The 57,671-nt window shown below is 38.1% G+C and carries 68 protein-coding genes and 1 tRNA gene (2 of these 69 only partly in view); 28 read left to right on the top strand and 41 right to left on the bottom strand.

Features of this window, described 5'->3' with window-relative positions; genetic code table 11:
- Position 1: a 1-nt sliver of a hypothetical protein gene (locus tag QZ289_RS06750; RefSeq protein ID WP_295700788.1), read on the top strand. The gene continues 278 nt to the left of window position 1, outside the view; just 1 of its 279 coding nucleotides falls inside the window; its start codon lies off the left edge, out of view; the stop codon is cut by the window's left edge — 1 of its three bases falls inside, at position 1.
- On the top strand, positions 1-321 hold the 3' portion of the coding sequence (locus QZ289_RS06745) for a hypothetical protein (RefSeq protein WP_295700786.1). Its footprint begins 3 nt before the window's first position; only the last 321 of its 324 coding nucleotides appear in the window; its start codon lies beyond the left edge, outside the window; its stop codon occupies positions 319-321. Before QZ289_RS06750 ends, QZ289_RS06745 begins: the two co-directional genes overlap by 4 nt.
- Positions 318-1,106 (top strand): antA/AntB antirepressor family protein, encoded by a 789-nt coding sequence (locus QZ289_RS06740; protein WP_295700783.1) that lies wholly within the window; start codon positions 318-320, stop codon positions 1,104-1,106. The genes QZ289_RS06745 and QZ289_RS06740 overlap by 4 nt, the downstream gene beginning before the upstream one ends.
- Positions 1,107-1,118: 12 nt before the next feature.
- Positions 1,119-1,463 carry a hypothetical protein gene (locus QZ289_RS06735; RefSeq protein WP_295700780.1) on the top strand — a complete coding sequence of 115 codons (345 nt, stop codon included), beginning with the start codon at positions 1,119-1,121 and terminating at the stop codon, positions 1,461-1,463.
- A complete protein-coding gene (locus QZ289_RS06730) occupies positions 1,450-1,695 on the top strand; it encodes a hypothetical protein (protein WP_295700778.1) in 246 nt (81 codons plus the stop codon). Before QZ289_RS06735 ends, QZ289_RS06730 begins: the two co-directional genes overlap by 14 nt.
- A 28-nt stretch (positions 1,696-1,723) precedes the next feature.
- Complete coding sequence (locus tag QZ289_RS06725) at positions 1,724-3,433, top strand: helicase-related protein (protein ID WP_295700775.1); 1,710 nt, start codon at positions 1,724-1,726, stop codon at positions 3,431-3,433.
- A 2-nt stretch (positions 3,434-3,435) separates the two neighbouring features.
- Positions 3,436-3,591 (top strand): hypothetical protein, encoded by a 156-nt coding sequence (locus tag QZ289_RS06720; RefSeq protein WP_295700773.1) that lies wholly within the window; start codon positions 3,436-3,438, stop codon positions 3,589-3,591.
- Positions 3,592-3,613: 22 nt separating this feature from the next.
- The gene (locus tag QZ289_RS06715; protein WP_295700771.1) at positions 3,614-4,582 is read left to right on the top strand and encodes a DNA methyltransferase; all 969 of its coding nucleotides are present in this window, start codon (positions 3,614-3,616) and stop codon (positions 4,580-4,582) included.
- Between the two features lie 37 nt (positions 4,583-4,619).
- On the top strand, positions 4,620-5,504 hold the full coding sequence (locus QZ289_RS06710; protein WP_295700768.1) for a hypothetical protein: 885 nt from the start codon (positions 4,620-4,622) through the stop codon (positions 5,502-5,504).
- A 46-nt stretch (positions 5,505-5,550) separates the two neighbouring features.
- Positions 5,551-5,775, top strand: a complete 225-nt coding sequence (locus tag QZ289_RS06705; protein ID WP_295700766.1) for a hypothetical protein — start codon at positions 5,551-5,553, stop codon at positions 5,773-5,775.
- 173 nt (positions 5,776-5,948) lie between these two features.
- Positions 5,949-6,224, top strand: a complete 276-nt coding sequence (locus tag QZ289_RS06700; protein WP_295700763.1) for a helix-turn-helix transcriptional regulator — start codon at positions 5,949-5,951, stop codon at positions 6,222-6,224.
- Positions 6,225-6,521: 297 nt separating this feature from the next.
- Complete coding sequence (locus QZ289_RS06695) at positions 6,522-6,647, top strand: hypothetical protein (protein ID WP_295700761.1); 126 nt, start codon at positions 6,522-6,524, stop codon at positions 6,645-6,647.
- A gap of 1 nt (position 6,648) precedes the next feature.
- Positions 6,649-6,933, top strand: coding sequence for a hypothetical protein (locus QZ289_RS06690; protein ID WP_295700759.1), 285 nt, complete (start codon positions 6,649-6,651; stop codon positions 6,931-6,933).
- Positions 6,934-7,101: 168 nt separating this feature from the next.
- Here the strand turns inward: QZ289_RS06690 and QZ289_RS06685 are convergent, their stop codons facing one another.
- The gene (locus tag QZ289_RS06685) at positions 7,102-8,169 is read right to left on the bottom strand and encodes a ParA family protein (RefSeq protein ID WP_295700756.1); all 1,068 of its coding nucleotides are present in this window, start codon (positions 8,167-8,169) and stop codon (positions 7,102-7,104) included.
- A gap of 106 nt (positions 8,170-8,275) precedes the next feature.
- On the bottom strand, positions 8,276-8,506 hold the full coding sequence (locus QZ289_RS06680; protein WP_295700754.1) for a hypothetical protein: 231 nt from the start codon (positions 8,504-8,506) through the stop codon (positions 8,276-8,278).
- Between the two features lie 442 nt (positions 8,507-8,948).
- On the opposite strand from QZ289_RS06680, the gene QZ289_RS06675 reads away from it, so the two are divergent.
- Complete coding sequence (locus QZ289_RS06675; RefSeq protein WP_295700752.1) at positions 8,949-9,536, top strand: BRO family protein; 588 nt, start codon at positions 8,949-8,951, stop codon at positions 9,534-9,536.
- 11 nt (positions 9,537-9,547) lie between these two features.
- Here QZ289_RS06675 and QZ289_RS06670 read toward each other — a convergent pair whose 3' ends face one another.
- From QZ289_RS06670 to QZ289_RS06510, 33 genes are all read right to left on the bottom strand, one after another.
- Positions 9,548-10,672: a site-specific integrase gene (locus tag QZ289_RS06670; protein ID WP_295700749.1), complete on the bottom strand. Its 1,125-nt coding sequence runs from the start codon at positions 10,670-10,672 to the stop codon at positions 9,548-9,550.
- A 191-nt stretch (positions 10,673-10,863) separates the two neighbouring features.
- A tRNA-Ser gene (locus QZ289_RS06665) sits at positions 10,864-10,951 on the bottom strand.
- Positions 10,930-11,388, bottom strand: coding sequence for a hypothetical protein (locus QZ289_RS06660; protein WP_295700746.1), 459 nt, complete (start codon positions 11,386-11,388; stop codon positions 10,930-10,932). The genes QZ289_RS06665 and QZ289_RS06660 overlap by 22 nt, the downstream gene beginning before the upstream one ends.
- Positions 11,385-11,618 carry a PP0621 family protein gene (locus tag QZ289_RS06655; protein WP_295700744.1) on the bottom strand — a complete coding sequence of 78 codons (234 nt, stop codon included), beginning with the start codon at positions 11,616-11,618 and terminating at the stop codon, positions 11,385-11,387. The genes QZ289_RS06660 and QZ289_RS06655 overlap by 4 nt, the downstream gene beginning before the upstream one ends.
- Before the next feature lie 36 nt (positions 11,619-11,654).
- Positions 11,655-12,251: a 16S rRNA (guanine(527)-N(7))-methyltransferase RsmG gene (rsmG, locus tag QZ289_RS06650; RefSeq protein ID WP_295700741.1), complete on the bottom strand. Its 597-nt coding sequence runs from the start codon at positions 12,249-12,251 to the stop codon at positions 11,655-11,657.
- Complete coding sequence (gene queA / locus QZ289_RS06645; RefSeq protein WP_295700738.1) at positions 12,248-13,327, bottom strand: tRNA preQ1(34) S-adenosylmethionine ribosyltransferase-isomerase QueA; 1,080 nt, start codon at positions 13,325-13,327, stop codon at positions 12,248-12,250. The genes rsmG and queA overlap by 4 nt, the downstream gene beginning before the upstream one ends.
- 5 nt (positions 13,328-13,332) lie before the next feature.
- Positions 13,333-14,097 (bottom strand): twin-arginine translocase subunit TatC, encoded by a 765-nt coding sequence (gene tatC / locus QZ289_RS06640; RefSeq protein WP_295700737.1) that lies wholly within the window; start codon positions 14,095-14,097, stop codon positions 13,333-13,335.
- Positions 14,097-14,606, bottom strand: coding sequence for a Sec-independent protein translocase protein TatB (tatB, locus tag QZ289_RS06635; protein ID WP_295700733.1), 510 nt, complete (start codon positions 14,604-14,606; stop codon positions 14,097-14,099). The genes tatC and tatB overlap by 1 nt, the downstream gene beginning before the upstream one ends.
- Positions 14,607-15,185: 579 nt before the next feature.
- Positions 15,186-15,968 (bottom strand): toxin-antitoxin system YwqK family antitoxin, encoded by a 783-nt coding sequence (locus QZ289_RS06630; RefSeq protein WP_295700730.1) that lies wholly within the window; start codon positions 15,966-15,968, stop codon positions 15,186-15,188.
- A gap of 17 nt (positions 15,969-15,985) precedes the next feature.
- The gene (locus tag QZ289_RS06625) at positions 15,986-16,570 is read right to left on the bottom strand and encodes a toxin-antitoxin system YwqK family antitoxin (RefSeq protein WP_295700728.1); all 585 of its coding nucleotides are present in this window, start codon (positions 16,568-16,570) and stop codon (positions 15,986-15,988) included.
- Positions 16,571-16,591: 21 nt separating this feature from the next.
- On the bottom strand, positions 16,592-17,857 hold the full coding sequence (gene murA, locus QZ289_RS06620) for a UDP-N-acetylglucosamine 1-carboxyvinyltransferase (protein WP_295700725.1): 1,266 nt from the start codon (positions 17,855-17,857) through the stop codon (positions 16,592-16,594).
- Positions 17,858-17,868: 11 nt separating this feature from the next.
- Positions 17,869-18,234, bottom strand: a complete 366-nt coding sequence (locus QZ289_RS06615; protein ID WP_295700722.1) for a hypothetical protein — start codon at positions 18,232-18,234, stop codon at positions 17,869-17,871.
- A gap of 45 nt (positions 18,235-18,279) precedes the next feature.
- Positions 18,280-19,101, bottom strand: a complete 822-nt coding sequence (gene galU / locus QZ289_RS06610) for a UTP--glucose-1-phosphate uridylyltransferase GalU (protein WP_295700719.1) — start codon at positions 19,099-19,101, stop codon at positions 18,280-18,282.
- A 10-nt stretch (positions 19,102-19,111) separates the two neighbouring features.
- Positions 19,112-20,743 carry a lytic transglycosylase domain-containing protein gene (locus tag QZ289_RS06605; RefSeq protein ID WP_295700716.1) on the bottom strand — a complete coding sequence of 544 codons (1,632 nt, stop codon included), beginning with the start codon at positions 20,741-20,743 and terminating at the stop codon, positions 19,112-19,114.
- Positions 20,744-20,750: 7 nt separating this feature from the next.
- The gene (locus QZ289_RS06600; RefSeq protein WP_295700713.1) at positions 20,751-21,050 is read right to left on the bottom strand and encodes a YggT family protein; all 300 of its coding nucleotides are present in this window, start codon (positions 21,048-21,050) and stop codon (positions 20,751-20,753) included.
- A 42-nt stretch (positions 21,051-21,092) separates the two neighbouring features.
- The gene (gene gltX, locus QZ289_RS06595; protein WP_295700711.1) at positions 21,093-22,415 is read right to left on the bottom strand and encodes a glutamate--tRNA ligase; all 1,323 of its coding nucleotides are present in this window, start codon (positions 22,413-22,415) and stop codon (positions 21,093-21,095) included.
- Between the two features lie 4 nt (positions 22,416-22,419).
- On the bottom strand, positions 22,420-23,022 hold the full coding sequence (locus QZ289_RS06590; RefSeq protein ID WP_295700708.1) for a flagellar FLiS export co-chaperone: 603 nt from the start codon (positions 23,020-23,022) through the stop codon (positions 22,420-22,422).
- A gap of 92 nt (positions 23,023-23,114) precedes the next feature.
- Positions 23,115-23,942 (bottom strand): cysteine ABC transporter substrate-binding protein, encoded by an 828-nt coding sequence (locus QZ289_RS06585; RefSeq protein WP_295700705.1) that lies wholly within the window; start codon positions 23,940-23,942, stop codon positions 23,115-23,117.
- A 249-nt stretch (positions 23,943-24,191) separates the two neighbouring features.
- On the bottom strand, positions 24,192-25,121 hold the full coding sequence (gene accA / locus QZ289_RS06580) for an acetyl-CoA carboxylase carboxyl transferase subunit alpha (protein ID WP_295700702.1): 930 nt from the start codon (positions 25,119-25,121) through the stop codon (positions 24,192-24,194).
- A gap of 14 nt (positions 25,122-25,135) precedes the next feature.
- Entirely contained in the window at positions 25,136-26,371 is a 1,236-nt protein-coding gene (locus tag QZ289_RS06575; RefSeq protein ID WP_295700699.1) for a beta-ketoacyl-ACP synthase II, read from the bottom strand.
- A gap of 76 nt (positions 26,372-26,447) precedes the next feature.
- Positions 26,448-26,681 carry an acyl carrier protein gene (acpP, locus tag QZ289_RS06570; RefSeq protein ID WP_295700696.1) on the bottom strand — a complete coding sequence of 78 codons (234 nt, stop codon included), beginning with the start codon at positions 26,679-26,681 and terminating at the stop codon, positions 26,448-26,450.
- Between the two features lie 67 nt (positions 26,682-26,748).
- A complete protein-coding gene (fabG, locus tag QZ289_RS06565; RefSeq protein ID WP_295700693.1) occupies positions 26,749-27,492 on the bottom strand; it encodes a 3-oxoacyl-ACP reductase FabG in 744 nt (247 codons plus the stop codon).
- Between the two features lie 685 nt (positions 27,493-28,177).
- Positions 28,178-29,089: an RNA pseudouridine synthase gene (locus QZ289_RS06560; RefSeq protein ID WP_295700690.1), complete on the bottom strand. Its 912-nt coding sequence runs from the start codon at positions 29,087-29,089 to the stop codon at positions 28,178-28,180.
- Positions 29,090-29,472: 383 nt separating this feature from the next.
- A complete protein-coding gene (locus QZ289_RS06555) occupies positions 29,473-30,075 on the bottom strand; it encodes a hypothetical protein (RefSeq protein ID WP_295700687.1) in 603 nt (200 codons plus the stop codon).
- A gap of 155 nt (positions 30,076-30,230) precedes the next feature.
- Positions 30,231-30,890: an energy transducer TonB gene (locus QZ289_RS06550; RefSeq protein ID WP_295700684.1), complete on the bottom strand. Its 660-nt coding sequence runs from the start codon at positions 30,888-30,890 to the stop codon at positions 30,231-30,233.
- Positions 30,890-31,645, bottom strand: coding sequence for an ABC transporter ATP-binding protein (locus QZ289_RS06545; protein WP_295700681.1), 756 nt, complete (start codon positions 31,643-31,645; stop codon positions 30,890-30,892). Before QZ289_RS06545 ends, QZ289_RS06550 begins: the two co-directional genes overlap by 1 nt.
- Complete coding sequence (locus QZ289_RS06540; protein WP_295700679.1) at positions 31,638-32,648, bottom strand: iron ABC transporter permease; 1,011 nt, start codon at positions 32,646-32,648, stop codon at positions 31,638-31,640. The genes QZ289_RS06545 and QZ289_RS06540 overlap by 8 nt, the downstream gene beginning before the upstream one ends.
- Positions 32,649-32,655: 7 nt before the next feature.
- Positions 32,656-33,405, bottom strand: coding sequence for a class I SAM-dependent methyltransferase (locus QZ289_RS06535; protein WP_295700675.1), 750 nt, complete (start codon positions 33,403-33,405; stop codon positions 32,656-32,658).
- A gap of 23 nt (positions 33,406-33,428) precedes the next feature.
- Entirely contained in the window at positions 33,429-34,481 is a 1,053-nt protein-coding gene (locus QZ289_RS06530) for an ABC transporter substrate-binding protein (RefSeq protein ID WP_295700673.1), read from the bottom strand.
- A gap of 354 nt (positions 34,482-34,835) precedes the next feature.
- Positions 34,836-35,984 (bottom strand): TonB-dependent receptor, encoded by a 1,149-nt coding sequence (locus QZ289_RS06525; protein ID WP_295700670.1) that lies wholly within the window; start codon positions 35,982-35,984, stop codon positions 34,836-34,838.
- Positions 35,968-36,852: a TonB-dependent receptor gene (locus tag QZ289_RS06520; protein ID WP_295700830.1), complete on the bottom strand. Its 885-nt coding sequence runs from the start codon at positions 36,850-36,852 to the stop codon at positions 35,968-35,970. The genes QZ289_RS06525 and QZ289_RS06520 overlap by 17 nt, the downstream gene beginning before the upstream one ends.
- 312 nt (positions 36,853-37,164) lie before the next feature.
- Positions 37,165-38,052, bottom strand: a complete 888-nt coding sequence (locus QZ289_RS06515; protein ID WP_295700667.1) for a phospholipase A — start codon at positions 38,050-38,052, stop codon at positions 37,165-37,167.
- Between the two features lie 1,132 nt (positions 38,053-39,184).
- On the bottom strand, positions 39,185-39,670 hold the full coding sequence (locus QZ289_RS06510; protein WP_295700664.1) for an RNA pyrophosphohydrolase: 486 nt from the start codon (positions 39,668-39,670) through the stop codon (positions 39,185-39,187).
- A gap of 89 nt (positions 39,671-39,759) precedes the next feature.
- Here QZ289_RS06510 and hemW point away from each other — a divergent pair, with 89 nt between their 5' ends.
- Positions 39,760-40,845, top strand: a complete 1,086-nt coding sequence (hemW, locus tag QZ289_RS06505) for a radical SAM family heme chaperone HemW (protein ID WP_295700661.1) — start codon at positions 39,760-39,762, stop codon at positions 40,843-40,845.
- Between the two features lie 124 nt (positions 40,846-40,969).
- Here hemW and QZ289_RS06500 read toward each other — a convergent pair whose 3' ends face one another.
- The 3 genes from QZ289_RS06500 to QZ289_RS06490 are packed head-to-tail and all read right to left on the bottom strand — an operon-like array spanning position 40,970 to position 44,279.
- Complete coding sequence (locus QZ289_RS06500) at positions 40,970-41,734, bottom strand: DUF815 domain-containing protein (protein WP_295700658.1); 765 nt, start codon at positions 41,732-41,734, stop codon at positions 40,970-40,972.
- The gene (locus QZ289_RS06495) at positions 41,715-43,967 is read right to left on the bottom strand and encodes an AAA family ATPase (RefSeq protein WP_295700656.1); all 2,253 of its coding nucleotides are present in this window, start codon (positions 43,965-43,967) and stop codon (positions 41,715-41,717) included. Before QZ289_RS06495 ends, QZ289_RS06500 begins: the two co-directional genes overlap by 20 nt.
- A gap of 9 nt (positions 43,968-43,976) precedes the next feature.
- Positions 43,977-44,279 carry an ATP-dependent Clp protease adaptor ClpS gene (locus tag QZ289_RS06490; protein ID WP_295700654.1) on the bottom strand — a complete coding sequence of 101 codons (303 nt, stop codon included), beginning with the start codon at positions 44,277-44,279 and terminating at the stop codon, positions 43,977-43,979.
- A 140-nt stretch (positions 44,280-44,419) separates the two neighbouring features.
- Here QZ289_RS06490 and QZ289_RS06485 point away from each other — a divergent pair, with 140 nt between their 5' ends.
- Positions 44,420-46,375, top strand: coding sequence for a ribonuclease R family protein (locus tag QZ289_RS06485; protein WP_295700651.1), 1,956 nt, complete (start codon positions 44,420-44,422; stop codon positions 46,373-46,375).
- Positions 46,376-46,871: 496 nt separating this feature from the next.
- Here the strand turns inward: QZ289_RS06485 and QZ289_RS06480 are convergent, their stop codons facing one another.
- Genes QZ289_RS06480 through QZ289_RS06470 form a run of 3 tightly spaced genes read right to left on the bottom strand, consistent with a single transcriptional unit; the run spans position 46,872 to position 49,136 of the window.
- The gene (locus QZ289_RS06480; protein WP_295700648.1) at positions 46,872-47,027 is read right to left on the bottom strand and encodes a hypothetical protein; all 156 of its coding nucleotides are present in this window, start codon (positions 47,025-47,027) and stop codon (positions 46,872-46,874) included.
- 29 nt (positions 47,028-47,056) lie between these two features.
- Positions 47,057-48,628, bottom strand: coding sequence for a ribonuclease Y (gene rny, locus QZ289_RS06475; protein ID WP_295700646.1), 1,572 nt, complete (start codon positions 48,626-48,628; stop codon positions 47,057-47,059).
- The gene (locus QZ289_RS06470) at positions 48,555-49,136 is read right to left on the bottom strand and encodes a 5-formyltetrahydrofolate cyclo-ligase (RefSeq protein WP_295700643.1); all 582 of its coding nucleotides are present in this window, start codon (positions 49,134-49,136) and stop codon (positions 48,555-48,557) included. The genes rny and QZ289_RS06470 overlap by 74 nt, the downstream gene beginning before the upstream one ends.
- Before the next feature lie 98 nt (positions 49,137-49,234).
- Between QZ289_RS06470 and QZ289_RS06465 the strand changes: the two genes are divergently transcribed.
- The 12 genes from QZ289_RS06465 to QZ289_RS06410 all read left to right on the top strand — a co-directional run.
- Positions 49,235-49,912, top strand: a complete 678-nt coding sequence (locus tag QZ289_RS06465) for a redoxin domain-containing protein (RefSeq protein ID WP_295700640.1) — start codon at positions 49,235-49,237, stop codon at positions 49,910-49,912.
- The gene (gene ftsY / locus QZ289_RS06460; RefSeq protein WP_295700638.1) at positions 49,909-50,784 is read left to right on the top strand and encodes a signal recognition particle-docking protein FtsY; all 876 of its coding nucleotides are present in this window, start codon (positions 49,909-49,911) and stop codon (positions 50,782-50,784) included. Before QZ289_RS06465 ends, ftsY begins: the two co-directional genes overlap by 4 nt.
- Positions 50,785-52,128 carry a DNA repair protein RadA gene (radA, locus tag QZ289_RS06455; RefSeq protein ID WP_295700635.1) on the top strand — a complete coding sequence of 448 codons (1,344 nt, stop codon included), beginning with the start codon at positions 50,785-50,787 and terminating at the stop codon, positions 52,126-52,128.
- Positions 52,129-52,374: 246 nt separating this feature from the next.
- On the top strand, positions 52,375-52,515 hold the full coding sequence (locus QZ289_RS06450; RefSeq protein WP_295700632.1) for a hypothetical protein: 141 nt from the start codon (positions 52,375-52,377) through the stop codon (positions 52,513-52,515).
- Positions 52,516-52,939: 424 nt separating this feature from the next.
- Entirely contained in the window at positions 52,940-54,040 is a 1,101-nt protein-coding gene (locus QZ289_RS06445; protein ID WP_363322774.1) for a phospholipase D-like domain-containing protein, read from the top strand.
- A gap of 315 nt (positions 54,041-54,355) precedes the next feature.
- Positions 54,356-54,574: a hypothetical protein gene (locus QZ289_RS06440; RefSeq protein WP_295700630.1), complete on the top strand. Its 219-nt coding sequence runs from the start codon at positions 54,356-54,358 to the stop codon at positions 54,572-54,574.
- Positions 54,547-54,765: a hypothetical protein gene (locus tag QZ289_RS06435; protein WP_295700628.1), complete on the top strand. Its 219-nt coding sequence runs from the start codon at positions 54,547-54,549 to the stop codon at positions 54,763-54,765. The genes QZ289_RS06440 and QZ289_RS06435 overlap by 28 nt, the downstream gene beginning before the upstream one ends.
- Entirely contained in the window at positions 54,762-55,340 is a 579-nt protein-coding gene (locus tag QZ289_RS06430; RefSeq protein WP_295700626.1) for a hypothetical protein, read from the top strand. The genes QZ289_RS06435 and QZ289_RS06430 overlap by 4 nt, the downstream gene beginning before the upstream one ends.
- A gap of 96 nt (positions 55,341-55,436) precedes the next feature.
- Positions 55,437-55,694: a hypothetical protein gene (locus QZ289_RS06425; protein WP_295700623.1), complete on the top strand. Its 258-nt coding sequence runs from the start codon at positions 55,437-55,439 to the stop codon at positions 55,692-55,694.
- 205 nt (positions 55,695-55,899) lie between these two features.
- Positions 55,900-57,084 (top strand): protein kinase family protein, encoded by a 1,185-nt coding sequence (locus tag QZ289_RS06420; RefSeq protein ID WP_295700620.1) that lies wholly within the window; start codon positions 55,900-55,902, stop codon positions 57,082-57,084.
- A 120-nt stretch (positions 57,085-57,204) separates the two neighbouring features.
- Positions 57,205-57,366, top strand: coding sequence for a hypothetical protein (locus QZ289_RS06415; RefSeq protein WP_295700618.1), 162 nt, complete (start codon positions 57,205-57,207; stop codon positions 57,364-57,366).
- Positions 57,367-57,372: 6 nt separating this feature from the next.
- On the top strand, positions 57,373-57,671 hold a 299-nt coding region (locus tag QZ289_RS06410), incomplete at its 3' end, for a hypothetical protein (RefSeq protein WP_295700615.1).

Here is a 57,671-nt window from a genome sequence, read left to right as displayed (position 1 = left end):
AGTTTATTTAAATTAAATATGAAAAAGGTGTCTCAAGATTTTGGGAGCTTGAGAAAAATGGCTGATAAGCTTAACATCAAGAAATCGACAATAGACCATATCCTCTATAATAGAAAGACTTTTAGCTTTCGCAAGGATAGTGTGCGAGAGGTAGTCAATGAGCTTATCTCTAAGGGCTATCTCCTCTATGCTGATGAGGTGGGTGAAGAGGCAAGAGCGCAAACAAACCAAGAAATAGCGTGTGAGTTAGGAGTGAATAGCCCCTCATCACAAGTAAAAGATGTTGGAGCGTGTGTAAATTGTGGTGGAGGTATGCGATGAGAGCGTTATTTTTAATAGAGTCTGTGAAAATGGGCACAAAGGCAGTCAATGCTATTAATGCTAGAGAATTACACGAGAGATTGCACTCTAAACAAGACTTTAGCACTTGGATAAAAAAACGCTTAGAAGTCTGTGGTGCAAGGGAAGGAGCGGATTATATTTTGATTCCATTTGATGTGGCACAAAAGGAAGTCAAAGATTTGCAAGTCGCTCCACAAAAAAATGGAGCGAAAGTGAAAGGGCAAGAGCTTAGGCTTTTTGAGAGTTTGGCTCATCTGTATGGGTTTAAACAAGACAAAGTCGTGCATAATAAAAAAGAATACATTATTAGCCTAGAGATTGCTAAACACATTGCTATGCTAGAAAAGAATGATATAGGCAGAGGGGTAAGGCAGTATTTTATCGACTATGAGCAAAGCCATAGTGATAATTCTATTATAGAAGTGCGCTCTCTCATTGAAATTACTAAGAGGCAAACACAAGCCTTAGAGGGTATGCAAACAAATGTAGAGATTATCGCAAAGAAAGTGCATCTTTTAGAATCTACAAAGCGTTTAGAATCGTGGCAAGAGAGGGGCTTAAGCGATAGTGTGAAGTCTAAAGTCGCCGAGCTTACAAAAGGTAGAGATATAGGTACACATATCAAGAGTGCTTATTTTAGAGCTATTTACAAGAGACTCAAAAGTAAGTTTTATGTAGCGCGCTATAGCGAGATACCAAGTATCAAGTATGAGGAAGCACTTGAATATGTGAGAAATATCACCCAAGATGATTTAGTGTATTAAAAGGAGAAAACAATGGCTTTTAAAGATTTTGTAGCGTTATATAACCTTGATAAGAAAGTGTGTCAAATGATTATGGATGTAGAAAAGATAAACGATAGCTTTGCATCAGAGGCAAAAGAGGTGAATCTTTTCAATGCAAGTAATGAAAATGAGGACAAAAAGAAGGCAGATTCAGCGGAATTAGAAAAGCTACGCACTGGGGCGAGGCAGTTTATAGGGCAGCTCTTTAAATTCAAGGCTATTGTGAATGAATATCAAGCCTATAGAAATAATGACAAATTAGAGCAGGTGGAAAGTCTATTTGGGCTAAGTAAAGAGCAGCTAAAAATATTGGAGGAAGGCAATGGTGAATCTTAAGTTTGAGGAGCAGCTTATCATTGCTACTACTCAAAGCATTATTGCCAAATATGGAGCGGTGCTAAGTGAAGGGGTGATAGCAGAGATATTTGGACTTAATGAAGTAACCATACGCAATAAATTCTCCCAAGGTGCAAAAGACTTGCCTAGCTATACGCAGCTCAAGGGCAAGAGGGTGGTTATGGCAAATGACTTGGCGGAATTTATGATTAAAAATGAGATGAAGTTTTAAGCTTTGGGGCATTTCTAAAGGATTCCAAGTGAAAGAGGCAAAGAAAATACTAGGCTACATCAACTCCACTTACAAACAGGAGGTAAATGTCTTTGAGAGTATGGGTAAGGTTGATAGAAAGCGATACGCTTCATATGTATTACGCAAAAAAGTGGGCTTTTTAAGTCCTAGTGAGTGGCTTGAGAAAAAGGAAAATGCAGGAATGACTTTTAAAGAGATTGCAAAAGTTCTTAATATTTCTGTGTTGGAGGTAAGAACAATATATGAGGAGGCAATGGCAAAAATGAAGGCGATTATAGAAAATGGAAATATAAAGCAATACTCACAAAGCATAATAAGCAATCCTAGCTATATGGATTTTGTTTTAAGCAAGGCGCAAAAGGGCTTAAAGGTAGGCTTTATATGTAAAGAAAAGTGGCTTAATCCTAATCTTTTTGACTACCAAAGAGAGATAGTCCAAAGGGCGTGTGAGATAGGTAGGTATGCTCTCTTTATGGATACTGGACTTGGTAAATCCATCACACAGATGAATTTTGCCTATGCAGTGCATAAGCATTCGCATAAGCCCACGCTTATTTTAGCACCTCTAGCAGTAGTGTATCAAATGCTTGATGAGGCGAGGAAATTTGGCTTTACTCTGTCTAAAGTAGAAAATGGAGAGTTAAAAGAGGGGCTTAATATTATTAATTATGAACAGATTGATAATCTTAAGAGAGTGGATAAGTTAGCGGGCATTGTCCTTGATGAAAGCTCGATTTTAAAATCTTTCACAGGCTCGACAAAGAGAACGCTATTAGAGATGTTTAAAGACACTCCTTATAAACTCGCTTGTAGTGCTACTCCTAGTCCAAATGACTACTTAGAGCTAGGCAATCATAGTGAATTTTTGGGTGTTATGCCTAGCTATGAGATGATTATGCGATTTTTTATCAATGATACAATGAATGCGGGGGGATATAGGCTTAAAAAACACGCAGAGAGTGTCTTTTGGGAGTGGGTGGCGAGTTGGGCAGAGTGTATAAGCTCTCCTGCTGATTTGGGTTATGATGCAAGTGCATTTATACTACCGCCTTTAAGGGAGATTATCCATCGTGTGCGTTTTGATAATGTGCAATATGATGCAAAAGATGCTTTATTTGCACTACCAAAATCTAATGCTACTACTTTAAGCAAAGATAAAAAATCATCACTTCCTTTTAGGATAGAAAAACTCAAAGAGATTTTAAGGCAAGAAAATAGCACACCTCATCTTATATGGGTAGATACAAACTTAGAAGCTAATGAGCTAAAAAAGGCACTGCTTGATGAGTTTAGTGGTATCGTAGAGATAAGAGGGAATGATAGTGCGGAATATAAGGCAAGGAATCTTATCGCCTTTGCTAATGGTGAGATTCCTATTCTTATCACAAAAGCAAGTATAGCAGGTTTTGGACTAAATTTTCAAAATGCCTCAAATATGACATTCTTAGGATTAAACTATTCTTATGAAAGCTATTACCAAGCTATAAGGCGTATGTATCGCTTCGGGCAAAAGAGCGAAGTGATTGTGAATGTGATTTTGGCAGATAGTGAAGTGGAGATTTTAGGTATTTTGCATAAGAAAAAAGCTCAACACGACTTAATGAAGCAAGAAATGACTAAGGCTATTTGCAAAAGTAGAAGTGCCAAAGACTTAAAAGATTCTTGGAATACTACTCTTAGAATCCCCTCATTTTTACAATCTTATTCAAGGAGCTAAATATGAAGCGTTATGCAATGGTGCAAGGACATAAGGCAAGGTATAGCTTGAAGTATTATTTTGTATGGGAAGGACTTATATACCTCAAATACAATGATATAGAGAGCTTTATTGATAATAACCTCAAATGCAAATGTGTAGATATTGTTGCGTATTGACATTAAAATAAAAGGAGTGTGTATGGAATATATCAATGAAAAAGAAAAAATCGCAATCTATAATACTGATTGCGTGGAGTTAGCAAAGAGCTTACCTGAAAATAGTATTGACTTTAGTGTGTATTCTCCACCTTTTGCCAATCTTTATACTTACAGCGATAATGTAGCAGATATGGGGAATTGTGCTAATGATGAGGAATTTTTTGAGCAATATAAATACCTCATCAAAGAAAAATTTAGAATCACTCGCAATGGTAGGCTTACTGCCATTCATTGTAAGGATTTGCCTAAGTATAAGAATCGTGATGGAGCTGGAGGACTAGTCGATTTTGCAGGGGCAATTATCAAGGCACACGAAGAGTGTGGCTGGACATATCATTCACGCATTACTATTTGGAAAGACCCTGTCATAGAAATGCAAAGGACAAAGAATCAAGGGCTTTTGTATAAGCAAGTGTGTAAGGATTCGGCTTATTCTAGGCAGGGAATGGCAGATTATATTATCGTTATGCGTAAATGTGTGTATGAAGAGAATGTGCCTGTATGTCGGGAGAGCAAGGAGAGGTTTTATGATTATATTGGAAGCTCTTATTTTGCCCCAAAGATAGATAAAACCTCACTTGCTCTTGATGAGGAGGAGGCAAAGAGGCTATATAGTATTGAAGTATGGCAGAGATATGCCTCGCCTGTATGGTTTGATATAGCGCAATGCAATGTATTAAATACTGCTTTAGCTAAAGATTCCAAAGATGAGAAGCATATTTGCCCTTTGCAGCTTGATGTCATAGAGCGGTGCATTGAGCTATGGAGCAATGAAGGGGAGATAGTTTTTTCTCCTTTTATGGGTATAGGGAGTGAGGGCTACCAAGCCGTGCTACAAAACAGAGGCTTTGTCGGCAGTGAGCTTAAAGAGGGTTATTTCAATATTGCATTACAAAACATAAAAAAGGCAGTGGATACAAAGCGAAATTTATTTGATATGCCTTTTTAAGAGTGTAAATGTTTAATCTAGGATAAAAGAGTAAAAAGTGGGCAAAGAGTGTCAATATAGCACAGGGATAGATTCTTATCGCTTCTGTATTCCAAAGACTATGGCTTTGAAATTCTTAAAAAAGCTAGAGTTGTATGCAAAGCTAAGGGCTACTACACGCAATAAACAAGTGCAAAGCTATTGTAAAGATAAGTTTAAGAGCCAAAAGAGTGAGAGTAGTAAATATCCCTTTAAGGTGCGTTATATCAATCTTAAAAGAGGAGTAAAGTCTTTGAGTAATACGATTTTATTCCTAGAAAATAGCAAAGAACTTCACGCCATAGCAAGGCAAAATAAAAAGAAGCTTGATTACTATGTGATGATAGTTTTTGCAGGACTTCATCAGCCGAGTAAGGATATAGAATCGAGTGTCTTTAAGATTTTAGCGCAGTTTGTAAGGAGATTTAAGACATATAGCTTTGATTTGGCTTATGATTTTGATAGTGCAATGAATATAGATTATAAGCTTAAAGATTGGTTTGGAAGTAATAGCTTAAAGTGGAGCGGAGGTAAGATTATAAGTGTAGGTAAAAGTCTCTATGGAAATGCTATCATTGATAAATCCAAATACTTTAATCTTAGTAGAATCTTGCTCTATGATAAGTATCACAAACAAAGGTATTATCACAAAGAAAAGATTCCTGATAAATTCTCACAATGGAAGCGGTTAGAGCTTACCTTTGAGCTAAGGGGTAAGTTTCTACAAATCATTGAAAATGAGAGTATTAATGAAGCGATTGATGTGCTTGATGATATGGCAAAGAGCATTGGCGCGGTGGGGCTAATTGGCGTAGAAATAGATATTTTAGCCAAACAAATCCAAATGCTAAGGGATTTAAGACATAAATATGTCTTTAAGGCGTGGATAAAAGCAGCAAGTTAAGAGTAGCTATTTGGAGATTGTAGGCATTAGAGAGAAGGGAGTTAAAATGAATGAGAAAGCAAAATACTATGTAATCCAGTTTGACGCAATGAAAATTAAAGATAAAGCAGAGTGTGAGTGTGTATTTGATAGCTATGATAGAGCTGTCAAATGGGTTAATGAGAGATCACCATTGTTTTATCCAAGTGCAGTATTTATCATCTATGAGGAACGAAAATTTGATATGAGGGCAAAGAAAGTAGTAATTGGTAGTAGAAAGGATACAGAATGAACTAAACAAATAAGGTGCGTTATATCAATCTTAAAAGAGGAGTAAAGTCTTTGAGTAATACGATTTTATTCCTAGAAAATAGCAAAGAACTTCACGCCATAGCTTAGATGAAAGATTTTTTGTAAGCGGATTAAGGCATTTTGGGTAGAATCCATATCATATAAGGAGAGAAAATGAGTGAAAACAAAGTTTCTTTAGATGAAATCCCGCAAGGGCAAAAAAGTGAGAATCTTATCAAAAAAACCTGTAAGGAGCTAGGGCTTACTTATAGAGAGCTAGGGGAAAGGATTGGGTATAGCGAGAGTGCAATAAAAAATGCAGCAGTTGGCGCAGTCAGTGAGCCAATGCAATTTGCAATTAATCTGTATTTGGAAAATTTAGCCTTAAAAGAAAAATTAGCAATCTCTGATAATTTTAGGCAAAATCTTAAAAACTTTCTAAATGGCTAAAATAAAGATTTTTAGTCTTATTCTATACTAAAAAATCCACAAATAATACTTTTAATAACCTTTTATCTTGACTTTTAGTTTTTTTTAGTATATAATTTTAGTATCAAAGTTGATTAAAGGACTTTGAAATCTAAAAGAAAGGAGACAAGATGAAAAGATTAGTAACTGCAGTGCTAATTTTAAAGATTATCTACTTGATAATCAAAATCTTAGAAGCTGTAACCTAGCTCCTAAGCCCGAGCGCAAAGCTCGGGTTCATCTTATCTCTTAATTGTATTCTACCATAAAGGAGTAAAAATGGAAATATTAGGTCATATTTTAGATATTGCAGAGGTGCTTATCATTGTGGGGCTTGTGCTTTGGGTGGATAGACTGCAAAAGCGTATAGAGAAGCTAGAATCTAAAACAGAAAAGGAGGCGTAAAATGAGTGCTACACATCAGTTAAAAGACTTACAAGAGCTTGGTATAGATTCTAGGTTTCTTATTGATGAGCTGACAAATTTTCAACAACGAAATGAGGAGATTCATTTCTTACTCTCTTTGGTAATCAATGAATATGAAGAGAATATGCCTGAAGATAGCTTTAGCTATGTCCCTCATCTTGAGGGCATAGCCACGCTTTTAGATGCACAGAGGTTTATTATGCGTAGCTTTCAAAAATACATAGAGAGTGGCGATATAAAGGATATGCAAAGCTTAATGGTGTGAGTTGCTGTTTATAATTTTATTCTACCCATTAAACGAAGTTGCTATATTGGGTAGAATAAGAGGCGTAATTAATAAGGTGTCTAAGCAAGAGATTTTTAAGTTAATAACAAGCGAGGAGAAAGGATATGGAGATTGTAGGCAATACCCACGAGAGTTAAATTTTCATCCTTAAGCTGGTCTGGATTGGGTTAAATTAATAATAATTTCCCCCAAATCCATAAATAATTTATGAAAATCTTTTATTTTCTCTTTACTTGTGTCCATTGCTTTTCCAAATTGATGTGCTGTCTTTAGGTCATCATCATCTAATAAAAAAACAGGTTTTCTGCTTCTTTGACTAATTGCAATTAAGGTGTTAAAGTCGGGTATTTGTGCCAAATCATAAGGGCGTAAATTGGGGAATTTTTTATTAACCACACTCGAGAATAATTCCTTTGTGATGACACAATTAATGGGTTTTAGTTTGTTGACGAGAACAGAATTAATCGCGTTTCTTATTTCATTTATCCATTTTTCAAATGATTTTGTTGGAGCTTCATTTCTAAGCCTATATCTTTGCTGTATAGCACCAAGGAACAAAGGGTTATTTTTAATTTTGATTTTGGTGTCTTTTTTAAATTCTTCTATTTCTTTATGCCACTGGTTTATTTTTTTACTTAAAGAATGAATGGCTTGTAGGCAAAAATAATCGGGACTGGTTGGAACAATAAAATAATCACTTCCCATTAAAGCAAGCTCATTGAGTCCACTAATACTAGGACTTAAATCAAACAGCAAATAATCTATATCATTATTTTCAGCTATTTTTTCCAAAGTCTCAAAAAAATTAGCAATTATTCTGCCAAGTATAGGTAATCCAGTTGTTATTTTTAATGCAGTAGTTATCTGACTATCAAGCTCTGAAATATTTAAGCTTCCGGCAAGTAAAAACAAATTTTGATTGTCTACGGGATAAATACTGCCATCATTTGCCATTTCAGAGATAATTTTTCCAGAGATAATTTTTTCAACAATAGGTTCAAAAGTTATATATTGCCTATTTTGATAAAAATTTTTCATAAATTCATCATCTAAGGCTTGATTAGACAAAACAAGTCCTGTGAGATTACATTGAGGGTCTAAATCTACCAACAATGTCCTTTTACCTAACTTGGACAAAGTCCAACCTAAGTTATATGTTGTTGTTGTTTTGCTAACACCACCTTTATGATTAAAAAAACATATTGACTTAGTCATTTTAATACCCTCATTTTTGTATTTAGCTTCAAAGATTAATTATAACAAAATATTGCTTAAATTATATGGGTGGAATATGAGTTTAGAATTTGAAAGTGAGCGGTAGCTATATGTTTTTATCCTCATCTTTTAAGTAAGGCTTTATTGCCTTAGCGACATCGTCCAAAGTTTTGGCTTTAGCATAATTCTCTAGCCACGAATCTACCCAAATAGGGATAGGCTTACTCTCATCTTTCCAATTTGCCACAGAACTATAGGCTAACCCTGTCATATCGCAAAAATCTTGCCGTGAAATACCAAGACTCTTAAGTTTGGCATCAAAATCTTTTTTATTCATTTTTTATTCCTTTGGTTTATAAAATATTTTACCAAAAATTACTTAAAGAGTAAATAAAAATGTAAGAATATATTAAAAAAGTAATATTACTCTTGACAATATCATCAAAAAAGTATATAATTGTGGTATGTTTTTACTTAAAAGGTAAAAACATACCACAAGAACAAGAAAGGAAAGGCACAATGAAAAAGCTAAGATTAATCGCGATAGTCTTACAGATTGCTTTCTATGTGTTAGCAATCGCCAAGCTCTTAACAAGCTAGGCAAACCCTCTCTTAGAGAGGGGCTTAATCATTGTGTAGGCACATTCTAGCATAAAAGGAGTAAAAATGAGTATAGAATTTGTGATGTTAATCATCTTAGCTGGGTGGGTAGGCGTGAATGAGTGGCGTTTGCATATCGTTGAGAAACGCATTAAAGATTTAGAAAAAAAGGATAAGTGATGCAATTACAAATGTTTAAAAATGAAAACTTAGGACAAGTGCGAGTGTTAGGCAATAATGAAAATCCTTTGTTTTGCCTTAGGGACATTTGCGAGGTATTAGAACACACTAATTCTTCAAGAATGTTAGAAGCCATAAATGCAGAGTTTGGAAAGGGGGTAACTCAAAGTTACCCCCTTCAAACCAATGGTGGAATCCAACAAGCCACCTTCATTACTGAACCCCAGCTCTACTTTGTGCTTATGCGTAGTGATAAACCAAAGGCAAAGCCTTTTAGGCAATGGGTGGTTAATGAAGTCCTGCCAAGTATCCGCAAAAATGGGAGTTATGGAAGCACAAATACAGATTTACTCGCGGAACATAATCTCTTGGAATCTTGTGCGATTATGGCAGATTTTGCGCAAAATGCACATTTTTTAGCAAAAGTGCTTAGGAAGCTTGCACAAAAATATGAGGCAAATGCGCAGTTTGCAGAATCTCGCCTTAAATCAGCTCTCAAACATCGTCCCGATGTTTTGAAAAAAGCAAGGAATATAAGCAAAGATAATGAATCAAGTCGGATAGAGTTGAAGTTTTTCTTGCATTGAATAGTGCGGGGCTACTCCCATAGCTTCTCTACCCATTCACGCCCACTATTAGGGAGTAAATGAGCATACCTCATCGTCATTTGTATGTCTTTGTGATTTAAGAGCTTTTGGATTATTTGAATCGGCGTGCCTTTGATAGCGAGGTGTGAGGCAAAAGTGTGTCTTGTGGTATGAATCACCACTCTATGTTTTCTATCCTTAGGGTCTAACTCTTTGTTAAAAAGTTCATTAAGTATCGTTTGCATAGCTCTAGTGATGGTGCGTTCTGGAGTTTTGAAAATAATATTTTCTGTATGCTCTTGCAACACTCGCTTCGCTAAAGGTGTAAGAAATGCTGTGTATTTAGAGTTATTCTTAAAATCTTGTATTTTAATAGTGTCATTCTTAAAGTCAATATCTTCTAACTTGATATTGAGAATGCTATTAAGCCTCGCTCCTGTGCTAAAAGCAAGGACAAAGAAATAATATACTTCTTTATTTTTATGCTCTTTTGCCACATGTAAAAGTTTTTCTATCTCATCTTTATGCAAAAATCGCTCTCTTGCATTATCGAGCTTTAGCTTTTTGATGAGTTTTAGTGGATTTTGCATAGGGATTTTGTATTCTGTTATGGCAAATTCCATAATGGAGTGCAATCGTTCAAGAAGCTTATTGATTGTTTTATTGCTTTTGCCCTCAAGAGATAGCATAAAATCAGTAATATGCTTTGTTTGGATATTTTGCGGGGCAAATGCACCAAAAAATGGAGTGATGTGTAAAAGGCATTGTCCTTTGTAATCTATAAAAGTTTGATGTTTTAGTCTTATTTTTTGGATTTCAAGATAGCGTGTGATGATAGATTCTAAAGTAAGATTTGTGGGCGTGTGTGGCTCATTGATAATGTCCATTCTTTTTAAGTGTGCCTTTTTCTCACTCCAGCCACTAGCCTTTGTACCAACCTTACGCTCAAATCTATTGCCATTTGTATCAGTCCATCGCACATAGTAAGCAATATCACCATTATTAAGCTCTTTGCTTCTTACTCCTTCATATTTTTGACTTGTTTTAAGTGTAGCATTGTGCTTATGATTTGTTTTATGTATCCCCATTTTACTTTTTTGAGTGCTATTTTCTATTGCTATTGTAGAGTTTTTCATAGTTTTTCTATCCCCAATCTATCCCCACTAAAAAAATATTTTGTGGTATTTTTTAGATTTTCTACAAGATTATGTGTGATTATTGCTTATAATCAAAAGAAGCGTATAATACCATAAAATAGAGTATTTAGAGGTTATTTTATAATATAAAATATTGTAAGTGATAATTTAAGATTTGCAAGTTAAAACTATGGCAGAGAGGAAGGGATTCGAACCCTCGAAAGCTTGCACTTTACACGCGTTCCAGGCGTGCTCCTTCAACCACTCGGACACCTCTCTATATTTGATGAATTATGCAAATACGGAGAGGGGATATTATCTAAAACTTGCTTAAAGATTGCTCCATCAATACCAAGTTGCGCAATTTTGGGAAGTTGGGTGGTTAATTTCACTACACAGAGTAACTTACAATCAAGCAAATAATGGTCTATAACGCGCTGGAATGCCTTTGCCTTGCTTTGTGCGGCTTTAGCGATAATGAGATATTGCGGGGAAAGCGCAGCATAGAGGAGCAACTCCTCAAGATTGCGAATCATCACCGCATAAGGCACTTGATTGTTATGACAATGTGCGGCGATGTCAAAGCCTAGTGGAGGTTTAATAGCAGCACTATCAAACCACACAATGCACGATTGATGCGTATGAGCAATCTCTTGTAAGGCACTAATTTTCACAAAAGGCGTGTAAGCAATGGCAGAATGTCCTATGATAATCATTGCTTGGCCCCCTTTTCTAGGCATTTTTTAGAGCAAAAATATAACCCATCAGCAAGGAAAGATTCTCTCACAGAGGCATAAACCCCACAATGGGTGCATTGGCACATTTCTTCAATATCATCTTGTGTCTTTTTAGGCTTTTTAGCACTTTTACCACTCCCTTTTAGCAGAGGGCGAACCATCATAAAGGCAAATAATGCTAAAGCAAAAAGTATGATAAGAAATTTCATTAGAATCCTCCTTTAATCTTAAATAATCTTATAGTTTTACAAATCGCGGCTGTGCTTGTAATAATAAATGCGATTTTCCCGCACGAAGCACTCCTCTACGCTCATACTTGGCATTTCTTGGCGGAATCGCGAGCCCTTATAAAGCAAAAAATATCCATCACTTTTAAGGAACTTGCGACAAAGGGCAATAAGCGTCTTAGCGTCCATAAGGGCGCGAGAAGTGATGAGCGATAAATTATTCACTTCAGCAATAGGCACATCTTGAATCGATGTCGCCCTCACCTGCACATTTCCTAAGCCCAATTCAAGCGCGATATTTTGCAAAAAACAAGCCCGTTTTTGTCGCGGCTCTACGAGGATAAAATACACCTCCGGCTTGGCAATGGCTAAAGGAATAGCAGGAAATCCACCTCCCGAGCCCACATCCATACAACTTTTAAACTCATCAACAAATTTTAGCGGATAGAGGGAATCAAAAATATTTTCCGCCACAGATTCCATACTGCTAGCACCCGTAAGATTGTGAATCTTATTCCATTTAAGGAGTTCCTCGCCAAAGATATTAAATTGCTTGTAGCACACATCGGGCAGCATAATGTGCTGCTTAATGAGTCTCTCTTGTAAATGTATCATAGGATGAGCATTCCATCGCCATAGGAGTAGAATTTATAGCCATTTTGCAGGGCGATTTGATAGAGTTCTAGGCATTTTTCCCTCCCTACCATCGCGCTTACAAGCATAAGTAAAGTGCTTTTAGGGAGATGAAAATTTGTAAGTAAATAATTCACTCGCTGAAATTCCACACTTGGATATAAAAATATATTACATTCCCCGCTTAATTGTCTGTATCGCATATAATGCTCCACACAACGAGCCGCTGTCGTGCCAATACACAGCACTTTGTGCGCTTTTTGAATCTTATTAGCACTCTCTTGTGTGAGTGAGTAAGATTCTGTATGTATATGATGATGGCGAATGTCCGCACTCTCCACACCCATAAATGTCCCCGCGCCAATGTGAAGCGTGATAAAGCACATTGCAAAACGTAGGCGCATAGATTCTAAGCTCTTTTCACTAAAATGCAAAGAAGCCGTAGGCGCAGCAACAGAGCCTAAATGAGTGGCAAACACGCTTTGATAAAAAAGCCCATCATTAGGAGAATCATTGCGTTTGATATAAGGTGGAAGCGGGATATGCCCGTATTTTTGGAGCATAGCAAGCACTTGAGTGGGGCTTAAAGATTCATTATCCTGTGTGAATTGCACCACTCGCATCCCATTTTCACAGCATTGCAGCACGTGAGCGATGATAGGCGAAGTAAGAATAGAATCTATAAGCACAAGCTTATCTCCATTTTTCACACGACCTTTAATTTGTGTGAGGCAAAGTGTGGAGGGTTGTGCAGATTCTAAAAATTTGTGAAAAAAGATTTCATATTGCTTGGAGGTTTGCGTATGGGAATTATGCTTATGGGCATAGATTCTTGCCTTAAGCACCTTTGTGTCATTTAACACAAGTAGTGTCTCTTGTGGCACAAAATCACAAAAATGATAAAAATCACTATGGGTAATGCGCCCACTCTGCCTTTCATACACGAGGAGTTTAGCACTCTCTCTAGGATTAGCAGGGCTTTGGGCTATCGCACTTTGGGGCAAAATATAATCATAACTTGAAAGCATAAAGTCTGTATTGAAATCATAATGGCTCATTAAGATTACTCTTTGCTAGGGGGTTGATTTGATTCTTCATCTTCTTCTACAATGATGGTGGCAGGATTGACCCATTTAAGCACAAGGATAGAAATACCATAAAGCCCTGTGAGAGGAATGGCTAAGAGAATCTGTGAAATCACATCAGGCGGGGCAATAATGGCAGCAATGATGAAAATCAACACAACAGCATATTTGAAAAAGCCCTTTAAACTCTCATCAGTAATTAGCCCAACTTTACCCAAGAAAAAGCATAACACAGGCAGCTCAAAGGCAATGCCAAAGCCAATAACCAAGCGGATAAAAAAGGTAAAATAATTTTCCGCTGTGATATAGGCTTCAAACTGATCATTACCAAATAACAGAACATTTTTGATAATAAAGGGCAGCACTCCATAATAGGAGAAAGCCACACCAATAGCAAACATCATCGTGCCAAAAAACACAAAGGGGACAACCACCTTTTTTTCGTGTTTATACAAGCCCGGCGCGACAAAAATCCACGTCTGCCAAAAAATTACAGGCATAGCAAGGACAAGTGCAGCAAAAAGCGCAGACTTCATAGCGATAAAAATGCCCTCTATCATACCCGAAGCAATAAATTTCCCCCGAACCTCACTTCCTAGCACATCGACCAAAGGCGCTTTGATAAAGGCAAAAATAATTTCCCAAAAGCCAAAGCACACAATAAAAGCGGCAAAAAACACACAAACGCTAATGATAAGCCGCTTGCGTAAATCTTGTATATGAGGCTTTAAATCTTCTAGCATTATACTTCCTTATGTATGCTACTATGTGGTGGTGAATTGTCTTTATTTGAGCTATCTAGTGTGGAAGCTAGATTCTGCGTAGATGGAGCGATATTTTGAGAATCTCGGACTACTTCAGCGGGGCTTTGAGGGGTGGTATAGCTGATTTCTGTATTGAGTGTTTGTAGTGTGCCTTGCAAGGCATTTGCCTCTTCATTAATGGTTTTCTTAGCCTCATCTAATGGTTTGAGGGTATCTACACTGATTTGGCGTAATTCATCAAGCTGCATATCTTTGGTGAGTTTATCAACTTCCTCTGTGAGCGTATTTTTGTATTTGAGGGCTTCTTGCTTGATTTCTGAAAGTTGAATTTCTTTGTCAAAGCTTTCCTTTGCTTCTACCATTGTTTTGCGCACAGCACGAAAGAATTTGACAATATCAACAATGGTTTGTGGTAGTTTCTCAGGTCCTAGGGCAATCACTGCCACAATCAAAATCACTAAAAGTTCAAAAATGCCAATACCAAACATAAAATCATATCCTTAAGAATTGAACCCATAACATAATCTCTACACTATTATACCAAGATGGAAAGAATCCTATACGCCCTTGCATTGCCATTTTCTGCAAAGCTTTCCTTAAAGCGAATTTTTAGGACAACTATACAAGAATTATTACAACTAATGTTTTACAAGAACTTTCCCGCACTTGTTTGTCTATCGACCAAGTATGTTTTTAAGTTTAAATCGTATTGTTTCTTTAAATGAAGTATGTCCTCGAATGGGATAGAAATACAGAATCCATATAACGTGTAAGGGGCTGGAATAATGCCCAAAAAGGCCGCAACAAAGACATATTTAGACCTAAACGCCTTGTTTGCTTAAAGACACAAATGAGATTCTCAAATAACACGCCTAAATAAGCATTTGCATTTTAGCTATTTTTTTTGCACTTTGTCAATCTTTTTTGCAAATCTCACCTTTTAAGTGTGTTGGGGTTATTTCAACCCCTTATTTTGCTTAAATAAACATTGTTCTTACCTCTGTTTGATGATTATACGCTCTTTTAGGGTGAGACATACCACCACAAATGCTCGATCAAGATTTGTGTTATTGCTTTATTTCTTTATCATCGCGATACATTACTTCTCGTATAACTTTGCCTTGCTCATCAAACTCTTTAGCAATACCTTCTTTTTTGCCATCTTTATATTGCAAACTATGCCAAGGCAACCCTGATGTATCATATATTTTCATCTCTCCATCTTGCAAGCCATCAACAAAATTCATCTCACTTTTTAGATTTCCATTTGTTATATCAAAAAGTCGGCATAATCCGTGCAAAACTCCTGCACTATAATGAGCTTCATAAATCAGCACTCCTTTTTGAGAAAAAATTTGATATAGCCCTTCTTTTTTACCATCAACATAAAATGCTATCTGTGCTACACCCCCATCAAGATAATAAAGCGTCTCCTTGCCGTGTTTGATTTTTGTCCCCGGTTTGTAGGTGATAACCGCCCTATAAGCGCGTCCATCTTCTTCCACCTCTTCATTGTTTTGCTCTCCACTGATTTCTTCAAGTATATTTTGTGTATAAGGGGTGTCTTTAGAACCTAGTGTATCTTCTGCATTTTGCTGTGACATATCTTTTTGACGTATTGCAGGAGCAATACGAGGAGTTACCTTATTAGGAACCGCACGCGATGAGGAGGATACTCTAGGCTTGGTAGTTTTGGTTTTAGACGTATGTGAGTTGGCAGGATATGCTACTTGTGGCTGAACTTCATTGCCTTGTGCAATACTAGGCTCTTGCTCCATACAACCATATAAAACACAAAGTGCTATACTTCCTGCAATAATCTTTGTCCATTGTATAATATACTTTTTCAATTTCCCCTCCTTTGGTATCAATAACAAGCCTGCCAACGGCAATTTTTGCTCTCAATTACTTCTCCTTGTGTATTGTATTGCTTCATAGATTGCTTTTTGCCATCTTTATAGAGCGTTTGATAAATAAGGATACCTTTTTTATCAAACTCTTTTCTTACACCATCAAGCCTATCATTTTTAAAAGTAAAATGCGCTTGCAATACCCCATCTTCATAATATTTCTTACCCTCTCCTTCGCGTTTATTCAAGCTATACATTTGTTCGCTTTGAATCTTGCCATTACGATGGTATGTTACACGTTTGCCTATTTCCTTACCCTCAATATACACACGGCTTTCGTGCAATGTGCCATTAGGATAATATGATAGCACCTCCCCATCATACTCTCCATTTTTATAATACGCCTTAAAAAGCAAAACGCCATTATGCGAAATTTTGATTTGCTTACCGCATTTTGTCGTTGTGCCTTTACAATATTGCGTTTTAATCGTAGTGGGTGCATTTTTATCGCCTGTATAGGAGATTCGCAAATCATACTCTAAAGATTCTTGTGCCCATAATGCCGCCGCTATCAAACACCCAATATATCGCACAATCCGCATTTTATCCCCTTTTTATTCATCTTAGCTCTGTAAGCGTATAATCTGCACACCCAAGTTGCGCAACTTATGCTCGATTTGCTCATAGCCCCTATCAAGGTGGTAGATTCTATGAATATTTGTGCTACCATTACTCACAAGTGCGGCTAAGATAAGCGCAGAACTCGCACGTAAATCTGTCGCCATTACATCAGCCCCACGCAATGGCGTTACACCCTTAATCGTAGCGTGATTGCCTTTGAGTGAAATATCCGCTCCTAGCCGCTGCAATTCGCTCACGTGCATAAAGCGATTTTCAAAAAGCCGCTCTTCAATCACACTTGTGCCTTCACATTGTGTCGCTAATGCCATAAACTGCGCCTGCATATCTGTGGGGAATCCGGGATATTCAGTAGTGATAATCTCAAAAGGATTCAAATGCTTTGCCGGGAGCAAAGTAAGGCTATGAGATGTTTTTTCAAAGCTAAAGCCAATTTCCTCTAGTTTATCCGTAATGGCTACAAGATGTGTGTTTTGGACATTTTGCAATGTGATAGATGAATTGGTAATCGCCCCAGCACAGAGATATGTCCCTGCTTCGATTCTATCGGGTATCACACTAATAGGCATAAAATTAAGCAGTTCTCCTCCGCTACCCTCTATGCTTAATTCATTACTCCCAATGCCCGTAATCTTTATGCCACTTGCAGATAGAATCTCGCATAATTGCACGACCTCAGGCTCTTTAGCAGCATTAATAATACGTGTCGTGCCGTGTGCAAGGGCAGCTGCCATAATCACATTTTCACTACCTGTAACGGTGATTTTATCAAAGAAAATATCCGCTCCTTTTAATCCACCCTTTGCCTCTGCAATGATGTATCCGCCCTCAATTCGAATGCTTGCACCAAGATTCTGCATAGCCTTGATATGTAAATCCACCGGACGCGCTCCAATAGCACAGCCACCGGGCAAACTTACTTCACAATAGCCAAAACGCGCCAAAAGTGGTCCTAGCACAAGGATAGAGGCACGCATTTTGCGCACAATATCATAAATGGCACGGGTATGGACGATTTGCTCCGCGTGGCAAGTGAGGGTATTACTATTTTCCCACATAATATTTACGCCCAAATGCTCTAAAAGTTTCGCTAAGGTTTTCACATCAGCCACATCAGGCAAATTGCTAATTTTTACTTCATTGCTAGAGAGCAAAGTAGCTGCGAGAATGGGGAGGGCAGAATTTTTCGCCCCAGAGATAGATACACTGCCTTGAAGATTTAAACTTTTATGTATTTGTAAATAATCCATATTATAATCCTTTAGTTACCTTGTCGCTTTTGCAAAGCCTTTCCTATAGCTTCTTTAATACTTGCTTTTTCATTAGGATTTGCACTCTCTAAGCTATTTTGAAAATTCACCACTTCTTCAACTTCCATAAGATTCATATTTGCAGCAAAACGTGAAATAAGATCAAGCCATAGATTGCATTCATCTCCTGCCTTAGGATAATTTTTTAAACTGCGCATAAACTCTTCAAGCAAAACTCTAAGCTTTGTGTTGTCATTTACATATTTATTAAATTCACGTGAAATACCCTTTAAACGACTTTCAGTAACTACTGCCCTTTCTATTTCAAGTGCAATAGCTAAAAGTCCTGCAAAAATAATGGGTAAGCATAGCAGCAAAAACAACAACCAACAAATAACATAAAAACTAAGACCAAACATTGATTACTGAAATTGCTCATAAAATGCCATAGTCGCTTTGACATAGCCATCGACACTGCCACAATCATAACGACTACCTTGAAATTTGTAAGCCAATACACGTCCTTGTTTTGCTTGTTCTAAAAGAGCATCCGTGATTTGTATCTCGCCTTTTTTGCCCGGCTTAGTAACACGCAAAATATCAAAAATATCAGGTGTTAAAATATAGCGTCCAATAATCGCTAAATTACTTGGAGCTTTGTCAATATGGGGCTTTTCCACCATATCACTTACACGATACACATTCGATTCTATCTCTTCGCCTTGTATGATACCATATTTATCCACTTCATTTGCTTTGACTTCTTCAATAGCCACAATGGAGCAATGATATTTTTTATATAAAGTTACCATTTGGCTAAGCACACTCTTTCCATTTGGGTTAATGCACAAGTCATCAGCGAGTATCACGCCAAAGGCTTCATTACCAATGAGTGTTTCACCTGTAAGTATAGCATGTCCTAAGCCTTTCATTTCATTTTGTCTTGTATAAGAAAATGTGCAAGATTGCGTTACTTGTCTAATACTCTTTAAAAGCTCTTCTTTGTCAGTGCCAGATATTTGATGTTCTAGTTCATAATTTATATCAAAATGATCTTCTATGCTTCTTTTTCCTCTTCCTGTTACAATGCCTATATTGCAACACCCTGCCTCCATTGCTTCTTCTACACCATATTGAATGAGTGGTTTAGTAAGCACAGGAAGCATTTCTTTGGGCATTGCCTTGGTCGCAGGTAAAAATCGTGTGCCATACCCTGCAGCAGGAAATAAGCATTTAAGTATCATAAAAACTCCTTTAATTTACCAATGTTTGCTTAAGATAATCTTCAAGATTAATATGATTCCCAAAGGTTGCTTGATAAACAATATAATTTGCTATAACTCTTAAGCCATAATCACGAGATTCTCTATAGGGAATAAGCTCCATTGATAGCCAAGGCTCATAATTGCGATTTTTCAAAAAAAGCATTTTGCTTTTTAATACACGTCTCAAGAAGCTCGGTCCGCCATTATATGCATAAGATACAAAAAGTTGATGTTTAAACTCTCTGCTTAAGTCATCAAGATAGAATGTGCCAAATTCAAGTGCAGTGATAGGATCAAACATATCTTCTAAAGTAATGTTATCACGTTTTAGGCTTTTCGCAAAGGGTTGGACATTAAAAGGCATAATTTGCATCATACCAAGCGCATAAGAAGTTGAAACAAGTGCGGGCAAAAGAGTGCTTTCCTGCTTAGCAATAGCATAGGTAAAAGCCTTTTGGCTATCATCCTTCCATTTTAGCTTATCGCTAAAGGGTGTGATAAAATAGTGAATCTTAAAATTATTCATTTGATTAAGCACATACGCTAAATGCGGACTTGTATCTTTATAGGCAAAATGTTTACTAAGCTCTTCTAAATCTTTTTGACTTTTTACTTGCGTGAGGCTATCTTTTAAGAGTTGCCATTGGAAGGGATCTTTGATGTCGAATTTAGGTTTTCTTGATGAGAGTTTGCCCAAATCTGTAACAACCTGATATTTTGGCTCTACCTTAAGCTTTTGGGTAGCATAAATCGTATATACATCAACATTTGTACTACTAGAGAGACTTTCAAGCATACTTTTATCATTGCTTAAAAAATACTGCCAGAGTAATGTGCGATTTTTTTGCATAGGGGTAGTGGCTTTTGTGCTTGAGTGTTTGAAATATGTAAGTGCTTTTTGGGGCTGATTATGCAATATCTCATTAAGCCCTAGCATAAAAAGCGTATAAGAATCTGCTCCGGTAATATTAGCACCAACAAGCGATTTTTTAAACTTATCATATGTCTTATCTTGACTTACAATAATGCGCTCAAGCATAGCATTAAAGGCTTTATTATTCTCATCAGCAAGCTTTTTAAGGGCTTGGGGCTTAATATTTTGATCAAGAATATGGAGGCGATTACTCGCTCTTAATACTTCATAAATACTTGCAAAAGTCTGTGCATCGCTTTTAAGCATACTGGTGAGTATTTGCGGAGAGCTTAGAATTTCAATACGTTTTCTAAAAACTACATCATCTTTAAAGGTATTAAGCAAAAAATCTTTATTTTTTTGAGGCATAGAGGAGATACTTGCTAGATTCAAACCTACTTTAATACAAGCCTTATCCTGCTTTTTGAGTTTATCAAAATTAAGACTTTGGCAGTATAGCTCACGTGGCATTTCACTTGCTTTGCCTTTTGCATTCATTAAACTATCAAGTTTAGAAGTTTTACGATATATTAAATCATAAGCCTTGAGGGCATCTTGCAGAGATGTGTGCTCATCGCCCAAGAATTGCCAAATATAAAAATCCCTCGCTAGACCCTTTGGCTTAGATTCTAAAAACTCAAGCGTGATTTTCGCATTAGCAAAAGCCATAGCAAAAGCCATCAACCATAAAATACATATTTTCATCATCACAATCTCATATCGTCAAAGTTTGCGCGACATTACGCAAAAGCTGCACAAAAGACAGATCAATAAACTTTAATGCCACTGCGACAATTAAAGGCGAAAAGTCAATGCCATTAATGGTCGTGGGCATAAACTTGCGCAATCTTACATAAAGAGGCTGAGTGAGGCGATTAAGCAGCTGCACGATAGGATTAAAGGGGTCAGGGCGCACCCAGCTCACAAGTGTGGCAATCACAATGATCCACACATACAAATTAAGAAGCATACTCAATATAACCGCTATAGCGTCTAAAAAAGTGCCTAAAACCATTCTATCCTCCCTTTTTACTTATGGAAGCATAGAATAATCTTGTCAATCTAGGGTAACAATATCTGCCAAAAAGAAGCGTAAATATGGATAAATCTCACTTAATTCCAAGCCATGAGTAGTCCCTGTAAGCAAGATTCTTAAAGGCTTAAAAAATTTCTTTCCTTTGAGACTACTGCGCTGCATTAGCTCTTTTTTTAAACTTTCATAATCTTTCAAAGATTCACTATGGCTCTCTATCATCTCGCGCAAATATTGATAGAGTATCTTGCATTCTGCTTCAAAAGATTCATTATTCTCCATTTGTGTAATACATTTTGGAGCAAAAATCATATCTATTTTTGTTCTAATCTCATTTAGTATGCTTGCTTCTTGCAAATGTAACTTTGCTAAAGCCCCAATACTCGCATCTTCGCTATTAAGCAAAAGGGCGAACTCCTGCTCGTTTAGCATTTTTAAATGCTCCCGATTCAAAAATCGCAATCTCGGCATATCAAACTTCACGGGCGATTTTGCAATATACTTTATATCAAACCACTCATAGCAATCCTGCAGTTTAAATACTTCCATAGGCGTGCGATTCCCCATAGAGACAAGATAATTCACAATCGCTTGAGGTAAGAATCCCTCCTCAAGGAGCCACGCTACTGATGAAGCACTATCGCGCTTACTCATTTTACTGCCACTCTCGCCAAGTATAATGGGCAAATGTGCATATCCTAACACCTTATCATAGCCCAAATAGCGATGAATAAGAATCTGCTTGGGTGTATTACTTACGTGGTCCTCTCCTCGCACTACAAAGCTCACATCATAGAGCATATCATCAACCGCACAGGCAAAGTTATACGTGGGGATTCCATCTTCTTTTAGAATCACAAAGCTATCAATTTCGTGCGGCTCAAATGTTACTTTGCCTTTAATACTATCCTCAAAGCTAATGGGGCCACTTGCAGCGCGGATACGCACGACAGGGTGGGGATTACTCTGCTTTTCTAGCTCCGCCCATTCTGGGTTGTAACGAAATGGCTTTTTTTGCTCCTTAGCTAAGGCGCGTTTGCCCTCTAAAAAATCTTTTGAGCAGTAGCAATAAAAGGCTAAATTCTTGCTGATTAAATATTCTGCAAATTGGCGATGACGGGTGAAATTATCGCTTTGATACACAAGATTATCCCACAAAAGCCCAAAAAGATTAAGGATACTTAGAATCTCCTTATCCTTCCCCTCAATATTTCGTGTAATATCTGTATCTTCAATACGGATAAGAAACTTCTCTCCGCTTTGTTTGGCTATAATATAATTAAATATAGCCGCCCTCAAATTACCTATGTGCATATCGCCTGTGGGGGAAGGAGCAAATCGTAGCATTTATTTATGCCTTAAACATTTGTGTAAATTGTGAGGGGCTAAAGTCCTCAAAATTATATTCCTCCCTACTCGCAGGTGTGCTAGGTGCTACAAGGGCTTCACTAATCTCTACGAGTATATGGCTAATCTCTTGTAGTTTATCCTCTGTATATGCGATAAGCGCATTCATAGGTTCTTGCGCCTCCTGAGAATCTAACTCTATGGCAGTATCATTGGGGCAGAGCAGTAGAGGGTTTTCAATAACGCATAAATAAGATTTTGAATTAAAGGTCATATTAAATTCTGTATCAAATAAAGACATGCCCATAAAAGAAGCATTATCGATAACATCTTTTATGTTTGCCTTTTTGATATACAAATCCTGTATTGAGGCACTTTGAGCGATTTTTAGAATCTTCTTTAATGTAAGCGAGGCACTTTGTAATGTGCCAATGAACTCATTTGCCCCCTTAATATTCTCCCCAAACTTATGAATACTGCTTGGAGTATAAATATTAGCCTCTTGGTCTTGTGGGTTAAATTGTGCGCCTATATGCTTTTGAAATGTGGAGAGTATATCTTGCATATCAAACCTCGTCATAATGGAGTTTTGCTTTAATCTAAGCACCTTTTATTCCATTATCTCTTAATATGAAATGTTTTGTTTAAAGGGTTTAAATAGAAAGACTACAAAGTCTTAAAACCTCGTAGTCTCTTGTATCAATGAGAGAAAATGACAGAATCTGCCATCTCCTCACCAAAAATAGGGGCGAGTGTTTTGTCATAAGCCTCTTTAATAAAGCCATTGTGTGTGAGTGCATCAATTTCATTATCAAGCCAATTTTTAAGCTCCACATTTCCCTTTTTGACAGCAGGAGCAATAACATCTTCCTCACCCAAATGAGGGATTCCCACACCAAAGCCCTCATTCTCCTTAGCCCACGCAAGCACAAGGGTATTATCGTGTACTAAGGCATCGCCTCTTTTGTCCTTGAGAGCAAGGAATGCTTCGGTATTTTGCTCATATTTAAGCAATGTAATGTCGGGGTAGTTTTTTGTGAAAAACACATCAGCCGTAGTGCCTTTATTGACAATGAGCTTTTTATCCTTTAAATCATCAATACTTTGAATCTTGCCATCAGGAGAGACAACGCCAAGTGAAACTTTCATATAAGGTTTAGCAAAATCTACTACTCTTTCTCGTTCGGGGGTTTTGGTGAAATTCGCCATAATAATATCAACCTTATTAGCGCGCAAAAACTCTACACGTGAGGCAGCTTCTGTAAGGATAAACTCAACTTTGTTCTCATCTCCTAATAAATCCTTTGCAATACGTTTTGCGATATACACATCAAAACCATCGTTTTTTCCATCTTTATTAACAAATCCAAAAGGAGGCTTATCTCCAAATACACCTATGCGCACAACGCCTCTTTGCTTGATTTGTTCTATTGTATCTTGTACTTGCTCCTGTGTTGTGCTTTCACCACAGCTACTTAGTCCTACAATGAATATTACGCTTATTGCTGCCAAAAGCCATTTTTTCATTACCACTCCTTTTGAAATATAGTTTTAACATATATTGATTGTGCCATAAAAAAATATGCAAGGAGTAAATATACTAGGGGGTCTTAAGCTGATAAATCTCGCCCTAAATCACATATTGGCCATAGCGTTGCAACCTTGATATGTAAATGTTTCCATATTCTATAAATATGAGAACGGCAAGAGGAGCTGCCCTTACAGGATTACTTTAAGGTTTGCTCTCACAAATAAGAGAACTCTTATAATAGAGTTTTATTCTCCAAAAGCTCCATAACTCACAAGTTTTTGATAACGTCTATTAAGATAATTGCCATCTTGTGAGATGTCTTCAAGGGCTTTAAGAAAATAAGATTCTATAGCTTTAGCAGCATTTTGTTTGTCTCTATGAGCCCCAATAAGCGGTTCATCAATTACATCATCAATTAACCCACATTTTTTTAGCTCATCGGGAGTAATTTTAAGCGCTTTAGTTGCGGATTCTATTTTTGATGGGTCATTCCATAATATTGCCGCACAGCCCTCCGGAGAGATAACACTAAATACAGAATATTGCATCATAGCGAGTCTATCTGCTACAGCAATGGCCAAAGCTCCACCGCTGCCGCCCTCACCAATTACAACGGCAATGGTAGGTGTTTTGAGTTTAGCAAATTCTTGCAAATTCTTAGCAATAGCCTCACTTTGCCCTCTCTCTTCTGCACCTAATCCCGGATAAGCACCTTGAGTATCCACAAGCATAAGGATAGGTATATGAAATTTTTCGGCAAGCTTTGCAGCGCGCAATGCTTTGCGATAGCCTTCAGGACTTGGCATACCAAAGTTCCGTGCAAGCTTATTTTTCGTGCCTCTACCTTTTTCTTCGCCAATAACCATAGCTGTTTGCCCACCTATCTTGCCAAGAAAACATACTATCGCCTTATCATCTTTAAAATGCCTATCACCATTGATTTCATAGGCATCTTTGCAAATAAGTTCGATATAGTCCATAGCATATGGACGGTCAGGGTGGCGTGCGAGCTGTAATCTTTGATAATCGCTTATATTGGCATAGACATTAGCTACTTCTTTTTCAAGTTCTTTTTCAAGGATGTGTTTTGCATCATCATCACCACGCATAAGGGCAGATTCTATATCATCTTGAAGGTTTCTAATCTTTTGCTCAAAATCAAGATAGGTAGCCATTCTTTACCTTAAGATTAGATTCTACTAAATACAACAACGCCATTTGTGCCACCAAAGCCAAATGAATTGCTCATTACAACATCAATTTTTGCTTCACGTGCAGTATTAGGGATATAATCAAGATCGCATTCAGGATCTGGGGTTTCTTGATTAATCGTTGGTGGAAGTATGCCCTCACACATTGCCATAATAGAAACAACTGCTTCAATCGTGCCAGCAGCACCCAAACAATGCCCAATTTGCCCCTTGGTAGAGCTTACAGGTGGAACAGAATCTTTTCCACCAAAGGCAGCCTTTAATGCCATTGTTTCATACAAATCATTGTATGCTGTGCTTGTGCCGTGCGCATTAACATAATTTACAGGTTTATTTGCCATTTTAAGGGCGGCTTTCATTGCACGTAACGCACCTTCTCCCTGTGGGGCAGGTGTTGTGATATGATTAGCATCACCACTTTCGCCAAAGCCTATGAGCTCTGCATAAATTTTCGCGCCACGCTTTTTAGCACTTTCATATTCTTCAAGTACTAATGCTCCAGCACCTTCACCCATTACAAAACCATCTCGCTCTTTATCAAATGGGCGTGAAGCTTTGAGTGGCTCATCATTTCTATCACTAAGTGCTTTCATCGCTGCAAATCCACCAATACCAACAGGACAAATAGCAGATTCTGAACCAACAACAAGCATAGCGTCTGCCCCATTAAGCATAATCGTTTTTGCGGCTTCGCTAATAGCGTGAGTACCTGCTGTACACGCTGTAACACTCGCTAGATTTGGACCTTTGAGAGCATATTCAATAGAAATAAAGCCTCCAAGCATATTAACAAGAGCAGAAGGAATAAAAAAGGGATTGATACGTCTAGGACCCCTTTGCTCACAAGCAATAGAGTTCTTTTCAATATTACCAAGCCCACCAATCCCTGCAGCAGAGCTTATACCAAATCTCTCACTAAGAGCAGCATTGACAATATCTCCCTCTAATAATCCACTCTCATTCATAGCTTCTTTTGCTGCTTTTAATCCAAGCTGTATGAAACGATCAGCCTTTTTAACTTCGCGTGGATCAAGCACTTCCTCTGGATTAAAATCGATGATTTCGCCAGCAATTTTTACAGGAAAATTTTCCACATCAAAACAAGAAATACGTTTAATGCCACATTTTCCATCGATAATAGCCTTGAAAGATTCTTTCTTATTCAAACCCAATGCGTTAATCATTCCCAAACCGGTTACTACCACTCGACGCATTTATTATTCCTTTGTGATTTATAGAGGTGAAGTTAAGAACCCCGAGTTTTTATTTAACGGGTTCTTGATTAAAGTGTTATTTTGTTGCTCTTTCGATATAAGTGACAACATCATTCACTGTTTTAATTTTTTCCGCATCTTCATCGGGAATTTCAATAGAGAATTTTTCTTCCAACGCCATAACAAGCTCTACCACATCAAGAGAATCTGCATTCAAATCTTCAATAAAACGAGATTCTGGTTTTACTTCATTAGCATCAACGTTTAATTGCCCTACAACTACTGCCTTTACGCTTTCAAATGTATCCATTGTGTTCTCCTTGATTTAGACTTAAAAGCTCCCATTATAACAAAAATTTGTTAAATGGCAAGATTCTCTACATATACAATCCGCCATTTACCTTAAGCACTTCACCTGTGATATAGTTTGAAGCATTTGAGAGTAAAAACGCCACTGCTTCAGCCACATCATTTGCCTCACCAAAACGTCCAAGCGGAATGTTTTTCATATAGCTTTCTACGACTTCAGGCTTTAGCTCATCTGTCATATCGCTTTTTATGAATCCAGGCGTAACGCAATTAAAGCGGATATTGCGCGGTGCGCCCTCATAAGCAAAAGATTTGCTCATCGCAATCATACCACCCTTGCTCGCAGCATAGTTTGTCTGCCCCATATTACCACGTTCGCCGATAATAGAGGCGATATTAACCACACTCCCAAATCGCTGCTTACTCATAATCTTGAGGGCTTCCCTACAACCAATAAAGCAGGATTTGAGATTAGCATTAATCACTTCTTCAAAATCCTCTACGCTCATACGCAAAGCAAGTTTATCATTAGTAATCCCTGCATTATTAACCAAATAGCCCAAAGCCCCATCACTCTCTACAATCGCCTTCAATGCAGTGATAAATTCCTCCTCAATACTCGCATCAAACCTAATCACCGCCGCCTTGCCACCATTAGATTCTATCTCTTTTTTAAGCTCATCTGCTAATTCTGGCTTTGAGCGGTAGTTTATCCACACCTTTAGCCCATAACTTGCCAATGTTTTAGCAATCTGCGCCCCGATGCCCTTACTCGCACCGGTAATAAGCACATTATTTCCTTGAAATGTCATTACATACTCCTTATATTTTTAGATTCTATACCCTTAAACTCATTTTACATTTGCCAAATCCTGTAAAAATAAGCCTAGCAAATAGAGAATCTATAGTTTTATATCTTTAATACAAAGGTTAGAAGTATATCAACGAGTGGCTTAAATTTGCAAGTGTGGATTCATATTCTACATCTGCAAAGCAGGGTGTATTTAGAAATCGCGCGAAATGATAGATTAAAGAATCTATGTCTTAGAAAATGAGTTTGCAAGTGTGAATAAGCACGTTATGCGTATGATGAATAAAACAATGTCTTAGTCACAAGTTAATAGCTTTAGACGTTTTGTAGAGCTTTGCCCTGCAAAACAAGACTTTGTGCTGATCATATCACAATAGCAAAGGAATATATAGCTTTTAGAATATAATCACTATCTATACTAAATCTCACGCTATCTATGCTGCTATCTTACACTTTCCACGATGGGAGTATTAAAGAGAATGCAAAACTCCTGCAGTGTGGTAGAAATCTGCTCATCATAAGAGTCCAAAACACCATTATTCAAACAAGCATTAATAAAAAATACAAATAATGCGCCCAAAGTAGAAATAAAATGCCCTTATGATAGTAGTCATACCCCGCCTTGCAATGAAATTTATAATGAAACGTAGCACATTAATCAAAAAAAAAAAAAAAGATATTCAAGGCTAAGGCTTAAAATATGCTGCAAAATGTGGCATAAAATCAAAGCAAAAATGGCTTGTAAAAGTATAATCCTGCCCTTTGAAGTGAAATTGGAGATTATGAGCATTCAAGCAAAGATAGGGCGCACCAAAGTATTGTGTATATTGCGGGAGTTCATTGTTTTGCAAATATTCCCTGCTATGTGCTTCATTGGCACCATAGAGTGGGTCTCCCAAGATTCTATGTCCTATAAAGGCGCAATGCACGCGGATTTGATGTGTCCTACCGGTGAGGGCTAAGGCAGACACGAGGCTAGAATCTGTGGGATTGTGGTAAGCTATGGGACGCAAGAGTGTGCGACTTTTTTTGCCATTTTCGCACACAATGCTTTTGATACATAAATCCCCGCCTTTATGCCTTTGTGTGCTAAGTGGCTCATCTATAAGGATTTCTTTTTCTACTTTGCCCTTTACAATGGCATAGTAGCTTTTTATAACCGCACCTTTTTGCATAAGGACCTTTAGCGCCCTCTCACTTTGTGGGTTAATCGTGCAGAGCAATAAGCCGCTTGTCTCTTTATCAAGGCGATGAAGGGCTTTAGCGTGAGTGCCAAAGCGCGATTTGAGGGCATCATTGAGCGAATAGTGATAGAATCTCCCCTTGGGGTGGGTGAGGAGATTGTGCGGTTTGTCATACACGCAAAAATCCGCATTATAAAAAAGCGGCTCTAAGGGCATATCTTGAGGGATAAATTCATTAAGCTCTACATCGCCGCAAATGATTTCATTTTTTCTAATGATATGCCCATTTTGCGTGAGATACGCCTTGTCTATGGCTCTTTGAGCTTCTTTAATGCTATATCTCCTATGCCGCATAAGGAATAAAAATGCAGCTATGGGTTCTTCGATCTTATAACAGCGCGTAACAAAAGGCATATACGTCCTTTTAAAAGCTATATTATGACAGATAAAACAAAACCATCATCTTTATTTAATGCTTTTTTAATAAACATTGCTTGGTTGCAATTTTAAAGTTTCTTTAATCTATGTATGCCTTGAGCAAAAAGCTTAAATGCGCAAGGTTAAGTTAGCACTAAAGCATAAATACAAAACTAATTTGAATATACGCCCCTCTTCCTCTTATATATCCGTTTGTTGAATTTCCTCTCACACTTACAACGCTTTTAAAGGTTTTTGTGGGTATGCACTTCGTGCAATCTAACTTTATGCGAGTTAATGTTATACTTTACCTGCAAGCGAGTAAAGCCAGATCATAATTTATCATTTTTTCTACTCAAGACTATCTTAATATCAAAAGCTTATTTTGGGATACAAAGTTTGGCTTGGCTTGTTTCTACAAGTATTTCCGCCATCTTATCCATAAAGAATCCGTGCTTTGCCTTATGCTCTAATGCCATAAAAATATCCATTATCTTGCTTTTTTCCGCCTCAAATGCAATCTCAAAACGCGCAAAAGATGTATAAAAAGATGTGCCAACCTTAGCATTAATCACGAGTTTATGTCTATCACTAATGACCTCAAGCATTTTTAAATCATCATTAATTTTACGATAGTTAATCACCAGCGGAATACCCACAACCTCCCTTGAAGAGACAAGTTTAATAGTGTGTGTATATTCATATTTTTCAAGTACTTCATCGGAGAGGGCATCTAATATTTTCATTTTGATATTATAAAAATCTTCCATTGATTTATCGCTGTGCTTAGGAGCTTTCGATCGCCATTCTCGATATTCTTCTCGATAGCGCAAATCATTATTTCTAGGTATAGGGCGAGTGTCTCTATGACCTGTTCTCTCATCTTCAATTTTTTTAAAAAGCTCAAATTCTTCTTGTGTAAGAATCTTTTTACCTATTTCAATCATACGAAGCTTGTTATCCATCTCCGTTACCACCACCATTTTCCCTCCTTGATGGGCTCCTTGCAGCTCCCATACCTGAGATATATTATTATAGCAAACGCTTGGATATTTAAGATAAATGCCGCCTTTTATTTAAAAAATAATACTTTATTTAACCATAAAAAAAATTGAAAAAATGGTTAATCAACTCACCCTTATTTATTTTTGTTTCCATAATGCAATGTTATGCTCATCGTATAAATTTTGTTTGGCTTTTTTAAATCTTTACTGATCCCTTGCAATGTCTTCACCGCTGCATTGTCAATCTCCGCATACCCGCTGCTTGAAATCACTTGTATATCAAAGACAACCCCCGACATATCAATCTTAAAAGCAAGCTTCACTTCACCTTTTTTATACCCTTTTAGTCTCTGCGTAAGAGCATAATGCTTAGCTATAACTTCATATACGTGCTTCATATATGCGTCCATTTCACCCGCACTACTTGCCTGTGAAGCAATACTTTGCTGCGATTGAGCGCTTTGCTCCTGCCGTGTTAAAATACTTTCCTCTATAATGTCCCCCTCCTGCGTCCTTATCTGCTCTGGCTTTGCTATGCTTTTGTTATCAATCCGCTTATGCTGCTTTTGAGGCTTTTGCTTAGGGGGTAGGGCTTGGGCTGCTTTGGGGGAATCTTGCCCTGTGGTCGTAAAATGCGATAAAGAAAGATGGGTAATAGATGCCTCACTTGCTGGTATCACCCTATGAGTATTCCAAAAATAACCTATCAATCCTACCACATACACCGCACCTGCAAGACAAAAAGCAAATATAGTGGAAAATTGCTCTTTTCTCTCCAGCGCTTTTTTACTCATCACTTCTTTGCACAAAAATACACTCCACCATTAGGCAAAACCACGCTTTGTGTGTCTATACCATAAAGCTGCTTGATATGAGATTCACAAAGTGTCTCTTTAGGTGTGCCATAATGCAGTAATCTCCCATCTTTTGTCATTGCTATTTTATGCGCGATGAAGCACTGCTCAGGGTGGTGAGAAGTAATGATAATACTTTTATCTGTGAGTTGAGATAGAATCTCCAAAAGTCTAAAAGAATGCGAAATATCTAGCGCACTCACAGGCTCATCAAGCACGATAATGGGCGTATCTTGGGCTAAGGAGCGCGCTATTAGCACGAGCTGCTTTTGCCCACCGGAGAGCCTAGAGTATGTCTGCACAGATAAATGCGCTATACCAAGCATTTCTAAAGATTCTATTGCCTTTTGCTTATCGCCGCTATGATACATCAAAGCACTATGGCTAAAGCGCCCCATAAGCACGACTTCAAGCACATTATAAGGGAAGTTAATATGATGGCTTTGTGGCACATAGCTTACAATCCTTGCCCTCTCTTTAATACTAAGTTTATCCGCGCATTCGCCATTTAAAGCCATACCCCCACTATAAGCCAAATGCCCCAAAATCGCCTTAAGCAAAGTGCTTTTGCCACTGCCATTTGCACCTAAAATTGCACAAATCTCCCCCTTATTCACTGCCAAACTCACATCGCATAAAATCTGCTTTTTGCCAATACTCACGTTTATATGTGAGAGCTTTAATGCCTCATTCATTGAGCGCTCGTTTGTTGATATAAATCGTTATTACAAAAATAGGGATTCCCACCATCGCCGTGATGATGCCCAATGGAATCTCTGTGGCTAAGGCACTTCTAGCAAATGTATCACAAATAAGCAAAAACAACGCCCCAAATAACGCACAAAAAGGCAGCATAAAGCGGTGATTCGCCCCCATAATAAAACGCGCAATATGCGGAATGACTAAGCCTACCCAGCCTATTACTCCAGCCAATGCCACGCTGCAGCTTGCAAGCAAAGTCGCTATGCAAATACATATTATACGCATAAACCTTACATTCACGCCCAAACTCTGCGCGCTCTGCTCATCGAGATTGAGTATATCAATAGAGCGGGAGAGAATCACGCTAAAAGCCATACTTAGCGCAAAGACAGCACAGGCAATATACAGAGGGAAATCCGCCTTTGCATTACTCAAGCTCCCCATCAACCAAAACACAATGCTAGGCAGAGTGTTATAAGGGTCGGCGAGGATTTTTAAGATATACATTCCCGCACCAAAAAACGCCGAGACAATCATACCTCCAAGTATCAACATTAATATGCTCCTACCATTATCAAACACCCAGCTTAAAGCAAGGGCTAGGAGCATAGCCACAATACCAAAGACAAAGCACAACGCCTCTATGCCAAAGATATTCAAGCCCAAGAGTATCCCAAGCCCCGCGCCAAAACTCGCGCCATTAAGCACCCCTAAAATCGTAGGTGAAACGAGAGGATTCCCTACTATGCCTTGATACAAGCCCCCGCTTAACGCCAGAGAACCACCCACAACGATAGCGGCTAATACATGCGGGATTCTTATCTCAAATATCACAAAATGCGACAAGGCGTTTTCCTCGCTCATATCTGTGCCCACAAAGGCAAGAATAGAGGCAAAATCAATATGAAAATTCCCCAAAGTAACCACATAGAATCCGCACGCACAAAGTAAAATACCAAGTAAGATAATCAACCCTATTTTGCGCTTATTTGACATCATATTATCACTTAGGAATAAAGGTAATGCCTATCTCGCGGCTATGCGTATAGCTAATCTCACCATTTACTTCATTTTCACACACATATTGGGTAATGAGCCTCTCATCAGGTGTACCATCGTGGATACGAATATGCCATTTAATATCCTCTATCGCCTTAAGACTAGGAGATTTATAGACAAAATCTGCCTTTTTGTATAGAAACTGCGGCTCTTTATAGCCCTCCTCTTTGAGCCATTGCAGCACATTAGGCAGCCCCACAGGAAGCAAAAGCCCTAAATGATGCAAATGCAGAATCTTATCTAAAAACGCACATTTACGCTCTCTCCCCCAGCCCACATAGCACAAGCCCTCTTTGCCAAGATTCAAAGCCTTTAAAAAAGCTGCTTTATTATTAAGTGCGGGAGTCATAGAGGCAAAGCCTAAGTCAATTTCATCGCTTAATGTGCTTATATCATATTCTAACCAAGCGCTATGGAGTGTTTGAATATTATACAGCTGATGAGATTTCGCGTCTCTCTCTAAATGACTTAGCATTTGTGAGGAAATATCACTCGCATAAATCTTTTTTGCCATAAAAGCAAGTTGCAAGGCGAATCGTCCATTCCCACAGCCTATATCAAAAATCACCTTGTTTGCAAACTCCACTCCCTGTGATAGAAAAAAATCTAAAATCTCTAAAGTATCCTGTGTATCTTTGATAAATCGCGGGAAGCTCTGTGCCTTTTTGTCCCAATTCTCCGCTTGTGTTTGCATATCTTTCCTTTTATCTTTTTGCCCTACTCTCTCAAGCCTTGAATCCGCTCATACTCCTCATCACTCAAATCCCGCAAAAATGTATGAAAGAAATATTGCGCCCTTTCTTTGACTTCTTTTTGACTTATAAGCGTAGGCTGCACTTTCTCAAAAGCCCATAAAAAGCCTAGAGATTGCATTACACTAGGAGGGCGCATAAGCCAATTTGATGGTGTGGAGGGAGCGTAGTAGATTCTATGATTTTTAAACGCGCTAAGATTCTTCCACTGCAATGGGGCATTACTCATTAGCTCCCTATAAAAGGGCAATTCCCGCACGAATATCACCTCTGGATTTATACTCGCTAGAATCTCAAAGTTAATACTTGATTGCATAGAGGGATTATCTAGCATAGAGCAATCAAGGGCATTCTCACCGCCAATATAATAGGCTAAATCCTTCTGCCCCACACTCGCGCATTGGCTTTTTAGCCCATCAAAGCCCTGTGCGAAATACACCTTTGGACGCTCTGTAATGGCATTTTGCAAAGATTCAAGCCTCTTTCCTTGCTCCTCTACAAATGCAAGGAGCATATCCGCCTTTTCGCTCACCCTCTTATCAGCGGCAAATGCCTCCTTATAAGCCTTAATAGCTAAAGGTATGTCCTCAAAATGATAGCCCGGGACGATAAATGTCTTGATACCTACCTTTTGGTAAGGCTCTAGCATATCTTCACTACTCCCCTCGCTGAAAAACACCACATCAGGCTTTAAAGCCACAAGGCTTTCAAACGATACGCTTCTATTCCCCATATGTCCCAAAACGGGCAAAGTAGAGATATTTGGCGGCATAAAGGCTATATCCTCCTCGTATGGCTTGTAGTTTAGCCCAACCATACCTTGAGGATTGAGGATTTCTAACAGCACACTCAAAGGGGGATTCATACCAAATGCCCTAATGACTTGCTCTTGGGCTGATTGTGTAGATTCTATAGAATCTACCGCCTGTGGCTGCCCTGCTGCTTTTGCTCCCTCATCGCTTTTGTCTCCACAGGCGATAAGAATTAATGCTATTAAAACAATATATAATGCTCTCATACACACTCCTCTTATTGATTTCCTTGGCTATTGCGATGTAATCGCAATAGCCACCACTTACATATTCTCTCGTCATTACGAGGCTTTACAAGTTAAAGCCGTGGCATTCGCACGAAGTGCAAACCTCTTAAAGCGTCGTAGGGGGTGAAGGGTATATCCCTGAACGATATATAAGGGGGAGCGAGGCATATATTGCCGAGCCGACTTCGCATTTGTGTGAAACACTAATCCACACTTGCACATTTAAGCCCCTCCCCCTTATAAAAAGAAAAAAATAAGAAAATTAAATCTTTAAAAACTCATCGTTTTTATATTCCCTAAGATTCCCTCCCGCGCCATTAGCTTAAAATATTCTTAAAATTTATATTCCACACCTGCTAAGATTCTACGTCCGGGTTGATAGTAACCACTGCCATAGTAGTAATTTCTATCCAGCAAATTATACGCTCCTACTGAAAATTGCAAGGCTTCAATAGGGCAATAATTAAGCTTCACATCAAGCAAGAAAATATCGTTATTTTGCGCATAACCTGTTGGGTTTCTAGTGCTACCCAAAAGATACCACTGCTTACTTTGGAAAGTCGCTAAACCTATCAAATCAAGTTGCTTGAGAGGAGCAATAAGCAATGAGGCATTAGCGATATGGTTAGGATAGTCTAAGATTCTACTTCCATCGACACCATAGCTAGTCGCTTTTTTCTCTGTATAGGTATAGTTTGCACTAAAGACAATCTTTTCATCTAGGAATCCTTGCTTGAGGCTTACCTCTGCCCCATAGGCATAGCCCTCTTTAGCGTTAATAAGCTTTGAACATTGGCTTCCATTCAAGCAACTATTGGTAGGGTCACTTACAGAAATAAGCATATCGTTTATATCATTATAAAATGCCGCAATGCTAAAATGGGTGCTTTCATAGTCAAACTTCGCTCCCAATTCATAATTTATTGCAGATTCAGGAGAAATGTCAGGGCTAGGAGTGCGATTACCCCAAGTAGTCGAGTATCTATCTTTTAATGTAGGAAACTTAGATTTTTTACCTACATTGACATAAATTGTGCTCCAATCCGTAGGCGAGAGATAGACAATCCCTTGCAATGTCCAGCCCTGCAAATGCTTAATGCTTGTTAAATCCTTATTATTTGTGCTACTCCCTTTAAGGAAGTCGTTCCTATCATAGCTTCCATTGAGTGCAAAGCGCAATATATCATTGATGCTTTGTGCATATTCTGCAAAAATAGAGGTAGAGAGGTCGCTAATCTTGTTATTATCATTTGTACCTGTTGCACCCGGGAGTGGTTTATCAGTGTGATTGATGTTATCATTTTTTAGATTCACACCTATTTTGAGATTCTTATTTTCATCAAAATCTATATTAAGGGTCTCGATGATGCCCAACGCATAATCATCATAAATAGAAATACCCATAGCATTTGAATTGCCAATATTTTCATAATTTGCTTGTAAAGAACCAAGCATTTCAAGCTCATTATAGAATCCTATCATAATAAATTCTGCTATTAAGGCTTAGCATATCATTAAACCTTGAATTGCCCAGAATATAGGCAGTAATCTTATCATAATGAGGCCATTTCCAAAAGTTCCCTCCTGTGTTGGCATTAAACATACCGCCCTTATCGCCTTTTTGATAAATAAGATTCAAAGAATATTCGTGATTTTCATTTGGTTCAAATCCTGCCTTAACTCGCAATGTGTGGTTTGTGTAATAGGAATTAAGCTTTTCGGCCTTAGGCTGATAGGCTGTGGGCGTGAATTTTGAAGAGAGATTATACGAATCTCGTCCATCATAGGCATAGCCAAGCTGGAAATAGTATTTCCCCATATTTGTGCCTACTTGTGCAAATGCACGATCTTCATTATTGCTTACAGAGGTATAACCCGCATTAAGCTCTAGGGCGTCTTTTGGCTTAGAAGTAACGATATTAACTGCCCCACCTAGCGTATTCATACCATAAATAGGGCTTGTATAGCCCTTAGACACATTGATTTCAGCTATCCCAAAGGTGCTAAACTGCGCCCAATCCGTCTGTCTATCATATATGCTATGCACGGGGATTCCATCGATGAATAGCCCGATGTGTGTCGTGCTGTATCCTCTAATGCCTATGCTTGGCTCACCTCTCTGCCCTGTAGCTGGCTGGAAAAACACACCGGGCATATAGCGCAGTGCTTCGGCGACATTTTGTGAGCTTGTATTGGCAATATCTTGTGCAGTAATATTTGTCAAGGTGCTATTAGTATCCATAGGCTTATGTTCGCCCTTTGCCATAACCTCTATCCGCCCAAGGTCATATACCTCTTCGGTGAATCCTACCCCAAGGAGCAATGAAGCCAATGCCCCCCCCCTAAACATTTGTGCCAAATTTTTGTTTCCATATATGCCTCCCGTTGTATAAAATTTTATGCGACGATATATTATAAATTCTGTTCTTAAGTTTTAATAAATAATGAGAGAAAGAGCGTATTTTGATACCTTAAGGCAATATCGCGCATTCAAATTAAAATAACAAGATTACACAATCTGTGTGGGCTACTATCGAAATCGCATAATAATGTTTATCCTAGAGAATCCACTTTAAAACTCACTCTACAAATGTGAATTAGCACAAGGGCAAATACGGCAGCTTGAGCTACAATAGCAAAGGCATAGATAGACTGGAGAATATTAATTCCACAAGCGAAAACCTATGCCTATGCGTTGAGCATATTGATTATATTCAAACATATTATCCCCATATCCATTCACATATTGGCAATAAATACCTACATTATCACTCACACGTAATGTATAGCCTAACTCAAAATAAGGATAATATACCCTTGCAATAGGTGGGCGCACATAGGCTTCAAGCAAATGCCTCTTGCTTTTATAATATAAACGTAAATCACTATAACCCCGATAGAGTGGCAAATCAGGATTATCGTGCATAAAACCATCTAAATGTGTCCCTGTGTATATCCAAGTGCCAAGATTCAAGCCAAATGTCCCATAACTCAAGGTATCATACTCCCAACGTATATTTAAAAGAAGGCGATTTTGAGTGCTTGAGCGTAAGAGTCTCTCACCATTGCTTGTATGATTAATACCAAGAGAAATACCCTTCAATACCCCACCTAAAAACTTAATAGGCTTTTCATAGCTATAAAATATTTCAGGCTGATAGTCTAAATCCCTAAATGGACGAGAATCAGGTTTATTGTAATTTTGGAACCAAGCCGTTTGTGTGTATGCAAAATACAGCTTCCCATAAGGTGAAAAAAGTTTTTTTGTAACAGCAAGTTTAAAACTAAACTGAAATTTAGTTTCTCTATTAAGATTCCCCGGGGCTGGCTCACTGAAACTATAATAATAAGGCAAGATATATATGGCTTTATGCGGATAGAGTGCTAGATACGATTGATCTGTGCTAGGTATTGATAGTGGGGGAGAGAATACAGAATCTACATTAACATACATATTTTGTTTTTGCTGCTCCTGCTGCTTTTGCTCTTCTTGTGCTAAGGCAAATACACTGCATAGCCACATTATGCATACTCTACCCCATCGCTTCATTGTTTATCCTTTCTCTTAAACATAGCCTTTATTTGAGCTTGTCCAAAGTAAATATTCATACAATCCAAACTTAAACAAAACTAGAGCAAGGCTACACTTGCTCTTTAAATAAAGCCAATATATGAACTATCCTAGCAATAATTTTAAGAAGCGTTTGTGAATATACCACCTACTTTCCATATACAATCTCGAGCGCTATTATACTACATTCTCACCCTGACCAAAATAAAAGGAAATTTTGTTTTTATTTATCGCAATATAGCTTGTTGAAGGACATTGTATGCTTTTATTACACTCCTTTATTATTTTGATTTGATTCTTTAATTTAAACATTGCTTTATTGAAGTTTTAGATTCTCTAATTTATTATACCCTTGCTGTTGCGATGTAATCGCCGCATTCGCACGAAGTGCTAATCCACACTTGCAAAAAACCTTACCCCCCCCCCCCATAAAACCACACACTATCTTAAAGATAACGCAGCAAAAAACACTCTCTCTTGCAAAATTCCCATCCTATGGCTCCATTGTTATCATTCGTAATAGTCTCTAATGTGGCGGTATTTTCATTACTTAAAGTAGTGATTGTGCCCATATTATCTACTTTGGTAAATGTAAAAAATTTCTTTGAGATTTAACAACGAAAATAAGAGCAATGGGTGTAATGCACCTATCAATAATTACAAGATACTAGATAGTGTCCGCCAAATAGGTTTTAGCGATTAATAGAACGAGAAATGCTTGTGCCAATCATTAGAGATAATGCTAACAAAAAGCCTCAAAAGAAGCGGGGGTTATCCACTTAAGCCAAGATAAACATTCCTTGAAATTGAGTTTGTAGCCAAGCATAACACCTTATGCCTAAATCTTAAACATAATCTTATCTTTGCCAAACACAAGTGAATCTACAATACTCGTAAATATATTTTGCTAGTGGATAGTAAAAAATCAGCTTCTATTTATTATGACAATGAATATAATTTACCTCAAACTAGAGCGAGTGGCTAATGGAGTAAATGCTTAGTATGCACTTGATTTAAGTCTATATAAGCGAGGATATGTTTTGCTTGTAAAAGATAGATAAGAATCTTGCCTGTTGTTTTGCCAAAAGAGATAATTTGTTGAATCTAGATTCTATAAATAACCCTCTTTTTTGAAATGTCCTAAAACTTGTTTATAGACTTCTTTTTTGAAATGTATAACACGCTCAAACAACTCCTGTGTGCTGACAAAATCATATTTGTCAAACTCAGGGATAGGGGTGCAAAGATTAATCTCTGCATTATTCTTTAATCGCACGAGAAAATATTTTTGAATCTGCCCTGCAAAGCCTACATACATTTTTTTTGCCATACTTTTGGGGAAGTCATATTGTATCCAATGGGGGCATTCGCTAATGATTTCTACTGCGTTTGTGCCTATTTCTTCTTTTAACTCGCGCAAAAGTGCTTCTTTGGGGCTTTCACCCTCATCAATTCCCCCTTGTGGAAACTGCCACGCTCCCTTAACATCAAGGCGATGCGCGATGAAAAATAAGCATTCTTTAGGATATGCACTTGAGAGAATCACAGCAGCGACATTGGGGCGGTATTTTTTGATTATGTTTTCACTAGGATTCATACTCTGCCTTTGGGTTGTATCATTTTGCTGTGCATTATAAGCTATAATATACAATAATCTTTTAAGAAGCCACCAAGGGATTATTATTTATGCTGCTTTACATTCACATACCTTTTTGCACGAGCAAATGCGGATATTGCGCCTTTACTTCTTTTGTGGGGGAGGAGGCATATTTTAATAACTATATTGAAACTTTGTGTGTAGATTTAGCCCATACTTTGCAGGATAAGCATTATTGCCTTAGCTCTATTTTTATCGGTGGAGGCACTCCTAATATTTTAAGCGCGAGGCATTATGAAACTATTTTCACGCTTGTGCATAAATATGCTAATCTTGCCCCGCATTGTGAGATTACCCTAGAGGCAAATGTAAATCTCTTAAGTGCGCAATGGTGCAGGGATTTATGCACTTTGGGGGCAAATAGGCTAAGTGTAGGGGTGCAGAGCTTTGATAACGCAAAGTTACAATATCTAGAACGCGAACATAGCGCAAAAGACATTACTCATCGTATGGAAAGTGCGTATAATGCGGGATTTGGGAATTTGAGCTGTGATTTAATCATCAATACCCCACTTGATAATAAGCCCCTTATCGCATTTGAGCTTACCTCCGCACTCAAACTACCCATCAATCATATATCTATATATGCCTTGAGTATCGATGAAGGCTCACATTTTGCCTCAAAATCAAGCAATAAGCAGTGTCGCACAGATGAAGAGTTGATTTTCTACACACGTGAGATACTGCAAGATAGGGGATTCATGCAATATGAAGTGTCTAATTATGCAAGGGAAAATAGGCAATGCAAACACAATCTAGGCTATTGGCAGGGGGAAGAATATCTAGGCTGCGGGGCAGGAGCTGTGGGAAGAGTGGGTAAGATTCGCTCAAGGACTTGCTCTCATCTTAAAGAATATTTACAAAATCCTACTAAACGGCATAAAGAGCATTTGAGCGAGGCAGATTTGCAAACAGAGGCAATAATGCTAGGGCTTAGATGTACTAAGGGCGTGGATATAAGCTCTTTTAGTCATATTTTGCACTCACAGGCTTTGAGCGATTTGCTTGAGGGTGGGAAATGTGAGCTATATATGTGCGGCGATAGGCAGTTCTTACGCGCTAAGGAGCTATTTTTAAGCGATGAGATTGCCTTATGGATAGAATCTAGACTTTAAGCCTTAGAAATCCATTTCTCACTGAATAAATCTTAAAAATTTAATATATCCCTTTGTTTTTGGAGGATTTTGCAAGTATAAATTGGCACTTTTTGCAATGCGGCGATACATAAAACAGCTTGGGCTACAGAATCTTATTACGATAGAGAGTGCAAAATTCGTGCGCTATGCGGGGATTACACGAGCCTTTGAGTGTGCTAAACTGCAATGCTTTGAGCTTTAAATTCTCATCAAGAGGCGTTTGTAGCATTGTTTCTAAAAGTGCCATAAACTCCGTGCGACTTAGGGTATAAAATCCTAGCACAAGCCCAAATCTATCGCTTAAGGAGAGAATCTCATCTTGTGCATCATTGAGATGGAGTGTGTCTTGAGGGTAAGATTCGCTAATGAGGTGGCGTTGGTTAGATGTCGTGTAAAATAACACATTCTCCGCTTTATTCTCAAAAGAACCTTCAAGTATGCTTTTAAGGGATTTGTAGCCTTGCTCATTTGGCTCAAAGGATAAGTCATCACACATAATAATGAATTTATAGGGCAATTCCCGCACACAATCTTGCACCATAGGCAAAATACCTAAAGATTCTTTGCTTAACTCTATGATACGCAAAAGCGAATCTAGAGCTAATACATCACTTAATACCTGCTGCAAACACGAGCTTTTCCCACAGCCTCTAGCCCCCCAAAGCAAAGCGTGAGAAGCCCTCTCTCCTCGCATAAAAGCCTGTGTATTGTGTGTGAGAGCAGCAATCTCTTTATCCAAGCCAATGAGGTGATAGGCTCTTTTAAAATCGCTTATAGGTTTAAAATAGCCGCTAAAACCCTCAAATGAGGAGCGATAGACACAAGCGGAATACTCCTCCCACGAGAAATTAAAGCACTTTGGCAACATCTTTTTTATTGTTTTCTATGCTTTTGTCAATCTTATTGCAAACAAGCGCGATATGTGGCGTGGGGGATTGTTTGAGAGTGATTTTTACATTGCCCCCCTTTTTTAGTGCACCAAAGAGGATTTCATCACTTAAGGCGAGTTTGATTTGACTATCGATAATCTTTTTTATCTCTCGCGCACCAAGGGCTTTATCCATACTTTGTGTGGCAAGATAATGCAGCGCCTTAGTATCTATGCTTACCTTAATATACCGCTCCTTAAGCGAGGTAGCAAGATCGCTAATGTATTTTTTAGCAATCAATGTATATTCTTTAAGCCCTAGCGGATTAAAATGTATCACACTATCGATTCGACTACGCAATTCAGGGGAGAAAAGCATTTTGATAGCGCTATCATTTTTGCTTTGTATATCCGCTCTAAAGCCCAATGTGTTTGCCTCCTTACTCCCAGCATTGCTTGTCATAATGACAATTACATTCTTAAAATCCGCCTTATTCCCAGCATTGTCTGTGAGACTTGCAGAATCAAGAATCTGCAACAAAATATTATAAATATCGATATGCGCCTTTTCAATTTCATCAAGCAATAATACACAATGGGGATTCTTACGGATAGAATCTACAAGTAATCCCCCCTGCTCAAAGCCCACATATCCCGCAGGTGCACCAATAAGCCGCGAAATAGAATGTGCCTCCATATATTCGCTCATATCAAATTTAACAAACCCAATGCCTAAAATACGCGCTAATTCTTTAGCAAGTTCAGTTTTCCCCACGCCGCTAGGTCCAGCAAAGACAAAACTACCAATAGGCTTATTCCCCTCACTTAGCCCGGCTTTGTTTGTCTTAATCACTTTGCTTAGCTCATCAATGGCTTTATCCTGCGAGAAAATACGCTCTTTAAGCTTGCTAGCAAGGGTAAGCAGGGCTTTTCCCTCATCTTTACTCATAGAGCTTTTAGGGATATGCACACTTTTGCTAAGGATAGATTCTATATCTTTAATAGTAATAAGAGGCATAGAATCTTTGTCCGTGCGGTAGATTCTAATATTTGCCCCCACTTCATCAAGCAAATCAATCGCCTTATCGGGTAAAAATTTATCGCTGATATATCGATTAGATAAATCCACACAGGCTTTGAGGGCTTTTTTTGTATATTTGATGTGATGATAAGATTCATAAATGGGTGCTAAACCCTCTATGATTTTATAGCAATCCTCCAAACTTGGCTCTTTGACTTCTACCTTGCTAAATCGCCTCACAAGGGCTTTATCCTTATCAAAATGCGTTTTAAACTCACTAAAGGTAGTCGCCCCAATGCAACGTAATGCACCATTAGCAAGGGCGGGCTTAAGGAGATTAGAGGCATCAAGATTTGATCCAGAAGTTGCTCCAGCACCTACAATCGTGTGAATCTCATCGATAAATAGCACACTATGGGGAATTTGCGCGATTTCTTTTAGCACACCTTTTAATCGCTTTTCAAAATCGCCGCGATATTTGCTCCCTGAAATCATACTGCCCACATCAAGGGCGAAAATTTGCGCATTGTGTAAAGCCTTTGGCAATCGCTTATGATAAATCTCTAGTGCTAATCCTTCAGCAATGGCAGTTTTCCCCACACCGGGCTCACCTACAAGTATAGGGTTGTTTTTTTTACGTCTGCAGAGTATCTCACTCACACGCCAAATCTCTGCCTCGCGCCCAATAACAGGGTCGATTTTGTCCTCTTTAGCAAGTGCAGAGAGGTTCCTTGTGTATTTTTCAAGATAACTTTCTGCAGATTGTGTGCTTTCATTTATTACATCTTCGTGCTCTTGTTGCGTGATAACTTCTAGCACACTTAGTCTATCAATACCTTGAGATTTGAGTATCTGTGTGCTAAAGCTTTGATTTTCTTCCATAATAGAGGCAAGGAGATCTCCTACATCTACACTTTGACGATTACTATTTTGAGCGTGCTTTACCATTGTTTCGATAATTCTATCAAGGGCTGGTGTTTGCCTAGGGTTTTGTATGAGATGATGAGAAAATGGCACATATTTTTGCAAATAGAGATTTGTCATACGGCGCATTTCCTGTATATTACCCCCACATTTTTGCAAAATAGAAATACCTTGAGTATTATTCAGCGTGGCTAAAAATAGATGTTCTGTTGTGAGGATATTATGTCGCATTTCTCGTGCAATATCGATAGATTCATTAAAAATAAGCGTAAGATTCTGTCCTATCATATACCCTCCTTAAGAAAGCATTTCCTCGGTGATAACACGAAGGGGATATTTATGTGCCTTTGCCTTTTGGGTAACAATTTGGCTCTTGAGTTCAGCAATATCATAGGTATAAATCCCGCATACTCCCCTGCCCTCGTTGTGAATCTTTAGCATAATAGCCGTAGCTTCATCAGAAGTCTTATCAAACACCTCCATAAGAATCTGCGTTACAAAATCCATCGCTGTATAATCATCATTTAAAAGCAAAACGCGATAAAGTCTTGGCTCCTCAAGTAATGTATCTGTGCTTGTCTCAAATCCCGTATGCGCCAAATTATCCCCTTTAGAATTGATTAAAAAGTGCTATTTTATCAAAGTTTGGTAAAACGAATATATTTTTTAGAATTTTGTTTTTTATGCTACTTTTCAAAGATATAATACTTCTGGTTTGTGAATCTGCGAAGGAATACTTAATGATTTATTTTTACACACTCATTGCGCAATCTACATTGAAAAATCGCATTCCTAAATCCTTTTCTCACGCATTAGCCCAACTGCAAGATATGGATGCACTTGAATCCAAAGGAAAGCATATCGCGCTTAAATCTACCCTTGTTATAGGCATTATAGATATTGCCCAATCAGGCAAAGTTTTTGTAAAAGACCTTCGCTCTCCTCATACTAAAGATGCCTTTCTTGATGGTATAAAGGGTATGGGGTTTAGAAAGGGCGATATCATCTTAGCAAAGATTAAAAGTAGAGAGAGGCTGCATTTTATCACCCTTTTGTATCGTGCTAAGCCATATTGTTTTGCTGTGCTTGTACTACAAAAAGGTATGATAAAAGCTGTGGAATTGGGGGTCAAGTCTCATAAAGCCGCATTTATCACCCTTAAAGCCTCGCAAAAGTCCCTCCGTGCCTTGCCTCCCTATTGTGTAGTGAGAGTAGAAATCGCCACGGGTGAAATTACTGAAGTGCTGGGGATTCTAAAAGATGCGCATATTGATGAAAAACTCGCCCTCAATGGTATGGCAAAAGACTTTAGCCCCATTGCAATCCAAAACGCTAAAGCCTTTGATGATACGCTCTGTAAAGAGATGTATACTCATCGTGTGGATTTAAGCCATCTGCCTTTTTGTGTGATTGACCCAAAAGACGCAAAAGACCACGATGATGCCATTTATTTTGACACAAAGGAGCAAACGCTCTATGTGGCTATTGCCGATGTGAGTGAATATGTCAGTATGGAGAGTGAGCTTGATAAAAATACAAGACAAAGAGGCTTTAGCATATATTTTCCGCATAAAGTAATCCCTATGCTCCCCAATGAGCTAAGCAGTGGAATCTGCTCACTTAAGGCGCAAAAGCTTTCTTTAGCAATGGTGTGGAAGATTTGCTTAAATAAACAAGCCCATATCTTACAAAGCGAGCTTTTAGAAGCGATGATTATGCCACAGGCTAATGTGAGCTATGAAGAAGTAGAAGCCTTTTTACACAATCAGCCAAATCCCCTGCCTAAGGCAATCCAAAAATGGCTCAAAGCCTATGTGCCCTATGTGAAAAAGGCAAAAGCACATCGCTTAAAGCAAGGCTATGAATTTTGCAGTGAGGAAATAACCCTAGAGCTTAATGTGGAGGGTAAAATATCCCATTGGCAGCGACATCAGCAAGGCTTAGCCCATAGCATTATTGAAGAATCAATGCTCTTAGCTAATGTGGAGAGTGCAAAAATGCTCGAAAATACTGCTCCTCAAGGTATTTATAGAATCCACCCCACCCCAAAAAAAGATCGTATCGGCTTTCTTTTGTGGCAGCTTGAAAATATGGGCTTTGAAATCCCGCAGACCAAAGATATTCACAAACTCATTCACACACTTCAGGCACAAAGCGCATATATGTATACCCATAATGTAGAAGCCCACACACTTAAAATGCGTGATATCCTAGATAGTATGATTATTCAATCCTTTGCCAAAGCCACATATAGCACACATAACATAGGGCATTTTGGCTTAGGTTTTGATGTCTATACACATTTTACCTCGCCTATTCGCCGATATAGCGATTTGGTAGTGCATAGAATTTTAAAGGCTATTTTGCACAAACACAAAAGTATTGATTTTTTAACACATACTCTCAATGGGATCGCTGAAGAGCTGAATGTCAAAGAAAGGCAAATCAGCCATATTGAGCAAGCATTCTATCGTCTTAAAATGCTTCGCTATGCAGCAGAACTTTTAGATTCACATAAACAAGTGATGTGTCCCGCCATTGTCATAGATGAATCCTCCCATTGTATAGCTTTAGATGTGATACCACAGATGAAAATTACACTTTCACACTCACTTGAGAAATACACAATCATCAATGTTCGCCTTGAAAGCGTAGATTTGATACAAGGAGCTATCTATGGGACATATTTGGAGTAAGGTTTTTACTCAATTTTATGGCAAATAGAAGATTCTAGAAGCTTCAAAGCCCCCTTAGAATCTCCGTATTCTCTACCACCACATTCTACTGTATTAAGAGTATGAGCTACGCATAAAACAATCCTTTTGCTTTTGTCTGTGTTAAAAATATAATATTGTTTCAAAAATTTTTTTGTGGTTTTCAAGGAATGAGTATATTTCAGTGAAATACTTCACTTGCATAAAAATTAAATTACACGAAGATTTGCATACATACGCGGTGTTTGCTAGATACCCTCTCGCCCCACACTTGCAAAATGCAGCCCTCAACCTTGATAAATCCCCTGAACATTTTCTACCTTCCGCAAGAAAAATATTTTTATTTTATAATGAGCAAACCCTATTTTCCTAGATTTATAGAATGCTCCACACTAAGCAAAAATTTTCAATACTTAAACTTTACTATATATGATGTAAGAGCTGCATTCACACGAAGTACTAATCCACATTTACAAACTCATTTTCTAAGGTAGAGATTCTCTAATCTATTATGCCCTTGCTGTTGCGATGTAATCGCCGCATTCGCACAACGTGCTAATCCACACTTGCAAAAGATCTTACTTTGCAGATATAAAATCTGCTTCGCGCCTGAAGGACGCGCTTCACTTATCAAGTGCAATTCTAAGATTGAGGATCACTATTCTATTTTGCAAACTCAACTGCCCTCATTTCACGTATCACGCTAACCTTAATCTCACCGGGATACTGCAAAGTAGATTCTATCTCTTTAGCAATATCCCGTGCTAAGATGACACTCTTTTCATCATTTATCAAATCCGCACGTACAATCACCCGCACTTCACGCCCAGCATTAATCGCATAGGCTTGTTTCACGCCGATTTTATCCATCGCAATACGCTCAATATCCTGCATTCTTTTTAAGAAATTCTCTAATGCCTCACGTCTAGCACCCGGACGTGCCGCAGAGAGTGTATCAGCTGCACATACTGCCGCGCACTCAATGCTTTGAATCTCCTCATAGCCGTGATGTGCCTTAATAGCGTTAATCACCACAGGGTGTTCTTTATAACGAGTGCAAACCTCCACACCCAAATCCACGTGGCTACCGCCTAACTCTTGAGTAAGAGACTTGCCAATATCGTGCAAGATTCCCGCTCTGCGTGCGAGTTTTTCATCGCCTCCAAGCTCCCCAGCAATAATAGCTGCCAAATTAGCCACCTCAATAGAATGCCCGAGTGCATTTTGCCCAAATGACGCACGATAGCGCATTTTGCCAAGCAAATATGTAAGCTCGGGGTGCATATAGCCTAAATTCATATCAAGCACGATATTTTCTCCATCTTGCCGCACCTGCTCGTCCATCTCATTTTTGACACGTTCATACATCTCTTCAATTCTTGCAGGTTGAATCCGTCCATCTTCTACAAGATTTTCAATCGTCTTTGTCGCAATCGCACGGCGGTAGAGATTAAAACTACTTAAAATAATGCTACCGGGTGTATCATCAATAATCACATCAACACCACTAATAAGCTCTAACGTCTTAATATTGCGCCCTTCTTTGCCTATGATTCGCCCCTTTAGCTCATCATTTGGGAGATTAACCACATTAATTAATCGCTCATTGGCAAAATCCCCCGCATAACGTGTAGTGGCTTGGGCAAGGATATAATTTGCCTTTTTCTTTGCCTCCTGCTGTACCTCCCTCTCATAACGGCGAATAAGCATAGCCTTTTCCTCATAAAGTTCCTCTTCAAGATGGGAAAGCAGAATGTTTGTCGCCTCCTCTCTACTCATTTGCAAATGTTTTGAAAGGGTGCAGAGCATTTCTTTTTTAATATCCTGATTCTCATTTTTGAGCTTATCAAGCTCGGTTTGTGAGCGCAAGACCTTTGCCTTAAGCTCGGCTACTTCTTGCCTATCTTTGTCAATCTGTGCCTTTTGATACTCAAGCTGCTGATACTTGATACGCTCTTCTTTGTCAAGTTTAGCCACTTTAGCATCATATTCTTTAGACAACTTCGCACATTCCTCATCATAGGAACGTTCTAAATGAAGCTGCTCCTCTTTAAGTTTAAGCTGGTGCTCTTTAAGCAGTCTCTCTGCTTCATATTCAATCGCCTTTGCTTTTGCTTTTGCCTGCTCTATAATGATATGAGAGTGAGAGTAAAATATCCTTCTAGCGATAAAATACACGCTCACACCGACCAATAACCCAAAGATTATACTTCCTATTACATACCATACTTCCATTGTGCTTCCTTACGCATAAAGCCGATGGTGTTAAAAAACAATCTCCCTGCACGTCATAATCTTGTGTAATAACATCTGGCACATAGTTTGGACTTCGTGCTACAAAAATAATATGAACCTTATTTTTAAGAGTAGGCATAAACCTATCATACATACCCCTCCCAAACCCTATTCGCCTAAAATGCTTATCAATGCCCAAAACAGGGATAATTACCGCATCAACTTTGATTAATTTAAATATAGAATTATTTGACTCATAAATGCCAAATGCGTTTTTATGCAATGGCATTCGCAATGGTATCATTTTGAAACTGAGTCCTTGTATAAAAGGAATAAAAACGCGATATTTTTTTTTGCGTAGTGTGGCAATAAGGGGCATAATATACACCTCATTGCCAAAAGGCATATACACGAGCACTTTGCTACATTTTTGCCTCTCTAAATAGGTAAGCAAATCTTTATTAAGTGCCTTATCTGCCAAGCGATTATGCTTAAAGCAATGCTCCAATCGTGCCTTCGCATAGAATCTAAAGTCCTGTTTAGTAATCGTTAATCCTTTTTTTAGATATAATGATATAAACATAGCATAAATGGAGACAATATAAGATGAAAATGGCGCAGATTCTAAAGAGATGGCAAAGTTTCACGAAGCTTTTTATCCTAGCTGTAATGATATGTTGGGCATTTCAAGCCTGTAGCGATGATGTAGATAAGGACAAAGATATCTTTGGCTTTGAGGGCGGGAGCAAAGATAAGATTCTAAGTATTGAAGTGATGAATACACAAAATGAATCTTTACGTTTCAAGACAAACGAATCTCAAAGCATATTTCAAACCGACACGCAGCGCCCTACACTACTTTTCTTCCTCTCCAAAAGCTGCCAAGAGTGCCAAGATGAGCTTTTACATATCCTTGATTTATATAACAAATATCAAGAATTTATCTCCATTATCGCCATTAGCCCAAGGGACGAGTTGGAACATCTGCAAAAAGAAATTGACCTTATCAATCCTCGATTTAAGCTTTATGCCCCAACGGATAATAAAAATCTCCTTAATTTCCTTAATAAAGATGAGAAGCAAAGCTATATCGCCCTCTATGATAGGCAAGGCGAAAAAGTGATAGACTATGTAGGGCTCGTGCCTGAAGAGATGGTAGAGCTTGATATACAATACCAAATCCAAGATCAGCTTGATGCTAAAGCACAATATGAAATGCAATCTCTCACACCAGAGGAGCAAGAAGAACTAGAAAATGCCAATACAGGACAAGAGGCGCAATGATTGCTACCCTCAGCAAAACACTACAAAAAACCACCCAAAACATTGCCTCACTCCTTAGCTCAAAAAAGGACAAATACACCAAAGACGAGCTAGAGGAGATTCTCATCGAATGCGACATTGCCTATGAACTTATAGAATCTATATTAAATGATCTCCCACCCTATATCTCTCGCGAAGCCCTCCAAAAAGCACTTTTAGCAAAACTTAAGTTAGAATCTAGCCCCCAAAATTTTACTCATATCAAACCCCTTGCCACGCTCATTGTGGGCGTAAATGGCGCGGGAAAAACAACGACTATTGCCAAACTCGCTTATCTCGCCCAAAATCAAGGCAAAAAAGTAATGTTAGCCGCAGGAGATACATTTCGCGCAGCAGCGATTGAGCAAATCAAGCTATGGGGAGAGAGGCTCAATATCCCTGTGATTAGCACACAGCATATGCACGACCCAAGCGCAGTAGCCTTTGATAGCATTAATGCTGCTCGTGCGCGGGGGATTGATGAACTGTATATCGACACGGCAGGGAGACTTCATAATCACACAAATCTCAACAATGAGCTTTTAAAAATTGTCCGCGTGAGTAAAAAGGCTCTAGGGGATTTGCCCCTACGCTCTTATCTCGTGCTTGATGGCACACAGGGTAGCTCGGCTATCAATCAAGCACGAGCATTTGCAGAACTCATTGCCTTTGATGGCATTATTATAACTAAACTTGATGGCACAAGCAAGGGCGGGGCGATTTTTAGTATTGTAAGTGAGCTGCAAATCCCTATTTACTACATCGGCGTGGGTGAAAAGGCAGATGATTTGCTTCCTTTTAAGCCACAAGAATATGTCAAAATAATGCTTGATAGCCTATTTGAAGGATATTAATTGGCAAAAAAACGCACACTTTTTGAATGTCAATTTTGCGGGTGGCAAAGCCCTAAATGGCTTGGTAAGTGCAGTAGCTGCGGGAGCTGGGAGGGTTTAGTTGAGCTTAAAGAAAGCCAAATCAAGCACATAGAAACACAAAAGCACGCTACTACCTCTTCAAATGCCATTCCCATCACGCAAGTGCATACCGAAAATATCACGCATTTTAGCTCTTATGAAGAGGAATTTGACATCGTGCTAGGTGGAGGCATTGTACCCGGTGGGCTATATCTCATCGGGGGAAGTCCGGGAGTGGGTAAATCCACGCTTTTGCTTAAAATCGCTGCAGACATCGCCACCAAATCGCATAAAAAGATTCTATATGTGAGTGGTGAAGAGAGTGCGGGTCAAATCAAACTCCGCGCTTCAAGGCTCTCTGCCCTAAGTGAGAATCTCTATTTACTTAATGAAATTGATTTAAACATCATCACAAATGCCCTCCACGCGCAAGAATATACCCTATGTGTGATAGATTCTATACAGACAATCTATGCGCCCGAGCTTGCCTCTGCACCCGGCTCTGTCTCACAAGTGCGCGAGGTTACCTTTGCCCTTATGCGTTTGGCTAAGGAGCGGCATATCAGCATTTTTATCATCGGGCATATTACTAAAGATGGCGCGATTGCTGGACCGAGAATCTTAGAGCATATGGTGGATTGTGTGCTATATTTTGAGGGAGACCCAAGCAAAGAGCTAAGAGTGCTAAGGGGATTTAAAAATCGCTTTGGGACTACAAGCGAGATTGGTATCTTTGAAATGAAAGCAGAGGGATTAGTGAGCGCAAAAAACGCTTCAAAACTCTTTTTCACGCAAAAAAGTGCACAAGCAGGAAGCGCTATCGCTGTGGTGCTAGAGGGAAGTCGTGTACTTGTGATTGAGATACAAGCGCTTGTGAGTGAATCAGGCTATCCTAAACGCTCCTGCACGGGCTTTGATAGCAATCGCCTGAATATGCTCCTAGCCCTACTAGAGCGCAAACTTGAGATTCCACTCGGGCATTATGATGTGTTTGTGAATGTTGCTGGCGGGATTAAGATTAATGAGCCAAGTGCGGATTTAGCGGTGATTGCTAGCATTATCTCAAGTTTTCGCAATCGCCCTTTAAATGCCAAAACCGCTTTCATCGGTGAGGTATCGCTCGTAGGGGATATACGCGAGGTTAGCAACATCGATGTGCGCTTAAAAGAGCTTGAAAGCTATGGGTTTGAAAAAGTCATTCTCGCACAAAAACCAGCCAATCCCCCAGCTACTATCAAATGCTTCGAGGCAAATGAGGTAAGCAAGATTCTAGAATGGATGTAGGCAGCTTATTACGGCATAAACCTACATTTGCAAATGTGTAGCATAAAGGCTATTCGCCTATCTTAATATTTATAAGCTTTCACTATGGACTTTCATAACAATCCCATCAACACACATATTCTCCGCCCGCTTCGAGCTAAGATTAAAGCCTTTAAGTAGTCTCACATAAGTGATGAGGACACTTCCTCAAACATCATCAAAACATCTTTGGCTACACGCCTGATTTTACCAAGCTCCAAACATTTAATGAAAAAATTATCCATCGTATGCTTTATGATAGAAATCTCCATCTACACAGCTCTTACAGATAAGCTCAGAGCCAGAATCTACATCACCCACAAGCATAAAAATATAGCATTGCCAGAAAACTGCGGGGGCAAACAATGATTGCCGCCCTTACGTATTTCTCGATGATGTCCCACACATTCTAGATTCTATCTCTCCACTTTTACTCCCATTGCCTCACCTTATGATACGCTTTTTGATACCAATATCTGCCCTTTCTTGCCTAAACTCTATGACATTGGGAGCAGTGTTACTAAAGTAGATTTTGACAAACTGCCACAATCTTTTGTGCTAAAGACTAATCACAATTGCGGTGGAGTTGTGCTCGTGCCTGATAAAAAGGCATTTTTATCAGATTCTAAAACATTTCATAAATCTATGCAAAATGAATATGAAAGCAAATTGTTATCACTCGCATTATATAATATTCTAAGATACTAAAAACACAAAGGAGAGAGTATGAGTTCTATTTTAGCAACGGGGGGGGGGGTATAGTTCATATCCTACATCACAATTTAAAGACCTCATAACCAATCACGAGGGCAATACACTTTTTTCTATTCTTGCAAATCTTATACATCAATACAACACAAACCATTCTAACCCTACACACGATAAACCTCACCTATGGATTGTTAGCGCATTTTTCAATGCTAAAGCCTTTGAGGCATTTTCTGCCCTAGCACCCTATCTGCAGTCTTTGTCCCTCATCGTTGGCGAAAGCACTCCAAGCGATAATTACAGCCCTATTATCTCCTTTAATTTGCATAATGATCCCTTTGATATGAGGGTTAAAGACTTTCATATTCAATTAGAATCCATCTCCACTGCTAAAATTGCCCATAACTTCATCAATGCGCATAGGATAAAGATTCAAAAGCTGCAGCAAGAAAATGTTTTGCTCCATTCAAAACTCTACCTTATACACAATCAAGGCATAGGCGATGTAATCATAGGTAGTTCAAACTTCACAGGAAGCGGACTTGGGCTTTATGGAGATAAAAGCAATAAAGAGCTTAATGTCCTATGCGATAGCAAGAGAGCCTCAAAAGAAGCCTTTACATATTTCAAAACCCTTGAAAAGGAATGCAAAGACTGCACCAAAGAAGTGCTAGATTCGCTACAGACAAGCTTTTTCTACCACTCGCCCAAAGATATTTTTGCTAAAATTTGCTCCTGTGTAGAATCTGCACAAAAGCCTACGTTAAGTGAGAGTGAGCGATTAACTCAAGGTGTAAAAGCCTTTGGACTATATGATTTTCAGCAAGATGCCGCCCTAGAGCTACTTTCACGCCTCAAACGCTATGCCCTCGCCCTATTAGCAAGTCCCGTAGGTTCAGGAAAGACCCTAACCGCCCTAGCTGTCGCAAGTGTATATAATAATGTCATTATCATTTCTCCTAAAAACCTCACAACCCAATGGGCGAGTTATTTTAATGTAAATGAGCAAAGCCCATATTATGATTTTATCAACGATATGGGCTTTAGAGTGCGGATTCTAAGCTATTATGAAGCACAAAATCCCAAAGACCAAGACAAAATCGCCCTCAAATCCGCCCAGCTTATCATCATTGATGAATCTCATAACTTTAGAAATGGTATCCCCCGCACAAGAAGTCTTAAGTAAAATGGCTACCAAAAACTCCAAAACAACCTCAACACCAACGCCCACCTCCTGCTTTTAAGCGCAACACCTATTAACAATAGCTTTCTTGACCTTAGCAATCAGCTCTGCCTCCTCTCATCTCATATCACAGATTCGATCACACAAAACCACCTTGAACCTAAAGAAATTTGCACCAAAGCACAAGCTAATCTCCAAAATGCCCTAAAAAGCGGCGATGATGTAGAGCTAGATGAGGATTATTATGCCATTACACATATTATTTTCTCCCATAGTAGTGAGCAGATTATCGCTCATCTTAAAGCCCTGAATAAAGATATGCCAAAGCAGCATATACGCACGATTCCAAGCTCGAGTATTCCTGTTTCTATTGACTTTAGCTTTCAAAAACTAAGTGAGATTCTAGGGCTTAATGAAGAGGAGCAAAATGGAGATACACAAGAGGATTTTATCTCCTTTAGCATTTATATGACCCCTATAAATTTTTGCCGAAGCATACAAGAGAACAGGTGCTTGACAGACAGCTTGAGAATCTAGGGGATTATACAACTCCTCGTGGCTTCTTATGTATGTCGCTCTTAAAGGCACTTGAAAGCTCCCTTGATGCCTTTAAACCTGAGAAAATCATCACTTATCATCATCGCTTCCTTAAGCACAAAGCCCCTGTGAAGTCCTACTCACTACACAAGTCAATCTACGAGACAAGCACACAAGCATTAAAGATGTGATAGATAATCTTTGCTTTATTAATTCACTTGAGTTTGCGCGGGAGGGGGCATTTGCCAAAATCGGGCTGGAGATAGAAAAAGATATTTTACACAAACTCTACACGCAAAAGGCTCGGTTAAAATCACGTATGCAGGGCGATGAAAAAGTGTATTATCGCACCACAGGAGGACGATACTATGATTTATACACAAGCTATACCACACAATCCAGCAAAGAAAAGTCTTTTGCTGCGACAGATTCTAAAATACTTGTAGCCATAATGAGTAGCACCTTATTTTGGTGGTTTAGGAATGCTTATTCCAATGGTAGAGATAGCTACTTATATGAATTTGAATCTTTTCCTATTCCATATTTTAATAATATATTAAGGAATAATTTCGTAAATTTAGGAATGAAATATGAGCAGGATTTAGAATTGAATGCAGTATATCATAATGGTGTCAAAACCTACTATATCCGCAAATCTAAATCTATTATCGATGAGATAGATTCCCTCCTTTGCCCCTTGTATGGGTTAGACAAAAAAGAGGTGGATTTTATCATCAATTATGAGATTGAATTTAGGACAAATTAGGAATTGTGGGGTGGGCAGTAGCTCAATAATATTTTTTGGCGTAAGTTTATTAGTGGAGCTTTGCTCTTGTGAAAATCAAATTTAAAGAGGTATTTTATGGATAAAGAACTTGAAAAGGTTTTAATAGAATTTGAAAGCAAACGAGATGAAAGAAGTATCCCTTTTGCAACAGATACAGAGGAAAAGAAAGCATATTTTAATAATTTGCTTACACTACAAGACGAAGGATATATAGAAGGTATTACAGACAGAGGAAAAGAACATATCAACAGAAATCATTCATTTTATATAATCTCTGGTGCAAGGCTTACATCAAAAGGTAGGAACTTTTTGACATCTATAAAAGACAAATAACAACAAAATCATCGCCTTGATCAATGAGATTTTGGCCATTGCGTCATTAGAAGGGAAGCTACCGAAGTAATCCATAAAACAAAGTCAGGCGTTATGGATTGCGCGGCGACAAAAACACTTCATATTTAGAATCTCAAATCAATCGGTTAGTGTATGAGCTGTATAAACTTACCAATGATGAAATAAATATGATTGAGGACAAATGGTGCAAAATATTATTTTAAATGCTATAACTTCTGCTGAAAAAGATTTAGGGAACATTTTAAGTAACGAGTATAAAGAGCTCTATAAAAATATAGAAAATGAGAGATTGCAAACTATTTTTTCAACACTGCATTCACAATTTATTTTCTGCTTTAGAGCTATGAATCAACGACTTCCTGTAACAGAAACAAGTAATAGACATTATAAGGCAGATAAAAGTAGAAATTTACTACAAGCCATAAATATTTCAAAAAAACTTGAAAAGGAATTAAAAGGAACAATTTTTTCGTTTGAGATTGAATCTAACTATAATCAAATATTTGATGAATGTTTAAAATTTTTAAAGAATAGCGGAGGCAGTGAATTACCTGTTGGAATGAAAAAAGTAACACTTTATTATGAAATCCCTATTTTCAGCTCTACAGACAACATAGAACTTTCGACTAATCTCTCAAAATCGGCTCGTTTAAAATTAATTGGTGAGGGTTCTTATGCTAAAGTTTTTAAATACAAAGACGAATTTTATAATAAACATTTTGTATTAAAAAGAGCAAAAAATAATTTAAGCGAAAATGAACTAGAAAGATTTAAAAGAGAATTTGAAGAGATGAAAAAGCTTAATAGTCCTTATATATTAGAGGTTTATTCGTTTAACTCTCAAAAAAATGAATATATTATGGAATATGCTGACTTCACACTTAAAGCTTATGTTGATAAACATAACAACAATTTAGATATACAAACGAGAAAAAATATAGGCTTACAAATCATCAAAGCCTTTAAATATATCCTTGATAAAAATATACTTCACAGAGATATAAGCCCAAATAATATTTTATTAAAAGAATATGAAAATGGTTTGCTTGTGGTAAAAATTTCTGATTTTGGACTAGTCAAAGAACCCCATAGCGAACTAACAAATGATAATACAGAAATTAAGGGTTCTTTTAATGATTATTCTGACTTGTCAAAGGTAGGATTTAAAAATTATGACAAGCATCACGAAATATTTGCTCTAACTCGTATTTTATTTTTTGTCGTAACAGGAAAAATAAATAATGAGGGGATAAAATGCCCTTTTCTTGACAAAGGAACGAGTGGTAATATAGAAGAAAGATACAAAACATTAGACGAATTAGAAAAAGCATTTTTAGATTATTGTAATCAATGCAATAAGCAAAATTAAAGGGATTTCAAAAGCAGTGTTAAGCCACAGAATTTCGATAAATAAAACTATATAGACCCCCTCCCTATCCCCCAAATTGCAGATTCTAATCGCCATATCGGCGATAGGATTACCACTTTAGTGGAGGAGATTTTAGAAACCAAAAGTGAAGATTCAAATGCTAACATTTCGTATATAGAATCTCATACGAGCCAAGCTCTTATCCTGCAAAGGCAAATCGATGAGCTAGTGTATCAACTTTATGGACTAGATTCTAAAGAAATTCAAATCATACAGGAATAATAAAAAATGACAGAAATTATTCTACAAATAGAAAATCAAACAATAAGTGCTTGCATAGCCGATAAAAAATTGCCACATCAATATGATAATATTCTATGTATATTAAAAGATATAGCATTCTTTGATTCAAATGCCATACAAGTCAATCAAATAAATCAAAAAATCCATATAAAAGTAAATATGCCCTTAAGAATTATTGCAGATAAAGAGGTAAATGTTCCTATAGTTTTTGGCACATTAGGTGGTGCATTAAAAACAATTTTTAAGCAAAAAGTTGTTTTACAATGTAGGCATTTTATGCAAGA

The organism is uncultured Helicobacter sp. (assembly GCF_910577135.1).
GTDB classification, from domain to species: Bacteria; Campylobacterota; Campylobacteria; order Campylobacterales; family Helicobacteraceae; genus Helicobacter_C; species Helicobacter_C mastomyrinus.
Note: the sequence above shows the minus strand (reverse complement) of the source record. Positions and strands in the feature narration are given on the sequence as shown.

Coding starts and splice junctions, on each gene's coding strand:
- QZ289_RS06690 (WP_295700759.1), top strand. CDS start 6,649: ATGAGTGCTACACATCAGTTAAAAGACTTACAAGAGCTTGGTATAGAT.
- QZ289_RS06585 (WP_295700705.1), bottom strand. CDS start 23,942: ATGAAAAAATGGCTTTTGGCAGCAATAAGCGTAATATTCATTGTAGGA.
- QZ289_RS06495 (WP_295700656.1), bottom strand. CDS start 43,967: ATGATAGGACAGAATCTTACGCTTATTTTTAATGAATCTATCGATATT.
- QZ289_RS06625 (WP_295700728.1), bottom strand. CDS start 16,570: ATGCGGATTGTGCGATATATTGGGTGTTTGATAGCGGCGGCATTATGG.
- gltX (WP_295700711.1), bottom strand. CDS start 22,415: ATGCTACGATTTGCTCCTTCCCCCACAGGCGATATGCACATAGGTAAT.
- QZ289_RS06705 (WP_295700766.1), top strand. CDS start 5,551: ATGAATGAGAAAGCAAAATACTATGTAATCCAGTTTGACGCAATGAAA.
- QZ289_RS06425 (WP_295700623.1), top strand. CDS start 55,437: ATGGATAAAGAACTTGAAAAGGTTTTAATAGAATTTGAAAGCAAACGA.
- hemW (WP_295700661.1), top strand. CDS start 39,760: ATGCTGCTTTACATTCACATACCTTTTTGCACGAGCAAATGCGGATAT.
- QZ289_RS06525 (WP_295700670.1), bottom strand. CDS start 35,984: ATGATAGGATTCTATAATGAGCTTGAAATGCTTGGTTCTTTACAAGCA.
- QZ289_RS06500 (WP_295700658.1), bottom strand. CDS start 41,734: ATGTTGCCAAAGTGCTTTAATTTCTCGTGGGAGGAGTATTCCGCTTGT.
- QZ289_RS06485 (WP_295700651.1), top strand. CDS start 44,420: ATGATTTATTTTTACACACTCATTGCGCAATCTACATTGAAAAATCGC.
- QZ289_RS06515 (WP_295700667.1), bottom strand. CDS start 38,052: ATGAAGCGATGGGGTAGAGTATGCATAATGTGGCTATGCAGTGTATTT.
- QZ289_RS06715 (WP_295700771.1), top strand. CDS start 3,614: ATGGAATATATCAATGAAAAAGAAAAAATCGCAATCTATAATACTGAT.
- QZ289_RS06575 (WP_295700699.1), bottom strand. CDS start 26,371: ATGCGTCGAGTGGTAGTAACCGGTTTGGGAATGATTAACGCATTGGGT.
- QZ289_RS06465 (WP_295700640.1), top strand. CDS start 49,235: ATGAAAATGGCGCAGATTCTAAAGAGATGGCAAAGTTTCACGAAGCTT.
- murA (WP_295700725.1), bottom strand. CDS start 17,857: ATGGATTATTTACAAATACATAAAAGTTTAAATCTTCAAGGCAGTGTA.
- QZ289_RS06450 (WP_295700632.1), top strand. CDS start 52,375: ATGAAAAAATTATCCATCGTATGCTTTATGATAGAAATCTCCATCTAC.
- QZ289_RS06680 (WP_295700754.1), bottom strand. CDS start 8,506: ATGAATAAAAAAGATTTTGATGCCAAACTTAAGAGTCTTGGTATTTCA.
- QZ289_RS06670 (WP_295700749.1), bottom strand. CDS start 10,672: ATGAAAAACTCTACAATAGCAATAGAAAATAGCACTCAAAAAAGTAAA.
- QZ289_RS06675 (WP_295700752.1), top strand. CDS start 8,949: ATGCAATTACAAATGTTTAAAAATGAAAACTTAGGACAAGTGCGAGTG.
- QZ289_RS06740 (WP_295700783.1), top strand. CDS start 318: ATGAGAGCGTTATTTTTAATAGAGTCTGTGAAAATGGGCACAAAGGCA.
- acpP (WP_295700696.1), bottom strand. CDS start 26,681: ATGGATACATTTGAAAGCGTAAAGGCAGTAGTTGTAGGGCAATTAAAC.
- rsmG (WP_295700741.1), bottom strand. CDS start 12,251: ATGATACATTTACAAGAGAGACTCATTAAGCAGCACATTATGCTGCCC.
- QZ289_RS06605 (WP_295700716.1), bottom strand. CDS start 20,743: ATGATGAAAATATGTATTTTATGGTTGATGGCTTTTGCTATGGCTTTT.
- QZ289_RS06720 (WP_295700773.1), top strand. CDS start 3,436: ATGAAGCGTTATGCAATGGTGCAAGGACATAAGGCAAGGTATAGCTTG.
- QZ289_RS06685 (WP_295700756.1), bottom strand. CDS start 8,169: ATGACTAAGTCAATATGTTTTTTTAATCATAAAGGTGGTGTTAGCAAA.
- QZ289_RS06560 (WP_295700690.1), bottom strand. CDS start 29,089: ATGCCTTTTGTTACGCGCTGTTATAAGATCGAAGAACCCATAGCTGCA.
- tatB (WP_295700733.1), bottom strand. CDS start 14,606: ATGTTTGGTATTGGCATTTTTGAACTTTTAGTGATTTTGATTGTGGCA.
- accA (WP_295700702.1), bottom strand. CDS start 25,121: ATGGCTACCTATCTTGATTTTGAGCAAAAGATTAGAAACCTTCAAGAT.
- galU (WP_295700719.1), bottom strand. CDS start 19,101: ATGATACTTAAATGCTTATTTCCTGCTGCAGGGTATGGCACACGATTT.
- QZ289_RS06730 (WP_295700778.1), top strand. CDS start 1,450: ATGGTGAATCTTAAGTTTGAGGAGCAGCTTATCATTGCTACTACTCAA.
- tatC (WP_295700737.1), bottom strand. CDS start 14,097: ATGCTAGAAGATTTAAAGCCTCATATACAAGATTTACGCAAGCGGCTT.
- QZ289_RS06440 (WP_295700630.1), top strand. CDS start 54,356: ATGCCAAAGCAGCATATACGCACGATTCCAAGCTCGAGTATTCCTGTT.
- QZ289_RS06695 (WP_295700761.1), top strand. CDS start 6,522: ATGGAAATATTAGGTCATATTTTAGATATTGCAGAGGTGCTTATCATT.
- QZ289_RS06660 (WP_295700746.1), bottom strand. CDS start 11,388: ATGATTATCATAGGACATTCTGCCATTGCTTACACGCCTTTTGTGAAA.
- QZ289_RS06655 (WP_295700744.1), bottom strand. CDS start 11,618: ATGAAATTTCTTATCATACTTTTTGCTTTAGCATTATTTGCCTTTATG.
- QZ289_RS06510 (WP_295700664.1), bottom strand. CDS start 39,670: ATGAATCCTAGTGAAAACATAATCAAAAAATACCGCCCCAATGTCGCT.
- QZ289_RS06700 (WP_295700763.1), top strand. CDS start 5,949: ATGAGTGAAAACAAAGTTTCTTTAGATGAAATCCCGCAAGGGCAAAAA.
- QZ289_RS06555 (WP_295700687.1), bottom strand. CDS start 30,075: ATGGTGGTGGTAACGGAGATGGATAACAAGCTTCGTATGATTGAAATA.
- ftsY (WP_295700638.1), top strand. CDS start 49,909: ATGATTGCTACCCTCAGCAAAACACTACAAAAAACCACCCAAAACATT.
- rny (WP_295700646.1), bottom strand. CDS start 48,628: ATGGAAGTATGGTATGTAATAGGAAGTATAATCTTTGGGTTATTGGTC.
- QZ289_RS06600 (WP_295700713.1), bottom strand. CDS start 21,050: ATGGTTTTAGGCACTTTTTTAGACGCTATAGCGGTTATATTGAGTATG.
- QZ289_RS06530 (WP_295700673.1), bottom strand. CDS start 34,481: ATGAGAGCATTATATATTGTTTTAATAGCATTAATTCTTATCGCCTGT.
- fabG (WP_295700693.1), bottom strand. CDS start 27,492: ATGACATTTCAAGGAAATAATGTGCTTATTACCGGTGCGAGTAAGGGC.
- QZ289_RS06550 (WP_295700684.1), bottom strand. CDS start 30,890: ATGAGTAAAAAAGCGCTGGAGAGAAAAGAGCAATTTTCCACTATATTT.
- QZ289_RS06535 (WP_295700675.1), bottom strand. CDS start 33,405: ATGCAAACACAAGCGGAGAATTGGGACAAAAAGGCACAGAGCTTCCCG.
- QZ289_RS06520 (WP_295700830.1), bottom strand. CDS start 36,852: ATGTTTAGGGGGGGGGCATTGGCTTCATTGCTCCTTGGGGTAGGATTC.
- queA (WP_295700738.1), bottom strand. CDS start 13,327: ATGAGCCATTATGATTTCAATACAGACTTTATGCTTTCAAGTTATGAT.
- QZ289_RS06540 (WP_295700679.1), bottom strand. CDS start 32,648: ATGTCAAATAAGCGCAAAATAGGGTTGATTATCTTACTTGGTATTTTA.
- QZ289_RS06735 (WP_295700780.1), top strand. CDS start 1,119: ATGGCTTTTAAAGATTTTGTAGCGTTATATAACCTTGATAAGAAAGTG.
- QZ289_RS06545 (WP_295700681.1), bottom strand. CDS start 31,645: ATGAATGAGGCATTAAAGCTCTCACATATAAACGTGAGTATTGGCAAA.